The sequence below is a fragment of the Viridibacillus sp. NPDC093762 genome (assembly GCF_050279675.1).
Lineage (GTDB): Bacteria > Bacillota > Bacilli > Bacillales_A > Planococcaceae > Viridibacillus.
Genome location: NZ_JBNNUK010000002.1, coordinates 106340 through 164010, shown reverse-complemented (window position 1 = coordinate 164010; position 57671 = coordinate 106340). Strand labels below are relative to the sequence as shown.

The 57671-nt window shown below is 34.3% G+C and carries 52 protein-coding genes, 3 pseudogenes, 2 riboswitches and 3 other annotated features (2 of these 60 running past the window's edge); of the genes and pseudogenes, 16 read left to right on the top strand and 39 right to left on the bottom strand.

Features of this window, described 5'->3' with window-relative positions; genetic code table 11:
• The 4 genes and pseudogenes from ACQKM9_RS04620 to ACQKM9_RS04605 all read left to right on the top strand — a co-directional run.
• Positions 1-388: the end of a GNAT family N-acetyltransferase gene (locus ACQKM9_RS04620; RefSeq protein WP_427733090.1), read on the top strand. The gene continues 392 nt to the left of window position 1, outside the view; only the last 388 of its 780 coding nucleotides appear in the window; the start codon falls outside the window, past its left edge; the stop codon is at positions 386-388.
• Positions 389-803: 415 nt separating this feature from the next.
• Positions 804-962 (top strand): hypothetical protein, encoded by a 159-nt coding sequence (locus ACQKM9_RS04615; protein WP_427733088.1) that lies wholly within the window; start codon positions 804-806, stop codon positions 960-962.
• A gap of 190 nt (positions 963-1152) precedes the next feature.
• Positions 1153-1486 (top strand): annotated as a pseudogene (locus ACQKM9_RS04610) (aldehyde dehydrogenase family protein); the annotation flags it as partial.
• A gap of 242 nt (positions 1487-1728) precedes the next feature.
• Positions 1729-2112: a hypothetical protein gene (locus ACQKM9_RS04605; protein WP_427733086.1), complete on the top strand. Its 384-nt coding sequence runs from the start codon at positions 1729-1731 to the stop codon at positions 2110-2112.
• Between the two features lie 233 nt (positions 2113-2345).
• Here ACQKM9_RS04605 and ileS read toward each other — a convergent pair whose 3' ends face one another.
• Positions 2346-5441: an isoleucine--tRNA ligase gene (gene ileS / locus ACQKM9_RS04600; RefSeq protein ID WP_427733084.1), complete on the bottom strand. Its 3096-nt coding sequence runs from the start codon at positions 5439-5441 to the stop codon at positions 2346-2348.
• 54 nt (positions 5442-5495) lie between these two features.
• Positions 5496-5735, bottom strand: a binding site (T-box leader).
• A 631-nt stretch (positions 5736-6366) separates the two neighbouring features.
• On the opposite strand from ileS, the gene ACQKM9_RS04595 reads away from it, so the two are divergent.
• Complete coding sequence (locus ACQKM9_RS04595) at positions 6367-6603, top strand: DUF3977 family protein (protein ID WP_427733082.1); 237 nt, start codon at positions 6367-6369, stop codon at positions 6601-6603.
• Between the two features lie 42 nt (positions 6604-6645).
• Here ACQKM9_RS04595 and ACQKM9_RS04590 read toward each other — a convergent pair whose 3' ends face one another.
• Entirely contained in the window at positions 6646-6774 is a 129-nt protein-coding gene (locus ACQKM9_RS04590; protein ID WP_427733080.1) for a hypothetical protein, read from the bottom strand.
• Between the two features lie 422 nt (positions 6775-7196).
• Complete coding sequence (locus ACQKM9_RS04585; protein ID WP_427733078.1) at positions 7197-8060, bottom strand: S16 family serine protease; 864 nt, start codon at positions 8058-8060, stop codon at positions 7197-7199.
• 299 nt (positions 8061-8359) lie between these two features.
• Between ACQKM9_RS04585 and ACQKM9_RS04580 the strand changes: the two genes are divergently transcribed.
• On the top strand, positions 8360-8692 hold the full coding sequence (locus ACQKM9_RS04580) for a PadR family transcriptional regulator (protein ID WP_427733076.1): 333 nt from the start codon (positions 8360-8362) through the stop codon (positions 8690-8692).
• A 1-nt stretch (position 8693) separates the two neighbouring features.
• The gene (locus ACQKM9_RS04575) at positions 8694-9260 is read left to right on the top strand and encodes a permease prefix domain 1-containing protein (RefSeq protein WP_427733074.1); all 567 of its coding nucleotides are present in this window, start codon (positions 8694-8696) and stop codon (positions 9258-9260) included.
• A gap of 278 nt (positions 9261-9538) precedes the next feature.
• Here ACQKM9_RS04575 and ACQKM9_RS04570 read toward each other — a convergent pair whose 3' ends face one another.
• The gene (locus tag ACQKM9_RS04570; RefSeq protein WP_427733073.1) at positions 9539-9700 is read right to left on the bottom strand and encodes a YjcZ family sporulation protein; all 162 of its coding nucleotides are present in this window, start codon (positions 9698-9700) and stop codon (positions 9539-9541) included.
• 435 nt (positions 9701-10135) lie between these two features.
• Here ACQKM9_RS04570 and ACQKM9_RS04565 point away from each other — a divergent pair, with 435 nt between their 5' ends.
• The 3 genes from ACQKM9_RS04565 to ACQKM9_RS04555 all read left to right on the top strand — a co-directional run bounded on the left by ACQKM9_RS04565 (position 10136) and on the right by ACQKM9_RS04555 (position 13404).
• Positions 10136-11536 carry an HD domain-containing protein gene (locus ACQKM9_RS04565; protein ID WP_427733072.1) on the top strand — a complete coding sequence of 467 codons (1401 nt, stop codon included), beginning with the start codon at positions 10136-10138 and terminating at the stop codon, positions 11534-11536.
• A 213-nt stretch (positions 11537-11749) separates the two neighbouring features.
• Complete coding sequence (locus ACQKM9_RS04560) at positions 11750-12673, top strand: LCP family protein (protein ID WP_427733070.1); 924 nt, start codon at positions 11750-11752, stop codon at positions 12671-12673.
• A gap of 200 nt (positions 12674-12873) precedes the next feature.
• The gene (locus tag ACQKM9_RS04555) at positions 12874-13404 is read left to right on the top strand and encodes a hypothetical protein (protein WP_427733069.1); all 531 of its coding nucleotides are present in this window, start codon (positions 12874-12876) and stop codon (positions 13402-13404) included.
• Positions 13405-14066: 662 nt separating this feature from the next.
• On the opposite strand, the gene ACQKM9_RS04550 is transcribed toward ACQKM9_RS04555, so the two are convergent.
• Both ACQKM9_RS04550 and ACQKM9_RS04545 read right to left on the bottom strand, forming a co-directional pair.
• Positions 14067-14438, bottom strand: a complete 372-nt coding sequence (locus tag ACQKM9_RS04550) for an rRNA methyltransferase (protein ID WP_427733067.1) — start codon at positions 14436-14438, stop codon at positions 14067-14069.
• 377 nt (positions 14439-14815) lie between these two features.
• The gene (locus ACQKM9_RS04545; protein WP_427733065.1) at positions 14816-15559 is read right to left on the bottom strand and encodes a class I SAM-dependent methyltransferase; all 744 of its coding nucleotides are present in this window, start codon (positions 15557-15559) and stop codon (positions 14816-14818) included.
• Between the two features lie 433 nt (positions 15560-15992).
• On the opposite strand from ACQKM9_RS04545, the gene ACQKM9_RS04540 reads away from it, so the two are divergent.
• Positions 15993-16415: an NUDIX hydrolase gene (locus ACQKM9_RS04540; RefSeq protein ID WP_427733063.1), complete on the top strand. Its 423-nt coding sequence runs from the start codon at positions 15993-15995 to the stop codon at positions 16413-16415.
• 176 nt (positions 16416-16591) lie between these two features.
• Here the strand turns inward: ACQKM9_RS04540 and ACQKM9_RS04535 are convergent, their stop codons facing one another.
• The 4 genes from ACQKM9_RS04535 to ACQKM9_RS04520 all read right to left on the bottom strand — a co-directional run bounded on the left by ACQKM9_RS04535 (position 16592) and on the right by ACQKM9_RS04520 (position 19669).
• Complete coding sequence (locus tag ACQKM9_RS04535; RefSeq protein ID WP_427733061.1) at positions 16592-17695, bottom strand: ABC transporter substrate-binding protein; 1104 nt, start codon at positions 17693-17695, stop codon at positions 16592-16594.
• A 20-nt stretch (positions 17696-17715) separates the two neighbouring features.
• Positions 17716-18462 (bottom strand): ABC transporter ATP-binding protein, encoded by a 747-nt coding sequence (locus ACQKM9_RS04530; protein WP_427733389.1) that lies wholly within the window; start codon positions 18460-18462, stop codon positions 17716-17718.
• 37 nt (positions 18463-18499) lie between these two features.
• Positions 18500-19321 carry an ABC transporter permease gene (locus ACQKM9_RS04525; RefSeq protein ID WP_427733059.1) on the bottom strand — a complete coding sequence of 274 codons (822 nt, stop codon included), beginning with the start codon at positions 19319-19321 and terminating at the stop codon, positions 18500-18502.
• 189 nt (positions 19322-19510) lie between these two features.
• Positions 19511-19669: a YpzG family protein gene (locus ACQKM9_RS04520; RefSeq protein WP_083446066.1), complete on the bottom strand. Its 159-nt coding sequence runs from the start codon at positions 19667-19669 to the stop codon at positions 19511-19513.
• A gap of 418 nt (positions 19670-20087) precedes the next feature.
• On the opposite strand from ACQKM9_RS04520, the gene ACQKM9_RS04515 reads away from it, so the two are divergent.
• Positions 20088-21350 (top strand): glycosyl hydrolase family 18 protein, encoded by a 1263-nt coding sequence (locus ACQKM9_RS04515; RefSeq protein ID WP_427733057.1) that lies wholly within the window; start codon positions 20088-20090, stop codon positions 21348-21350.
• 242 nt (positions 21351-21592) lie between these two features.
• Here the strand turns inward: ACQKM9_RS04515 and ACQKM9_RS04510 are convergent, their stop codons facing one another.
• The 8 genes from ACQKM9_RS04510 to trpE all read right to left on the bottom strand — a co-directional run bounded on the left by ACQKM9_RS04510 (position 21593) and on the right by trpE (position 28142).
• Complete coding sequence (locus ACQKM9_RS04510) at positions 21593-22408, bottom strand: MBL fold metallo-hydrolase (protein ID WP_427733055.1); 816 nt, start codon at positions 22406-22408, stop codon at positions 21593-21595.
• A 158-nt stretch (positions 22409-22566) separates the two neighbouring features.
• Entirely contained in the window at positions 22567-23160 is a 594-nt protein-coding gene (locus tag ACQKM9_RS04505) for a hypothetical protein (protein WP_427733053.1), read from the bottom strand.
• A gap of 238 nt (positions 23161-23398) precedes the next feature.
• Positions 23399-24040, bottom strand: coding sequence for a hypothetical protein (locus tag ACQKM9_RS04500; RefSeq protein ID WP_427733051.1), 642 nt, complete (start codon positions 24038-24040; stop codon positions 23399-23401).
• A gap of 256 nt (positions 24041-24296) precedes the next feature.
• Positions 24297-24710 carry a GyrI-like domain-containing protein gene (locus ACQKM9_RS04495; protein WP_427733050.1) on the bottom strand — a complete coding sequence of 138 codons (414 nt, stop codon included), beginning with the start codon at positions 24708-24710 and terminating at the stop codon, positions 24297-24299.
• A 14-nt stretch (positions 24711-24724) separates the two neighbouring features.
• Positions 24725-25168, bottom strand: a complete 444-nt coding sequence (locus ACQKM9_RS04490) for a DUF1801 domain-containing protein (RefSeq protein ID WP_427733048.1) — start codon at positions 25166-25168, stop codon at positions 24725-24727.
• A gap of 202 nt (positions 25169-25370) precedes the next feature.
• The gene (locus ACQKM9_RS04485) at positions 25371-25811 is read right to left on the bottom strand and encodes a hypothetical protein (RefSeq protein WP_427733046.1); all 441 of its coding nucleotides are present in this window, start codon (positions 25809-25811) and stop codon (positions 25371-25373) included.
• 358 nt (positions 25812-26169) lie between these two features.
• On the bottom strand, positions 26170-26757 hold the full coding sequence (locus ACQKM9_RS04480; protein ID WP_427733044.1) for an anthranilate synthase component II: 588 nt from the start codon (positions 26755-26757) through the stop codon (positions 26170-26172).
• Positions 26754-28142 (bottom strand): anthranilate synthase component I, encoded by a 1389-nt coding sequence (trpE, locus tag ACQKM9_RS04475; protein ID WP_427733042.1) that lies wholly within the window; start codon positions 28140-28142, stop codon positions 26754-26756. The genes ACQKM9_RS04480 and trpE overlap by 4 nt, the downstream gene beginning before the upstream one ends.
• 67 nt (positions 28143-28209) lie before the next feature.
• Positions 28210-28421: a binding site (T-box leader), on the bottom strand.
• A 210-nt stretch (positions 28422-28631) separates the two neighbouring features.
• Here trpE and ACQKM9_RS04470 point away from each other — a divergent pair.
• Positions 28632-29588 carry an alpha/beta hydrolase gene (locus ACQKM9_RS04470; RefSeq protein ID WP_427733040.1) on the top strand — a complete coding sequence of 319 codons (957 nt, stop codon included), beginning with the start codon at positions 28632-28634 and terminating at the stop codon, positions 29586-29588.
• Between the two features lie 187 nt (positions 29589-29775).
• Here the strand turns inward: ACQKM9_RS04470 and ACQKM9_RS04465 are convergent, their stop codons facing one another.
• Both ACQKM9_RS04465 and ACQKM9_RS04460 read right to left on the bottom strand, forming a co-directional pair.
• Positions 29776-30525, bottom strand: coding sequence for a hypothetical protein (locus ACQKM9_RS04465; RefSeq protein ID WP_427733038.1), 750 nt, complete (start codon positions 30523-30525; stop codon positions 29776-29778).
• A 162-nt stretch (positions 30526-30687) separates the two neighbouring features.
• A complete protein-coding gene (locus tag ACQKM9_RS04460; RefSeq protein ID WP_427733036.1) occupies positions 30688-32916 on the bottom strand; it encodes a S8 family serine peptidase in 2229 nt (742 codons plus the stop codon).
• Between the two features lie 345 nt (positions 32917-33261).
• Positions 33262-33520: a binding site (T-box leader), on the top strand.
• 81 nt (positions 33521-33601) lie between these two features.
• On the opposite strand from ACQKM9_RS04460, the gene lysS reads away from it, so the two are divergent.
• Complete coding sequence (lysS, locus tag ACQKM9_RS04455; protein ID WP_427733034.1) at positions 33602-35158, top strand: lysine--tRNA ligase; 1557 nt, start codon at positions 33602-33604, stop codon at positions 35156-35158.
• A gap of 621 nt (positions 35159-35779) precedes the next feature.
• Here lysS and ACQKM9_RS04450 read toward each other — a convergent pair.
• The 11 genes from ACQKM9_RS04450 to ACQKM9_RS04400 form a co-directional block, all read right to left on the bottom strand.
• Positions 35780-36508: an ECF transporter S component gene (locus tag ACQKM9_RS04450; RefSeq protein ID WP_427733032.1), complete on the bottom strand. Its 729-nt coding sequence runs from the start codon at positions 36506-36508 to the stop codon at positions 35780-35782.
• Complete coding sequence (locus ACQKM9_RS04445) at positions 36457-38163, bottom strand: ABC transporter ATP-binding protein (protein ID WP_427733030.1); 1707 nt, start codon at positions 38161-38163, stop codon at positions 36457-36459. Before ACQKM9_RS04445 ends, ACQKM9_RS04450 begins: the two co-directional genes overlap by 52 nt.
• Positions 38136-39017 (bottom strand): energy-coupling factor transporter transmembrane component T, encoded by an 882-nt coding sequence (locus tag ACQKM9_RS04440; RefSeq protein ID WP_427733028.1) that lies wholly within the window; start codon positions 39015-39017, stop codon positions 38136-38138. Before ACQKM9_RS04440 ends, ACQKM9_RS04445 begins: the two co-directional genes overlap by 28 nt.
• A gap of 24 nt (positions 39018-39041) precedes the next feature.
• On the bottom strand, positions 39042-39968 hold the full coding sequence (locus tag ACQKM9_RS04435; RefSeq protein WP_427733026.1) for a DUF4430 domain-containing protein: 927 nt from the start codon (positions 39966-39968) through the stop codon (positions 39042-39044).
• 74 nt (positions 39969-40042) lie between these two features.
• A complete protein-coding gene (locus ACQKM9_RS04430; protein WP_427733024.1) occupies positions 40043-41614 on the bottom strand; it encodes an Ig-like domain-containing protein in 1572 nt (523 codons plus the stop codon).
• Between the two features lie 185 nt (positions 41615-41799).
• A riboswitch (cobalamin riboswitch) is annotated at positions 41800-41992 on the bottom strand.
• Positions 41993-42152: 160 nt separating this feature from the next.
• Positions 42153-42311: a hypothetical protein gene (locus ACQKM9_RS04425; protein ID WP_038181633.1), complete on the bottom strand. Its 159-nt coding sequence runs from the start codon at positions 42309-42311 to the stop codon at positions 42153-42155.
• Positions 42312-42459: 148 nt separating this feature from the next.
• Complete coding sequence (gene panF / locus ACQKM9_RS04420; protein ID WP_427733388.1) at positions 42460-43905, bottom strand: sodium/pantothenate symporter; 1446 nt, start codon at positions 43903-43905, stop codon at positions 42460-42462.
• A complete protein-coding gene (locus ACQKM9_RS04415; protein WP_427733022.1) occupies positions 43905-44171 on the bottom strand; it encodes a YhdT family protein in 267 nt (88 codons plus the stop codon). Before ACQKM9_RS04415 ends, panF begins: the two co-directional genes overlap by 1 nt.
• Positions 44172-44672: 501 nt before the next feature.
• A complete protein-coding gene (locus tag ACQKM9_RS04410; RefSeq protein ID WP_427733020.1) occupies positions 44673-45464 on the bottom strand; it encodes a putative hydro-lyase in 792 nt (263 codons plus the stop codon).
• Positions 45465-45485: 21 nt separating this feature from the next.
• A complete protein-coding gene (locus tag ACQKM9_RS04405) occupies positions 45486-46706 on the bottom strand; it encodes an NRAMP family divalent metal transporter (RefSeq protein ID WP_427733018.1) in 1221 nt (406 codons plus the stop codon).
• Positions 46707-46720: 14 nt separating this feature from the next.
• Positions 46721-47482, bottom strand: coding sequence for a LamB/YcsF family protein (locus tag ACQKM9_RS04400; protein ID WP_427733016.1), 762 nt, complete (start codon positions 47480-47482; stop codon positions 46721-46723).
• 210 nt (positions 47483-47692) lie between these two features.
• On the opposite strand from ACQKM9_RS04400, the gene pxpB reads away from it, so the two are divergent.
• Together pxpB and ACQKM9_RS04390 are read left to right on the top strand one after the other, a co-directional pair.
• Positions 47693-48418: a 5-oxoprolinase subunit PxpB gene (gene pxpB / locus ACQKM9_RS04395; protein ID WP_427733015.1), complete on the top strand. Its 726-nt coding sequence runs from the start codon at positions 47693-47695 to the stop codon at positions 48416-48418.
• Positions 48415-49410, top strand: coding sequence for a biotin-dependent carboxyltransferase family protein (locus ACQKM9_RS04390; RefSeq protein ID WP_427733013.1), 996 nt, complete (start codon positions 48415-48417; stop codon positions 49408-49410). Before pxpB ends, ACQKM9_RS04390 begins: the two co-directional genes overlap by 4 nt.
• 130 nt (positions 49411-49540) lie before the next feature.
• Here ACQKM9_RS04390 and ACQKM9_RS04385 read toward each other — a convergent pair.
• The 8 genes and pseudogenes from ACQKM9_RS04385 to ACQKM9_RS04350 all read right to left on the bottom strand — a co-directional run.
• Positions 49541-49982, bottom strand: a pseudogene (locus ACQKM9_RS04385) (GNAT family N-acetyltransferase).
• A 43-nt stretch (positions 49983-50025) separates the two neighbouring features.
• Entirely contained in the window at positions 50026-50763 is a 738-nt protein-coding gene (locus ACQKM9_RS04380) for a cyclase family protein (protein ID WP_427733011.1), read from the bottom strand.
• Positions 50764-50839: 76 nt separating this feature from the next.
• Positions 50840-50935: riboswitch (SAM riboswitch) on the bottom strand.
• Positions 50936-51076: 141 nt separating this feature from the next.
• A pseudogene (locus tag ACQKM9_RS04375) lies at positions 51077-51181 on the bottom strand (VOC family protein); the annotation flags it as partial.
• A gap of 99 nt (positions 51182-51280) precedes the next feature.
• Complete coding sequence (locus ACQKM9_RS04370; RefSeq protein ID WP_427733009.1) at positions 51281-53005, bottom strand: putative bifunctional diguanylate cyclase/phosphodiesterase; 1725 nt, start codon at positions 53003-53005, stop codon at positions 51281-51283.
• Positions 53006-53541: 536 nt separating this feature from the next.
• Complete coding sequence (locus ACQKM9_RS04365; protein WP_427733007.1) at positions 53542-54087, bottom strand: GNAT family N-acetyltransferase; 546 nt, start codon at positions 54085-54087, stop codon at positions 53542-53544.
• Between the two features lie 133 nt (positions 54088-54220).
• On the bottom strand, positions 54221-55153 hold the full coding sequence (locus ACQKM9_RS04360; protein ID WP_427733005.1) for a tyrosine recombinase XerC: 933 nt from the start codon (positions 55151-55153) through the stop codon (positions 54221-54223).
• 1040 nt (positions 55154-56193) lie between these two features.
• Positions 56194-57171 carry an MBL fold metallo-hydrolase gene (locus tag ACQKM9_RS04355; protein WP_427733003.1) on the bottom strand — a complete coding sequence of 326 codons (978 nt, stop codon included), beginning with the start codon at positions 57169-57171 and terminating at the stop codon, positions 56194-56196.
• Between the two features lie 203 nt (positions 57172-57374).
• Positions 57375-57671 carry the 3' portion of a hypothetical protein gene (locus ACQKM9_RS04350; protein WP_427733002.1) on the bottom strand. 180 nt of this gene lie beyond the right edge of the window, so 297 of the gene's 477 nt are visible here — the last part of the coding sequence; the start codon falls outside the window, past its right edge; its stop codon occupies positions 57375-57377.

Genomic DNA, 57671 nt, shown 5'->3' with positions numbered 1-57671 from the left:
TCAAGATATCGTTGATCTAGAAGATGCAATCTGGAATGAATCACATGCTGAGCTGGGGATACGGCTTTGGAGGGATAAACAGAAGCATCCTGAATCCTTATATCTTTATGGAATATATGAGGATGATAAGCTCGTAAGTGCCGCATGGATGTACATAGAGGCTAACTCCTCGTTTGCAAGCTTATGGGGAGGTTCGACGCTACCTAAGTATAGAGGAAAAGGATACTATACATCTCTGCTAGCTGCTCGCGCAAAAAAGGCATTTGAAATAGGGCATTCTTTCCTTACTGTTGATGCAAGTCCAATGAGTAGGCCAATCCTTGAAAAGTGTGGTTTTCTTTGTCTCGCATACTCTTATGGTTGTCAGTCGCCTTCCATCAAATTGTAGAGCATCCTTTTACAATACGAGTATGTTTGTGAATAAGAAATATAAAAGTGATACATAATTTATTTAACCCATATGTATCACTTTTTATTATTATATGGGTATTGATAACATATTCTAGTACTATGATCGGACAATAAACCGTATCAACATGTAGAAGTCCAGCATATAATAATTGTTATCTTCTTTGATATTCACAGCCATTGTAGACAAAGGAATCTGACTTCTTAGTTCATTTTCCATTTTTTCTCCTGCTACCAGTCCTTTTCTGAAAATGACTTCAATTATTCGATAAGAACTTGCCTGTTTAAATGATTTTAATGCAATCAAAAGGAATTTATGAATAATTCGAGAATTATAAGAATATAAGGTATAGATTATTTTGGAGGGGATATTCATCAATAAAAGGATCAGAGTAATGATTAGTTTAATTAGTTGCCTGATTTTATGTGTTTTTGGGGTGTATAGTTTAATAACTGCAAGTGCATCTGTAATTCCAGCTGTCTTATTTACTATCGGTGGTTTTATTGGATTTATAGATGGGATTTATGAAGTTAAAAATTTTTATATTGCATGAACGGTTTGAAGTGAAATGTGAATGAACTTTAAAAAGAAAACACCAAACCCTGATAGTAACTAATATCAGGGTTTGGTGTTTTTTACTTATTCAATAAAAAACATATTGAAAGATTAATGATGGAGTTATAAGTATGACAACTGAAAACAAGTAAATAATAGTAAAACATCGGATTATCGGAGGAGACATCATGGCTAAACATTATCAATTTTACATAAATGGAGAATGGCGTGAAAGTATAAGTATTTTGTCACCTTATTTACATGAGGAAATTGGCCGTGTTCTAGCTATTACTCAGGAAGAAGTAGATAAAGCAATAAAAGGCGCAAAAAGAATGAGCACAACTTTCTGTACGCGCTCGTGGTGAATATCTATATAGTTGGGTAGATGAATTACTTGCAATGAAAAATGAAATTGCTCTATCTATCATGGAAGAAGTAGGAAAAACATTTAATGATGCGGTAAAAAAAGTGGAACGTACTGCAGATTTTATTCAATACACAATAGAAGAAGCAACACATGTTAGTTAATTGCGATTGATCTTCCTTAACTATTAAAAACGCCAACGACTTAGTGAATATAGAAGAATCATGATACAAGAATACTAAGAACATAATGTTGTACATATTATTGAATAGTCATAGTAAAAAGAAAAATCTAAAGCCTTTTTTGTATGGACAAGGCAAGTTGATAGAAATTAAACAATAACATTTTTGAAAGTGGTTCATTATATTAATTAGTCTCTTTCAAATAGGAGGAGTTAAAAATGGAAAGGCCAATTGGAGTTAAATTGATTAGTTTTTTCTATATTTTTGGAGCGGTTGTTTTACTTCTCACCTCTATTTTTTATAATCATGAACAGAACGTTATAGGAATTGCTAAAAGGTTCGGTGTCCCTAATGCGCCTGAGCGAATATTGAGGATAATACTTGCATTGTTAACCTTTGTAATGGTCTATGGATATGCAAATTTGAAAAAATGGGGATATTGGTCAATGATTGCTTACTCTATTCTTTTTGGATTGTTAAGTATGACATTGATGACCACTCAAAACATACAACCTTTTTTAGGCAATATGATTTGGTCATTGATTATCTTGATTTATTCAATTTGCATAAAAGCTGCTTTTTTTAAGAGCAAAGAAGTTTAGTGAAATTCAATATGTTTAATTAAATATTGAGTGGAGTTTGTTGATGAAACTGCTATTGATCTGATAAGTCCTGTTATTTGGATTCTTTTATTACATGAACTTATTATTTTAGTTTGCTAGTAAATAAGCAAATTCTTTATTTTCAAATTAAAAAGGCGTCCACAAGCCGATATCGACTTAATGGACAGCCCCTTTCTAGTGATGTTTACACAATTGTACTTCTAACCTCGTTATCAATAACGCATTGTTACCTTCACAAGTTCTGCATTTAATTGTACATCAATAGGTTGCTCATTTTCTTCTAATGGATTAAATGTGATGTCATTTACAAGTAAATTTTCTCTCATTAAATCTTCAAAACGAAGGATCATTTCTTTTACTTCAGTACTTGTAACAATGTTAAGAGATACATACATCTCGACTGGTAAATCTAATTTCTTTCTTGTGTCTTGAATTGTTCTAATAAGCTCTCTGATTTGTCCTTCTTCAATTAATACAGGCGTTAATTGTACATCTAGCAGTACTTTTAATTGGTGCTCGCCAGTTATCTCAAAACCAGGTGTTACAGCAGATTCTACAAGAATGTGCTCGGATTTTAAAGTATAGCTATCTTCGTTTACATTAATCTGTACTTTGCCTTGAGAAAGAATTGTTTGTTTCTCTTCTTCCGGAATATTTTCTACATATTGCTTAATGGAGTTGACCGCTTTACCAAATGCTGCACCAGCCGTTTTGAAATTCAATTTGAAGTTAGCTGATTCATATTTCGAGATATCATTTGCAAATGAAACTGTTTTGACGTTTAATTCATCTTTGATAATATTTGTATAAGCATCTAATGAACTAGAGTCTCCATTTTGCCAAACGATGATTTGTTGAAGCGGTTGCTTTGTTTTTAATGAAGTACTATTACGAATACTTCTTCCGAATTCCACTATTTTTAAGATGGTTGCCATATCTTTTTCTAACTCTGGATTCATAACTGTTTCATCCGCTATTGGGTAGTCTTGTAGGTGTACGCTATTGTTGTGTAGTTTTAAATGAATATCCTCTGCGATATAAGGTACAAAAGGTGCTAATAAGCGGCTAATTGTACTTAAAGTCTCAAATAGGGTAGAATAAGCTGCTTTTTTGTCTTCTGATAGACCAGAAGCCCAGAAACGATTTCTAGAACGTCTTACATACCAATTACTCACTTCATCAACTAACGCTGCAATCTCTCTTGTCGCAGCTGTAAATTGAAATTCATCCATAAACTCTGCTACAACTTTGACTGTATTATGCAAACGAGATAGCATCCATTGATCTAAAATTGTTTTCTTACCTGTTTGGTTTGCATCATATTCAAAACCATCAATTTTCGCATACATCGCATAAAATTTATACGTATTATCTAATGTATCCACTAGCTTTGATTTTGCATCTTGCACTGTCTTTTTCGAGAATCGTTTTGGATTCCAAGGCGAACTATCAATCAAGAATGCCCAACGTAGAGCATCAGCACCATATTCTTGAATCAATTCAACTGGATCTAGCGCGTTGCCTTTACTCTTAGACATTTTCTGGCCGTTCTCATCTAATACATGACCTAAAGATAAAACGTTCTTATATGGTGCCTGACCAGTAAATAGGGTAGAGACTGCTAAAAGGCTGTAGAAGAAGCCACGTGTTTGATCAATTCCTTCAATAATTACATCTGCAGGGAATTGTTTTTTGAACTTCTCTTTGTTATCAAATGGATAGTGGTGTTGCGCAAATGGCATTGAACCGCTGTCAAACCAAACGTCAATAACTTCTGGTGTTCTTTCCATCTGTCCATGACATTTAGGGCAAGCGCATTGGACAGCATCAATATAAGGCTTGTGAAGCTCTATACCATCAACTAAGTTTGTTGTAGCGATTTCTTTTAATTCTTCAATGCTACCAGGTGCTACTTCATAGCCACAATCATTACAGATCCATACATTCAACGGGGTGCCCCAGTAGCGGTTTCGGCTAATATTCCAATCCACTAGGTTTTCAAGGAAGTTTCCGAAACGCCCGTTTTTGATGTGCTCAGGATACCAAGTGGCCGTTTCATTATTCGCAAGCATTTGCTCTTTCAGTGACGACATATTGATAAACCAGCTATCCGTCGCATAATAAAGAAGCGGTGAATCACAACGCCAGCAGTGTGGGTAGCTATGCTCATACTTTTCTTTGCTAAATAGCAGACCTTTTTCAGAAAGCATTTTTATAATATCTACATCACAGTCTTTCACAAATTTGCCTTCAAGATCAACTACCTCTGCTGTGTAACGACCTTGCAAGTCAACCACATTTACAAAAGATAAACCATTTTGTTGAATAGTTTTATAGTCATCTTCACCGTAAGCCGGTGCGATATGAACGATACCGGTACCACTGCTCTCTGTTACATATTCAGCTAAGACAACGATATGTCCTTTTTCTACAGTTGCATAATTGAATGGGGGTAAATAACATACGCCTTCAAATTCAGTACCTTTATGCTCACTTAGAACTTTAACATCTCCACCTAGTACTTTTTCAACTAATGATTTAGCAACAATGAAGATCTCTGATTCTTTTTGCACTCTTACATACGTTAGCTCTGAATTCATAGCAAGTGCTACGTTTGCTGGTAAAGTCCAAGGTGTTGTCGTCCAACCTAAGAAGAATTCATTTTCTTTATCAGCTAATTTGAATTTCACAGTAGCTGATAAATCTTTAACGTCTTTATAACCTTGTGCGACCTCATGTGAACTTAATGATGTTTGGCAGCTAGGGCAGTAAGGTGATACACGATGTCCTTTATATAACAATTTGTCTTTATGCACTTTACTCAAAATGTGCCATACACTTTCGATATAGTCATTGCTTAATGTCATATAGGGATCATCCATATCAACCCAATAACCTAGTTCTTCGGTAAATGAACGCCATTTCTTCTCGTAAGTGAAGACACTTTCCTTACATTTGTTGATAAATGGCTCTATACCAAAACGTTCAATCTCTTGTTTACCTGAAATACCTAGTTGCTTTTCAACACCTAGTTCTACAGGAAGACCGTGTGTATCCCAGCCTGCTTTTCTCTCTACTTGAAATCCTTGCATCGTTTTATAACGTGCCACAACATCTTTAATCGTTCTGCCAAATGCATGGCCTACATGGGGTAGCCCATTTGCAGTTGGTGGACCTTCATAAAAAACAAACGGTGTGCGTCCTTCTCTTGCATCAACAGAAGCTTGAAAAGTATCTTGTTCTGTCCACAGGTTACGAATGCGTTGTTCACGCTGTACTGTATTTTCTTTACCTTCAATCGAATTCATTGATATCGCCCCAATACTAAATTATATAAAAACATACAAAAAACCCCGTCCCAAGTAAGGGACGGGGTTAACCGCGATACCACCCTAATTCTATTGAAAACCGCTCAATAGCACTCAGCAACGTACAATCATACGTGTTCCTTTTAACGGCGGACACCCGGATAGACCTACTAAATCTTCAGACTATCTTCTCAGAGAGGATCTTCACATTACACTTAAACACTGACTTGCACCGATCTGTCAGCTCTCTAGGGAATAAGGTGTAAAGCTACTATTTCTCTTCAACGAATTTGTATGCTTTTATTGTGCATAATGGTAACAGAACAGAAATAAATTGTCAAATCATTAAAGTAGTTATCTTCATTATACAGAAATGAAAGAAGTGAAGGGTTGTTACTAGTTTGTAGGTATAGAAACCTGGACACCTGGATACTTAAAGTTTAGATAATGGTAGATAAAGAATAGAGAAATTTAATAATTCAAAAATAAACGAACGTATTGGAAATGAGACAACTGAAAATAGTGTAATGTGAAAAGGATATTATATATTCAAAATAATATATAAATTAAACATGAAATTTAGTAGAAAGATTGAATTCACTATAGCGTTTTAGAATACAAAGATACACAAATCTATTTTTCACGAACGCTCACAGCAACTACAATTAATAGATAAGCACTTTGTAAGTGTTGATACATAAGCGTTTACGAAGGATTTTTCACTTGATTTTTTATTGCAGAAATCATTCATTTTAGGACGAATGAAGGAAAATTAAGTAATATTTTATAAGTATTTGTCATTTTGTAAATTCAGGTTTGAATTTCGATATGTTACTATTAATGTTACCAATCTATTTTTTTCCAATAGTAAGATGACAAATACTAATTACATTAAGTGATGTACAAATTTGAAGGGGGATCAAAAATGAAATTTATTGAAGTCGGAATTGGCAATACGTGGATAGTTAGAACAGAGACAGAATTACAGGACGGTTCTGAATTTGAGGAACGGGGTATAAAAGGACCCATTATTTTTGAATCGTTCTATCTTCGAATTTGGTTATTTAAAATGGTAGTAATCCTAGATTCAAAGGAGGGTTTAAAGAAGATGAAAAAGAAGCGAAACTCCCTTAAGTTAGTATTGGGTATTCAAAGTAAATAAGATATTGAAGGAAACTTCGCATATTCGTTATTAAAATTTGTGTTACAGTCGTTTACGAAGTTCTTTTAGCTCGTCACCTATTTTTTTTATTTCTTCTGTTTGCTCTAAAACATTATTATTTAATCTCCTTACAGCTTCAAATACAGCGAAATTTGCGCAAATTATTATCAAAATAATCACAATTTAGTCCCTTCTTTCTAATTACATAATAGTACTTAGCATAACTTAATTGTATTATTATGTAAATGTTATATGGATTATATATAGGATAGGCGCGAACTAATTGAATTATTAGATTTAAAATATTTAAAAGGTGAAAATGAAATGAAACACTGTAATTTGGTTCATAAGCGTATTAATTGTAATAGTAGTTTTGCCACTATTAATCTGGTTATTATTAGACATTCAGCCTTAGGCTGAATGGTTAGATTAATGAAACTAAGATGTTCTTTTGAATTAGTTTAATAGATTGGTTATGTCATGCTAATCTAGACTTAGGTTTCCTTTATTTTCTCAGCTTTGTTAATGTAGATACAAATAAGGCACCCTACATTGTTTATAAGCCGCAATGTAGGGTGTCTTACTTATATTGTTCATTTACTTTTTTTGTTTAATTCATTAATCAGTTGAACTGCTTCATCTACTTGAGCAACATCAAGAATTTTTATGCTTACGTTTAGTTTCTTTTGTATTTCCATAGCTTCTTTTCTATTTGCACTTGGGATGATCATCAATGAAAAACCGGATTTCTCAGCAATTTGCATTTTTTCTTTTAAAATCCCAATTGGTATTACGTCTCCCGTTTCGCTTATTGCTCCCGTTACAGCGATTTTCAATTCATTTTGCAAATCGCCTTTCAATATTAGTCCTGTCAACGCTAAACCTAATCCAGCACTACTCCCTTCAATTTGATCGCTATTTAAAAAATCATTAATATGCTCATCTTCCAGTCCTAAAAAATGATTCACGTTTCCTCTCATTTGATCTACGCTATCTTCCCCAAGATGGAACCATTTCAGTAATTGAAGGTTCTTACTTCCGTATCGATCCGAATTGGTGATCTTAGTAATATCCAAATAGTCTGATTGTTGTTCGTTTAAAAGGTCGATAACAGCTTTTTTGTTTTCAGTGAATTGGAAAACAACTCTATTTACTCCTAATAAATAGATTCCTGAACCAGTGTATACTTCTAGAGGGGCCGTATACCTATATGCAGCGTGTTTGTAAGAATCATAAAATAGTAGGGGCAGTTCGTAACAAAATAGTAGGGTCATCAACGATGTAGTTAATATGATTTTTCGTTTGATAGCACGTTTTTTCCAATACACAATAAGGGCAATCGATAAAAGGATTAAGCTAAGTAATAAAATAACTACAAAAGAAACTCCACTAATTACATCTTGAAGATACAAAAACAGAAATACGAAATAATAAATCATCGTTATAATTACAGCCATTATATAAGGTAAACTCCCTTTGAGATTAAAGATAATTCCTTCACTCCTCCCAATAGTGCCAGTATATTTTAAACTTCTAGAAAAATGCTATAACCCCTTTATTTTAAGAATTATTTATTTTTTAATTTACATTAAAAACCATTTAAACAGTGTAGATGAACGCTTTATAAACGGATTCATTCATACAAGTAAGAGCTATTTATACCTTACTTTAAACTATACATTGCTTTATAAGGTATACATGTTTTATAATCTGTTTATACCTAACAAAGCAATGTATGGTTGAAGGAGAGAATTACGTGGAAATTGATAAGGAGATATTACGAGGTTATATAGACACAATCATATTAAGCTTGCTTTACCATGATGATATGTATGGCTATGATCTAAGTAAAGAAGTTAAAAAACTAAGTAAGAATTCATTCGAAATAAAAGAAGGAACTTTGTATTTATCATTTAAACGTTTAGAGAAAAATGGCTATGTAACGAGCTATTGGCAAGAAGGAAGTGCAGCGGCCAGGAGAAAGTACTATCATCTCACGAATACAGGAAAAGATTATTTAAGCCATAAAAAGACGGAATGGCTTTTCATGAAACAATTAATGGATCAATTTTTGGAAGGAGTCGATTAATATGACATTAAGTAAAGAAACAAAAAACAAAATCAATCATTTCGTGAAGCAGAATACTAAGTTAAGTGTAAGTGACAGTAACGAGCTTACATACTTTGAAGAACTTGCGATTCAAGCGAATCAAACATTAGGGGAGGCGAAGAAGACGGCTGCTAAATTTAAATGGTCATCACAAAAGAATAAGGAAGCTCAAGAAGAATTAATGAGTTATATGGACGATTATATTCAAGATTTGATGATAGAAGAAGGCATCTCTGAAGCAGATGCATTTGAAAAGGCTAAGGCATCGTTTGCAGTTGAAAATCCAGATAATCCTATGTTAGATAGAAATGCGAAATGGATGCAATATCTCGAACCAAATATAGAGGAAGCAATTGGGCTATATTACGCAGCATTTATGTTCATCGGTTTAACGTTAGGTGCGTTATTAGGGGTTATATTGCAAATGGTTGTGTTAAAAGAGAGTATTGGTTTATTATTCTTTATTATCACAGGTATTGGTTTAATGATGGGTCTTGCTTTCGGGATGTTGAAAAATGCTAAAATTCGTTTAAATAGCACAAAATAATAATAATAATAGTGCTATTAATTCCACCGGATATTAATTCTTCAATTTTATTTAATACTGCCTGTTTACCATATACAACTACAATTTTTTGACTTAAGTTGTTTTTTATGTCAATTCCTCCTTAAATTATTGTGCTCTTTTATTCTTTACCCTTAATGTAAAAAGTGTAAATGGAACCCAATGTTTTTCGTTATAAAACAATAAAAGAGGCAGGTTTTATAAACCTGCCTCTTTTTGGTGGATTATGATTTTTATCCAACAGTGTCAATTATAGCTACCTAACAGTAGCCACCGCCACCGTATCCACCGCCACCATAGTTCATGAAACTTGCGCCAATAATAATTAAAAGAATAAACAGAACGATAAGTAATGCGAAGCCTGATCCACTACGTGAACCACCGTCGTATCCGCCACTTGTATTGCCCATTGTATTGCCCATACTGTACACCTCCTATACATCTGATAGTTCATTCTATGTCAATATTGAAAGTGTGTTTGGGTTCAATGATGTAGTTTTTTAAAATTATTTTTTAAATAACCGGATAGTTGTTTTATAATCCGGTCTAAAAATCCTTAAAATCAGGTATTAAGCCAAATATGTTCCATATTCAATAAGTAGAAAAACGGTTAATTAAAACATATTCAGCATTTTTAAGATGAAACAATCTACACAAAAAGAGCCATTATAGACGATTCTAATTGTAGGCAAGTTTCTTTTTAATGGAGATTTGGATCGACTAAGAAACCTTAGAAATTAAAAAGGCGTATAAAGTCATTTTCACATCAATGGTTTCGTATATAAAACTTACTACATTACTTTTATTGTAAAATTAACCCTTAATGTTATAATTATAGAAAAAATGGGGTTGATATCATGATAGATGCTTTAAAAGAGCGTTTAATTCAACTGAGCAATTATCTGACACAAAGTGAAATAGAGCTATTAGAAAAAGTTATTACTTTTGCTGATAGGGCACATCATGGACAAAAAAGGGCTACAGGAGAGCCTTATATCACGCATCCGGTAGCGGTATGCGAAATACTTTTGGAATATAGGGCTGATATAACCTCATTAATTTCAGCATTACTTCATGACGTAGTCGAAGATACGGATATTTCAATCGATGAAATTCAACTTAAATTTGGTAAACAAGTCTCTACCATTGTAGAGGGCTTAACCAAAGTCGAGAAAGGTTTACTCGAAAAAGAAGAATACAGTGCCATCAATTCAGAAAAATTGCTTACTGCTTCTATTATTGATATTAGAGTTGCTGTCATTAAGATTGCAGATCGATTGCATAACATGAGGACCCTTTCAATAAAAAAAGTTGAAAAGAAAATCCCTTATGCAAATGAAACAATTATCTTTTTTGCACCTCTTGCTGAGCGACTAGGATTGTACAGAATTCAAGAGGAGTTGGAGGCATTATCATTCAGTTATTTGAACCCACCAAAGTCTATTACAGTTCAAAGGTTAATGAACAATTACTCTGATAAATTTGCGGGTATCTTTTTAAGGTGCTCTGCGGAAGTACAAAGGGAAGGGTGTTCTCTAATTATAGGTTTGGATTGGGGTAAAGAACCCTTATACCGATCTTATTGCCTCTTACTAGAAGAACACGCTATATCTGATTTATTCTCAATAAAAGTAATGACAAATTCACCACTGAATTGTTATACTGCACTTGGAATAATACATAATCTATATACACCATTAGAAAATCAATTAATGGATAATATTGCACTAGCGAAAAGTCCTTTTTTAAAACAATTAAAGACCAAAGTACTTGTCGACAATATTGAAGTAAACTTTATAATTCAGTGTGAGTATGATAAAAAACTAAATGATACCGGGGTATTTGCATTATTAAAGAATGATTTATCAAGTAGTGAAATTACAACTTTAAGTAGAGATTTGTTAGGGGATGCTATACACACAGTAAAATCCATTTCAAATTCACCAATCGAATTTTATGATTTAATAGCTTTCGAATTGCTTCAAAGGGTAATTACTGTTTATACACCTAAAATGGATGCCGTCTCTTTACCTAAAGGCTCAACGATTATCGATTTCGCATTTACATTAAATTCTCAATTAGCTAAATATATGTCTGCTGCTTCGGTAAATGGCGCACTGAAGCCCATACATCATGTACTTAATGATATGGAAATTGTAGAAATACTTACGACAAATAAAGAAATGGTCAGAGCTGATTGGTTAGTTCATGCTCAAACTTCAAAAGCAATTAAAGAAATTAATGATTTATTAAATTAGTAATTAAATAGGGTTACTGTCATGGAGTTGCTGAAGCAGCTCTTTTTTGTTGACCTTTCAAGAAAAATTTTTATAATATTCTATGGCAACCATTTAAACAATTCTATCGTTATAAGTATTAGATTTCATGATTTTCACTAAAATTATGAAATTTAAGGAAGATTCCAATAATAAAAGAAGTTAATATATATTAGAAAGATTAGGAGAATGAAGATGGAAGAAAAAAAGTGGTATAAACAGAAGAAATACCAAATTATACTTGGTATTGTACTGTTATTAGTAATAGGAGTAGGTGGCTACGCATTTAGCCTATATAATTCTTTCAATTCCGCTCTTGGTAACATGCATGAGCCTGTAAATAAAACAGATAAGAGAGTAAATGATATATCTATTAAAAAACAAGATCCATTCTCTGTATTATTGTTAGGTGTAGATGAAAGAGCTAATGATTCCGGTAGATCAGATACAATGATCGTCCTTACAGTCAATCCCAAAGAAGAATCAGTGAAAATGTTAAGTATTCCTCGTGACACAAAGACTGAAATCGTAGGGAATGGAACAGTAGAGAAAATTAATCATGCTTATGCTCGTGGCGGATCAGAAATGGCTATTGCAACAGTAGAAAACTTTTTAGATATCCCAATTGATTATTATGTGAAAGTAAACATGGAAGGCTTTAAAGATATAATTGATACGTTAAATGGTGTCACAGTTGTAAATGATATGGATTTAACATACAAAAACTATCACTTCCCGAAAGGCGAGATAGAGTTGAATGGTAAAGAAGCGCTAATATTCTCTCGTATTCGTTATGAAGATCCTCGAGGAGACTTTGGTCGTCAAATTAGACAAAAGCAACTTATTGAAGCCGTTTTAGATAAAGGAACAAATCTATCGTCGTTACTAAAATTAGACAATATCCTTGGTAATTTAGGAGATAATATTAAAACGAATTTCACATTGAATGAAATGTTAAATATTCAGAAACAATATAAATCATTGAATAAAAATATAGAGCAAATTCAATTTGAAAAAGGCAATGGAGGAAAAGAAGCAGGGGTATGGTACTATTACCCTGATGCAAATGAGCTAAGTGAAATTAAACAAACGTTAAACACTCATCTTTCATTAAAATAGAACCTAAATACAAAAACCCCGTATCCTTTGTGGAATACGGGGTTTTTGTATTTTATTTAATAACGAATATATTCTATTAAGACATAAGTACCTCTAGAAAAAGGTCATATCACCATAAAAAAAATTGTATAAATTAATGAGCACATTTTTCTTAAAGACATCGAAGATTCTCAAATCGTAAAAAAAGAGGGGGAAATCAGATGGATTTTGTTAGAGACTACGCAATGTACATGGCGATTTTCGGTGTGTTTGGATCGAGCTGGTTTGGATGGGCACAGGAAAAACCGAGAGAAAGCTGGCGAAAATATCTTGGTATTGCATCGGTATTCTCGCTTTTATTAGGCTTAATTGGCATTTATTTAAGCGTGACTAATTGGCATGAACCAAGCGCATTGTCGGAAGCGGGTGCATTCAAGAGTTACTTAATCTACCTGTTTGCCGAATTCATCGTAGCAGGGATCGGCTCTTTCTTATTGATTAAAAATAAAAGAAAAGACTACGTGGCTTCTTGGGTAGCCTTTATCGTCGGCATACATTTTATCGGGTTAAAAAGCATCTTCCAAGATTCCACTTTATATCTCTTAGCAACTTTACTCATAGTAATCTCAATCATTTCAGTATTTCTCTCTAAAAAGCTTAAAGTAGCCAATAGCGCTATAACCGGCATCGGAGCGGGTATAATACTGTTTTGCTTTGCGATATTAGGATTAATACGGTTTATAATGGCTTAATTAAAAAAGTATAAGATGAATTTCTAAAATATTGAGAACAAGAAATATACCTGTCCATTTCTTGTGGCAATAGCTGCAGGAATTTTAGACAATTAATCAACATAAAAACAAAGCAAAAAATACTGCGTTATCTATCTGTTATTAAAAGTTATTTTTGAGCCTTTCTGAAGGGTTTTAGCTAAGAGGGTAGGGAAGTGTTGTATTTATCGTATATTACGCTTCACGATTCTTTAAGAGGCCTTTATAACGATAGTAAGGTTACCTGAAGTTATCTAGTCACATTATTAATGAGAAAATCAAATTATAATGTGACTAGATATTTATTCAAATTGATTTAAATCGTTATGTTCCTGTAAAATTCTGAAAATACATTTGATGTAGTCCATTTTTTACGTTGTATTAAAAGAAGGATGTGAAAAGGAGCATATTGGTAAAACAAATTTTCAGGATATTATTGCTGACTGAACTGAAGTGAACGAAATAGTTTCAGTAGGTTAAATGAGTTCTTGAATGAGTTAAATGACTTTCAACTAACCACCATTTCACTTTAAATTTCAAAAATATCTCACTGTTTCAAGTATACTTATTGAATGAAACATAACTTCCTATAATGTATATTATGTTCGGGGCGTTTTGTAATTTAGAGTAAAAGTGAAATTCCATCACTCTACTCTATGTTTGTAACTCGCATTTTTCACATCTTCTAGATCTATGTATTGTACGCTGTATTCAATGACATCGTTTATGTATACTTGCTGCTGTTTCGCAAAATCCTTCATAGCTTTTAAAAGATCTGCATCGTATGTTGTCTTATACTGCACTCGATCAGTTGGTCGAGTGGCTTTATCATATACGATTGTATTTTGATTTAATACTGCTTGTACACCTGATTCCAACAAATAATTGACATGGGTATCATAATCATCAGCCATTACTTTTAGTTTTTCCAAAACCGCAGCACTGATATTCGTGCGAAATTTAACTCTGGCTATATCTGTTGCTTGAATCAATTTCCCATTTGATAATTTCCACATAAAAAACACCATCTCCTAGCTTATTTTTAATAAAAAGTGCCCTTTCCCTAGTATACAAACGAATGTTCTTATGTGCAATATGCATGTTCTTAGTACTTTACACCGTTTTATTCAAAAAAATGGATAAACACCTAATTAAATGGTGTATTTTTACACAAAATGCATTATAATTACATCTGTTTTATACGAAAAATGCCCTTTTTACATACGAAGAACATTTGTTCTGTATGCAGAAAAAGGGCATAATCAGAATAAAATATTTGTTGAAAGATAAATTTACTTCAAAAACACCATATAGAGATCATATATTACCAAGTGTGTTCCTGCCCTAAATATATCAAAACAGTAGCTTTTTGATTGCATAAAAGTTGCCATGATTAGAGAGTCACTTTTCTTGCCTTTATGATTAGAAAAGATGGTCGACGAAGTTCTTTTTGCAAGCTTGGCAATTGGTTTATTGCTTCCTGAGTAGGTATCGGCTCAATTATCTTTTCTATTTGTAATTGCTTTGAGATAAGTGTATTAATGATGGTTGCAAATGTTCGATGATATTTGATAACACTGTCAATATACCAATGTTGGTTTCTTTGCCCTTCTTCCTGGTAATTGTCTATTGCATAATGTAGAAGTCGTCTTTCATCAATACTAATCCAGTTATCCATCTCTTTTCTTGAAGTAACAATTGGATGTTCCATTGAAAAAATAAAAAAACCGTTTTCACATAACGCATTTGAAATTTTTGATGTTATCGCTTCGAAGTCCTCCATATAATGAACTGCAAGTGAACTATTTACGATATCAAAACTTGAAGGTGCAAAGTTGATATCCTCTATCGCTTCATTTATATATTGAATAGATTTATGTGAATTATTTTTACGTGCCATTGAAATCATATTTGAAGAGATATCGATTCCTGTTACATGTTTTGATCCTAGTTCTATGCAATAGCTAGCGAATTCCCCCATTCCACACCCGATATCAAGAATTTTTGTGTCCTTAAGTTCCGGTAAAAGCGCCTTTATAGTAGGTTGTTCAAGTAAGTCATTGTAATTAATACTAGATTGTCTAAGCTCTTTATAGCCATTAAAAAAGTCAGGGTGATCATAGATATTTTGTTTCATTACATACCTCCAAATTTTGAGGCATAACGTTATGCTATTTGTGCGCACCTTTATTTTCACATAGAAAACAAAAAAGAAATAGACTTATATTTAATGTTTTGGTAATATGTAGATAGAGGCATACTTAAAATATGAAGTTGTTATATACATACAAAACTGTCTAATTTAACTTTACACATACAGAAACCATCTAATCGACCAAAAAGATTAGATGGTTTCTTTTTATCTATAAATTATGGGTATTTATTCGTTACCTCTGTTTTCTAACACTTATGACGAAGTTACATATATGGGGAGCGAAAAAGTATTTATTATGAGTTAACCGCTAGATTCATAGAGTAACGAGTGTTTAACATATGTATTCATACACTTTAAAGGAAAAGCTTCTAGTTAGATAGAATATTAATATAACGCTTAATTTGGAGGGAAGTTTATGTTTATCGTAAATGTTGAAGGTGCAATTTACAAAAATGATAAATGGCTTTTAATTAGACGCAGTGAAAAGGAAGAACATGCTGGGGGCTCACTTTCTCTAGTGGGTGGTAAAGTTGAAGTAGATGGGACATCAACTGATGTATTAGAAAAAACATTAAAAAGAGAAATCTTTGAAGAAGTTGGAATTGAAGTTTCAAATCTTAGATATGTGAATAGTTCTTTTTTTGTTACGGAATCAGGATTAAACGTAATAGACGTTGTTTTTCAATGTAATCACGATTCTGGAGAAGCATATACTAAGTGTTTAGATGAGGTAGGCGAAGTTTGTTGGATGTCGACTGAGGAGATTTTACAAAACTCAGAAATACCAATTTATCTAAAGGAAAACATAAAGTTAGCTGAAAAGTTAATAGCTGTTTAAGTGACTTTATTGGTGAATAACATCTAGACAAAGACATAAATGGACGTAAAAGATAAAAAGTCGCTTTCACCTTGTTACGGTGAAAGCGACTTTGATTTATATAGACGCCCATAGAACGTTAAATTCGTATTATAGGCGGGTATCGTTGCAATTAAAACAAATCAAGCACGAGTAAATCAATATTCGCCAAGGATTTTGACGGCTTTTTCTGTGAGTGAAGTGTCAATTGCTTTGTCGAAGTCGAACTCCCCTTGTGTTGCACCATTTGCTTTGTACATATCATATTGTGCATGAATGTCATCAATACGCATTTTACCATCTGGATCAAGACCAGTTACAAATACTTTTTCCCATAGATTCGCATCTTTTAATGCTGTATGTTTTGTCATGATGTCGATGATTTGGTCTTTGTCTTCACCTTTGATGAACGCATCATTATAGTCACGCACACCTTTTAAATAAGCCAACATAAAGCGAAGTGATACGTCTTGTTCTTCAGTCATAAATTTAGGAGATGCTAATACTAATGCAATTTGTGAATCAGGCGCATAATCTGTTGTATCTCCAAAGCGTGTTAGAATGCCTTTATCGATACCTTGAGCAATTAATGGCTCAATACTTAGCGCAGCATCAATCGATCCATTTTGGAGGGCTCCAAGCATGCTACCGAAGTCATTCATTAGTGTGAATTTTACATCCTTATCCGTTAATCCTGCATGTTCAAGCATTCTTTGATAGATGTAGCCATCAATCGCATTTTTTGCAGAGACTGCAATCTTTTTACCTTTAAAATCTGAATAATCTTTAATCTTATCTTTCATATGGTTACCAATAACAAATGAGAAATAGGATTTTCCTGGTACGTTATGCCCTTTATCTGCAATAATTTTAACGTCAATTCCCTGTGCAATTGCATTAAAGAAAGAGGCTGTTGATATTCCTCCTGCAATATCTACTTCACCCGCTGCAAGTGCAGGTAACATGTCATCACTATTCGCAAATTGAGCAAATTCTACCTCAATATTATAATCCTCGAAGTAACCTTTCTCTTTAGCGATATAAAAACCTGCTCCTGATGCCGCTCCGTCCTCTGCAATAACAACTTTCGTTTTTTTACTTAAAGCAGCCAAATCGCCAGACGGATTATCTTTACTTACTTCATTATTGTCTTTCGTTCCTGTAGTTCCCTGATTACCTGTTTCTTTATCCGAACACCCTGCAACGAACATCGCAAGGATAAGGAATGGTATAAATAAACCTAACTTGAACCATTTCCGCATGTCATGCCCCCTTTTACAAATTACTTTCTAGATTTTTGCACTTCTTCTTGCAGATGCTTCCAAATGTCTAAAAAATGTCCTGCTGTACGATGGTCAGCTCTAATTTGCTCTATATTTCTCGGCCTTGGCAAATCATTTTTAATCTCTTTTATGATTCTACCAGGTTGCGAGCTCATCAATAGAATTCGATCGCTTAGTAGTAAAGCTTCATCAATACTATGCGTTATAAAAAGCACCGTTTTCTTCGTTTCCTCCCAAATAGACAGTAGCTCTTCTTGTAAAATGAATTTGTTCTGTTCATCAAGAGCTGCAAATGGTTCATCCATCAATAAGATTTCCGGATCATTGGCAAATGCACGTGCAATACTTACACGTTGCTTCATACCTCCAGAAAGTTCTTTTGGATAGAGAGTTGAAAACTTTTCGAGGCCAACTTTTTCTAAATAGTAAGAAGTACGCTCTTTGATCAATTCAGCTGGCAGATGTCGCATTTTCAGACCGAATGCAACGTTCTCTTCTACGGTTAGCCAAGGAATGACACCTCTCTCTTGAAAAACCATTGATTGCAGAGGTCTATTTTCTTTCCCTTCAGCAATCTTAAATTCACCTACACTCGTTGTTTCAAGTCCTGCTAAAATACGGAGTAACGTTGTTTTTCCGCAGCCACTCGGTCCAACCAGACAAACAAATTCGCCCTCTGAAATATTAAGAGAAATATGATCCAAAGCAGTGACACTACTATTTTTCTTGTAAAATACTTTCGTCATATCTTGAATTGAAATTTTAGTGTTGTTTTCCACTGCTTCACCTCCAAGATAAAATCTTATTCTGCAGTGCCCTTAGCAAAAGTGAAAATAAGTAGCCGAAAAATGAAATGAGTATAAGCCCAACGAACATCTCTTTTAACATAAAGGCTTTATAAGAGGTCCAAATTAAATAGCCTACACCTGATGTAGCGCCCATCATTTCAGCTGCCACGATTGTTAAGAGTGCAATTGCCTGCCCCATTTGAATACCTTCCATCATAACCGGCAATGCCCCAGGGAATGCAATTTTTAAGAAAAAATCCTTAGAGCTAGCCCCATAATTTTTGGCGACATCTAAATAGATGGAGTCGATATTAATGACCCCTGCCGTTGTATTGATGACGACTGGGAAAAAGACGCTACCAGCAATCGTTACAACTTTAGAGAAGTCTCCGATTCCAAATAGGATAATGATAATGGGTAACAAGGCAAGAGTAGGAATGGGCATAAGCGCCATTACAATAGGTGAGATGAAGTGCCTGATTGGTGAATACAGCCCCATCAATAATCCGATAACAACGCCTGGAATAACGCCAAGTAAGAAACCCGCAATAATTCGGTAAAGAGAAATACCAATATGATGAAATAGCTCACCACTCATTGCCATGGAATAGAACGTACTTACAATTTCAGATGGCGGTGGGAAAAAACGTGCATCAAGCAAATTAGTTTGGGATAGGAACTCCCATAACAGCAAGAGAAAAATAGGTGAAGCGATTGTAAGCATCTGCTTCATGCGTTCTTTCAGTTGTCTTTTCTTCCATTCCTGTTGTTCAACTTCGACAGGATTGTAATTATTAGTCATTTTATCGTCTCTCATTCTTCACCACCTCTTCATACAAATGATATGTACTTTGCCCTCAAAGTGTGTCACGGGCCTATTAGAAAAGGAATAGCGCCTAATTGTTAGAACATTAATGAAACTGAAGAAAAAGAAAAATTCATCGTAAAACACAAAAAACCCGGAAATTAAATTCCGGGTTTGATTGCACTTACACCTTCATGATCGTTATAACTGTGACTGTCGTGATTTCGCTGAAGTTCTCAAGAGTTTGTTATGCAGAGTTACCTCCGTTTGTCCATTCACTTGAGATTTTTGACGCTTATCCCTTGTCCAGTTGTGGTGGATTTGTTGAGATTTTGGATCTAAGTGTTCCGGCCTACTCATCGTGTTCCGCCTCCTAGTCATGGTGGATTTATAAGTGAAATCGTAAATAGTATAACTCGCATACGTTTTAATATACATTCCGAAAATTAGTATTCGTTTCCATTAGACTCAATTAGGTAAGTAAGTTGCAACTTCTATAAAGATTGAATCCACTTTTCTGCATAGAAATAAAAGATATACACCACAACAAAAAACACATTTATGACTATATTCCATTCTTTCTTCTCAATATCGCGAATACTGAGTATTAAAAGTAATATACTAGCAAGAATTCTTGTATGAATTGTATCAAAATACAATCACATCTGTTAAGCTGCATTGTTACTTGTCATAACATCATTTACGTTTGATTTCATAACACAATATTAAATAAACGCATATGATAAAGGGTTAAATACAGATAAACAGAGGTGAATCATTGTTTATATATGTAGTAAAAGCGGGCGATTCTTTATTTTCCGTGGCATCAAAGTATCAAGTAAATATGGATAGTATACGGATTACAAATGGTTTAAAAATACCAAATATTGTACCAGGGCAAGATTTGTTAATTCTAACAAATGTCTATATTGTTCAACCTGGTGATTCCTTGTTTACAATCGGTCAAATGGCTTTAGTTCCTGTTGAAACGATAAAGCTTTATAATGGTTTACATTCAAATAATTTGTCCATAGGTATGCGATTATATTTGCCTCCTAGAAACAAATATAGGACAGCCAATTTCAGCTATTTAACTCCTACTACACCAGCAAGTGATATAGAATTGATTAATCAATTTGCAGATAGTAATTCTTACTATGGTGTTTTTGAATATCATATTTCAAATGACGGTACATTGAGTCCATTGTATCTTCACAGCATTAATACATTAAGTCGGCAAAAACAAGTAGCACCAATTGCTGTTATATCCAACTTAACGGAAACAGGTTTTAGTTCCGCTGTAGCAAGAAGTATTATTAGTAATCCGATTATACGAGATCAAGCAGTGAATAATATTTATAACGTAGTAAAGAACAATAATTTTGCGGGCGTCAATATTGATTTTGAATTGTTGAAGGATTATGATGCCGAAAATTATGTGACTTTTATTAGAATGGTGAGAAATCGTTTAAGTCCAGAAGGTTATACTACATCTGTTGCATTACCTGCTAAGACTGATGATACCACCCCTTGGACACAAGGTTATGATTATAAAGGAATCGGTGCTGCCGCTGATTTCGTCTTTCTAATGGCCTATGATTTTCATCATGGAGGTGGTGAGCCAGGGCCTGTGGCACCAATAAAAGAGGTACGACAAACAATTCAATATGCCAAAAATCATATGAATGCTAATAAAATTATTTTAGGAGTTCCAAATTATGGATATGATTGGACGATGGCTGGGGACGGTTCTGTCATTAGTGCACGTGCGATTGCTGTAGGAGATGCGGTGAATACTGCGATGATTAATCAAGTACCGATTCAATACTCCAATCAGTATCACCAAGCTCACTTTGAATATTGGGACGCATTAGGCAATCGACATATTATTTGGTTTGAAGATTCAAGGTCTCGCGCACAAAAGCTTCAATTAGTAGTAGACTACAAATTAAAAGGAATAGGTATTTGGCAATTAGGGTTAGCATTCCCTCAATCGAATTATTTAGTGAAGCATTTTTTGAGTAAAAGAACAGTTATTTAAATTGACTAGAAAACAAAGTGAATATATTAGTTATTGTAGCTATATTTATAGATTATTAATCGCTACATGTGGTGGAGTCACATGAGTCTGATAACAATAATTGAATTGACCTTTATTTTTGTATTTATTTTACTTATTGTTTACACGAAAGCAAATTAATAAATAGCAGAAATGATCATATAAGAAAATATCATGATTAAAAATAAGAAGCACATTAACCTGTGCTTCTTATTTTTTTAGCTTTACCTGCTTCCTTCCACAAAACCACGGACAATATGAATGGCTGACCATTCACCTTCAGATGTTTCAACGATAGGATACACCCTCGGAAATAGTTGGGCAGTTATTTCCTCAACAGGCATACCTTTCTTATGCATATTGATAATTTGAGACTGCAACGCTTCTAAATGTTCAATCTTGTTTGTTATTTGCTGATGGCCATCTTCTATATAACCTGCATGACAACAATACATATCTTTAAAATCATAAGTTAATAATTTCTTTAATGAATGTAGAGTATCGACGATGTTTTCTTCTACTAAAATTACATTCGTTTTTTCCCGAATAAACAAATCGCCAGTAAATAATGCACCAGTTTCTTTGTTTAGGAAAGCTAAATGGTCTTTAGTATGTCCAGGTGTAGCAATTACATCCCAAGTCGCATTTCTTGATTGGAACGTCTCTCCAATTGCATCGGCATGAAATGGCTCGCTTTGTCCCCAAAAGTGCTGACGATACTTTGGATAGATATATTCTTTACTACAACGCTCAACGGAATCTTTATGAATATAGAAAGGGATATCTCTCTGTTCTTTTAACCAAGCTGCACAACCAATATGATCCTCATGGAAATGCGTGAGCATCACTTGCTCAAAATCAGCTTGTTCGAAAAAAGGACGAAATGAAGGAAACAAAGATTGTGCGCCTGTATCAATCAAAACGCCGTCTACTGCAAAACTAAACACATTCATCTTCACCGGTCCAAGTCCAATTGTACTATTCGCCAGTTGTACATCATTATGCATTGAAACATCTATTGATTGTTCTAGTTTCACCATCACATTCTCTCCTTTATGTTTCATCCCTTATATTTTATCAGAAAATTCATACTATAAATATATAAATAGATTAATCCATTCATGAAAAACAAAAAAGCAGGGTAGCTACCCTGCTTTATAAAAATTCAATTGCACAAATATTATTTATTCGCGGCGGTTTAAAATGCTTTTAGCTCTTTTTCAAATGTTGCTTGATTTAATAGAAGTTGCATACCTTTTGATTCATCTATCGCTAGTTGCATTTGCTTTTTATAATTTTCCGGATTTTTCAATTGCAGTGCAATTTCTGCTTCAACAGCGTGAGTCATCCATGCTTGGTCAAAACTATAAGAGCGTGCTTTTTTATAATTTTTTTGTAAGACGTCGGCAAGTGCTAAATGGTAGCTTCTATTAGGTTCTCTTTTTATCTCCTTAGCAAACTTAATCGCATTTTCATATTGCCCAAGTCGATAACAACGTAAAAATTCAAAGCTATTACGAAGATCTGGTTGCTTATATTTCTTAATGATACGATCTATTTCTTTCATTTCATCTTCTAGCGTACCTTCTTTTACTGCCAGTACATGTGCGAAAAGTGGATTTCTACGTTGATTACGCATCGCTCGTTCAATTTTCTTCGCATCTTTAGATAAGTACATAATCAGTACATTATTATAAATCACGGCACCCACAGCAACTATGAAGACGACTACTATGACCCATGTAGGAGCATTAAACCATGCCAGTACGAAACCAATTATCGCTAAAAACAAATACAATAAAACTAACCTTAAATAATACAATCTCTTCACCTCGAGCTTATTGTACATTAATTTAAAAAATAAAGCTTTTGATAGATACACAAAATTACTAAAAAAACGTAGAGTACAATACTCTACGTCTGACACTTGTCCGATATATTTTTCAAAATACTTGATAATCGCTCCCAGCATTGATCTATCTACTAAGTAACGTCGTTAGGAATCTTCATAGTCACTAAAAGCAAACATATTATTTATTTTCGTCGACTTTAAAGGTTGATAGTTCTTTTTCAAATGCTGCTTGATTTAGGATAAGTTGCATACCTTTTGATTCTTCAATCACTAGCTTCATATGTTTTTTATAGTTTTCAATGTCATTTAACTGAAGTGCTATTTCAGCTTCTATTGCGTGTTTCATCCATGTTTGGGCGAAAGTATATGCGCGTGCTTTTATATAGTCTTGTTGCAGCACATCTACAATAGCTAAATAAAAGCTTCTAAAAGGCTCTTTTTCAATTTTCTTTGCAAATTGAATTGCCTTGTCGTAATCGTTAAGTTGATAATTTTTTCTGAATTCTAAGCTATTACGAAGATCTGGTTGTTTATACTTTGCAATGACACGTTCGATTTCTCTTAATTCATCTTCTAATGTACCTTCTTTTACTGCTAATACATATGCGAAAAATGGATTTTTCTTTTGATATTTCATTGTTCTTACGATTTTCTTCGCATTTTTCGAGAATTTCACTGTATGTATATGGTCATAAATAACTGCAATTCCAGCGAAAGCATTGATGGTCATTACAATCCATGTTGGTGCATTAAGCAACCCAAGAATGAAACTAACCAGTATAAAAAATAAAAAAAGAAATATAAATTTTACATAAAACAAATAGTTCACCTCCACCTTTATTGTACATTATTATTGTGAGATAGTGTTTTTTTCTTTTATGATGAAGGCTAGAGTATTTTCATTTTCAGGGCAATCAAACAACGCACTTTCGCTTTCTATTATTTCAAGCGGAATTTACTTATGATGGCAAATAAAAAGATACTAGCTGAATCAACTACTTTTCCAAACGAGTAATCTTTGATCCAAATTTCTTCCCACAAAAAAGACGTAGAGTATTATACTCTACGTCTTTCTCTTAAACGATTGGCACCCAAACTTCTATATCGTGTAAATCTTGTCCGATATATTTTTCAAAACTCATAGATGGACGATGTGTAACATCCTGATTGCTGAATAATTTTCGGAATGTCTCTTGAATCTGGCCGATTCCATTATCAACTTTACCGACTAAATAACGACCTTTTGGAATCTGCACAGTCACTGCTGTAATGTCATCTGGTAGAAGATGATCGTCAATACCTGCGACATAGTCTAAGCCGTCTTCATTCATTTGAATACAAACACCATATGATACATCCTGCGATACGTTATAGCCTTCAAGGACATTGGCAAGTTCATCCCATTTCTCGGGAATATCTGACGTTTTACCATGATGAATACTTAAACCTTTCACAACAAGCCCATCAATTTCTTCAATACGTGTCTGCATTCAAAACACCCCTTCTATGCTCTTTTAAGTTGCTTCTCGTACAATTCTATCCATTCATCTACTGTCATTTTACTAACGAGCTCGGCAATTAATGCATATGGTATATTCTTGGCATTCGAAAACCTTATGCAACTCTTGCCCATATTGAGTTTAGTAGTCATATGTTTCGGATATTCTGCGACAAACCATTCTAGTAGATCTGGCTTTGCATATATACCCATATGATACAATGCAATATGATTTTTTTGAGCAGCTACGCCTATGAATGGTAGTGGCTCTTCAGGACTGCAGTGATAGCCATTAGGATATATTGACTTCGGTACTACGAAGTTCGGCATCGTATACTGCATGACCAATTCAAAACCGGGTGGTAAATTTTCTTGCACCGTTTCGAAGAGTTTTCGAAACGCCTCACGCCTGTTTTCATCAACTTGTTCAATATAATCTGAGATTTCCAACTCCAGCCCTCCTTTTCCAATTATTATACGCAATAATATTGAAAATACAAACAACTAATTACTTTTTATTGGATATAGCATTAATTTAAAAAAAGAATTATCCAGTGAAAAGGATAGCTTCATCCATATCGCACTGCTGAAGATTGCAAAATAACAAATATGATATTAGTTTTATTCCAACTTTCAAGGGATTTTTGTCTGTTTAAAATAGATTTTCAATGTATTTATAAATAGATTTATCTTTAAATTCATAAAGGTTTGCATTATTTTCACTACCCTCATAATTAAAAACAGAAAAGGCCTGATTATTTTCAATTCGTAATCCGAATTTTCTATCACCAGCTATCCATATAGTAATCCAGTAAGATTCATCTATTTTACTAGCACTTTCTTTTACTCTATTTATTTCCGCTTCGGAAATGGTGGCTACAAATACTTTGATGTCTTGTTCTTTAGTATAAAGAATTTGCTTACTATCCGATCCTCTTATAAGTTCTATTTGACTTATAGCTCCAACGTCTGCTTCTTCCCAAAACTCATTTTTGAAAGAAGCTTTAACTATTCCACTAAAGAAAATATAACAAAAAACAAATACAATAATTAAAGTTAATGAGATAACAAAAACGCTCTTATTTCCTTTCATTAAACCCCTCCATCTCATCACTTTATTCTAACTTTTGGGGATTTATAAATTTTTTATGTCATTCTGTGAAATTTATATTTTACGAGACAATTATGAATGCTCGTTTTATATGAGGAAGTTACAAAAAACGGAAATGTAAATCAGAATTCAGAAAAAACAATCTGCAAAGGGAGATATGTTACATGTTTTCACACTGACGTATTAGTGATAATGATTTCTCATTAGAATTAAAAAAGTAAGTCAGCGTATTATTGCTGATCCAGACGGTACAGAATATAGTACATCTAGACTTCAGACTAAATGAAAACCCAATTCTCTCAGTAATAATTACGAGGGAATTGGGCTTTTTTATGATTAGTTATTTGTTATAAACAGTACTAAAAGATTCAATAAACGCTTGAATCATGCAATCCCCTTCAGGTGTACCAATGGATTCGGGGTGAAATTGCAGGCCAAAGACTGGATATGTTTTGTGTTGAATAGCCATTATCTCTTTATCATCAGCAGCGGTCGCAGTTACTCTAAAGGCTTGTGGTAACGTTCTAGGCTCGATCACTAGTGAATGATACCTCATAACAGAGAGCTGGCCTTGAATGCCCGAGAATAAGCCTACTTGCTCGTAATTAACTAAAGATAATTTACCATGCATGATATTTTGCGCCTGCACTATATTTGCACCAAAGGCTTCTGCAATCGATTGGTGACCTAGGCAAATACCGAGAATAGGAAACTCTTTATAAAGCTCTTGCACAATCTGTACAGAAATACCAGCTTCATATGGCGTACCAGGTCCTGGAGAAATGATAATAGCCTCTGGTTGCATATGACGGATATCATCTATAGTCAGTGCATCATTTCGCACGACTTGAACTTCTTTTCCTAAGGCACTTACTTGTTGATAAAGATTGTATGTGAATGAGTCATAATTATCGATTAGTAAGATCATCTTCGCACCTCCAAAAGTGCTTTTGCTTTATTTAGCGTCTCCTCGTATTCGTTTTCTGCAATTGAGTTATAGACGATACCAGCACCAGCTTGCACATGTGCTAGGTCATTTCGAACAACCATTGTACGTATAGCTAATGCCATATCCATATCACCGGAAATTGAAATATAGCCGACTGCTCCGGCATATACACCACGTTTCATTGTTTCTAACTCATTGATAATTTGCATTGCACGAATTTTAGGTGCGCCTGACACAGTACCAGCTGGTAAGCAGGTTGTTAGTACATCTAACACATGAATATCGTCTTTCAACTCACCTGTCACCTCAGAAACGATGTGCATGACATATTTGTAGTATTCAATATCCATATACTTTGGTAGCTTCACTGTGCCGATTTTCGAGAGTTTGCCAATATCATTTCTTCCAAGATCGACTAACATACGATGTTCGGCAATTTCCTTTTCATCTTCAAGTAAACCTTTGGCAAGTGTATCGTCTTCTTTAGTTGTTTTACCACGAGGGCGTGTTCCGGCAATCGGATTCGTAGTAACATGTCTGTTTTTAACCTTGACTAAACTTTCAGGTGAAGTACCTAATATGATATAGTCTTCAAAATCCATATAAAACATATATGGTGAAGGGTTAGATGTACGTAATTTTCTATATAAAGAAAATGGATTGCCTGAAAATGGCGATGAAAAACGTTGTGACAGCACTACTTGGAAGATATCACCTCGTTTAATATGTTCCTGAGCTGTTTTGACCATATCACAAAACGACTCTTCATCTATTGTTGATTTAAAGTCTAAAGTATCTTCTTCCACTTCAGGCTGTGATACAGTTGTCAGTTGTAGGCTTGTCACAATCTCTTGAATATTTGCTTTCATATCTTCATGACTACGATCACTATTAAACAAATCAATCGCAACAATTGATACCGTTTGATGTAAATGATCATAAATAATAAATGTATCGTAAAAAAGCATATGCATATTCGGCATGTCTAGCTCATCTGGCAAAGAGTTACCGATTTTTTCAAAATAAAAGGCGGTTTCATAACCAATATAACCTATTGCTCCACCAAAAAAGGCGAATGGATAGTCTTCCGTATTTAATGGCAGCATTTCTTTTAAAACGTCAAATGGAGATCGTTGTAATTCATTATGTTGCCCTTTTTGAAATATTACCGTACCGTTTTCCGAACTTTTTAACTCCGCTATTGGATTCAAGGCGATAAATGAATATCGGCCACATTCTTCGTGTTTAGCGGACGATTCAAAAAGCATTTTCTTTCGACCTCTCACTGCTTGGTAAATGGATATCGGTGTCAACATATCCCCTTGAAGTGTTACCATCTCATACTCTCTCGTCTTAACTGTCATTTGCTCAAACTCCTTTTCTCAGCTCATCTCAAGTAACACAAAAAGCCCTCCAAAGAGACTATTCTCTTTGGAGGGCGGAAATTCCGCGGTACCACCTCAATTGCAGCAAAAAACGCTACCACTATAAGCGATATAACGATTCGCCAATCGAACTGCCATACTCAACATTCAAGCAGTCACTCAAAGGTCCATTCCATAAGTTGCTACGTATCGGTTTCCACCAACCCCGACTCTCTAACCGCGCATTCCTTATGTACTAATCCTTATCTACGAGTTCAGTTATACAATTGTGTGTAAAATGTTACTTGCATTAATTATAAAGAGAAGTGTCATAAAATTCAATCATTAATTTTGAGGGACTTCTCATGAAAATAAAACAACTCATTGACATCTTATAATATTCGAAAGTGACAAAACTATTTCAAATTACTACATATGCTATACTTTGAACTATAAAATATGAATAGTTTAGTATAAAGGAAGTGTCTTATGAAAAAATTCAGTATTATTTCTTCAGTAATTATCGTCATATTAGTCATTGCTTACGGCTTAGTCGGAAATTATTTTTACAATTTTGCTTTAAATGCTAATACGGAAAAAGAATTTTTAACTGGTAATCCGCATTTAGCTCAATCGGAAGCCGTTTCAGCCGAAGTAGCAAAAACAAGTGAATTAGAAGATGCTGCCTTTTCAAAAAATCATCCACCTATTACAACAAGTATTGTATCTTCAGATAAATTAACATTAAAAGGCCATTTATATGAAAACAACAATTCGGATCATAAATGGGTCATTATTGATCATGGGTATACCTCGAATAACACTCTAATGGTTCGATGGATCCGCAATTTTCATGAAAAAGGATACAATGTATTAGCACCAGATCTTCGTGGACATGGAGAAAGTGAAGGAGATTACATCGGAATGGGTTGGGATGATCGGAAAGACATGCTTTTATGGATCAAGACAATTACTGATAAAGATCCAAAAGCTGAGATCGTCTTATTCGGAATTTCCATGGGAGGAGCCACTGTCATGATGACCTCTGGCGAGAAATTACCCTCAAATGTCAAAGTAATTGTTGAAGATTGTGGTTATTCATCGGTTATGGATGTATTTACATATCAGCTTGATGACTTGTTTAAATTACCAAAGTTCCCTGTCATGAACGCGGCGAACACGGTAACGAAAATTCGTGCAGGATATGATTTAACAGAAGCATCTGCCGTCAAACAAGTGGCGAAGAGTAAAACACCTATGCTATTTATCCATGGCGATAAAGATACATTTGTTCCTTATGAAATGCTGGATGAAGTTTATAATGCGGCAAATGTTGAAAAAGAGAAACTAATTATTCCAGGTGCAGGTCATGGTGAAGCTGAAAAAGTAGATCCAGAAAAGTATTGGAATACAGTCTGGGGGTTTGTGAACAAATATATTGATTAATATAGAGCAACTTTGATCTGGGAGTAAGTGCTCCCAGGTTTTTTGCAATAAGAAGAGAAAATCTTGTAATACCTCATAGTATTAGAGTTTATTAAACCTCTAACAAATGATGAAATGACGTAATAAAAGCCTAATTTAGGCATTGTAACCCGAAAATTAGGCTTTCTTTGTAAATATGATTTGAATGTTACGTTTTCACAGTAAAAAATGCCAAGATATAACGTAAATAATGCCTTGTAGTTGTTATTCGCTCTTCTAAGGATTTAGCAATGACATCATAAAATGCCGTCCCAGCGTCTGTCCCTTTTAATTTTCGTACAGTACGTCTTTCATCAGGCCAATAACCAATGAGCAAATCCGTTTCTTCCATTTCACGTGCGATTTGATATAAATAACCGTTTGAAGGGGTCCAACCAAACACATCTTCTAGTTGTTGACCTACTTCTGCCATATAAAAAGATGATCTTGTTTGACTTAGTTTAAGTGCCAAATAGCGTACAATATCCTTTACTGATATAAGTTTGGAGAAATAAGCACGAAATTCTTCTGGAAGCGGATGGTTAGGTGCTTCTGGTTTATCCCCGTTTTTTGTTAAGGCATAATAAAAACGATCCAATACGAGTATGATTTCATGGAACTGCTGGAAATAGAGTTTTTCGTATCTGCGCAACCGTTCAATACCTAGTTCAGTAGCATGATAGAATAGACGTTTTTGTTCTTGCCTCACTTTTAATGCTCCATCTGCTTCTAGTTGTTTAGCAATACGCGCGACATATTCATAGCCAACAGGGCGTCCAGGGAAGTCATTTTGAAAGGCTTTATGTACTTCAACAGAATAACATTCCCTTTGTTGTGTTTTGAATAGCCAATATAGTGCCACTGTGTCCTTTATGCTAAAGCCGACTGTTTGTTGGAACGTTTTTTGTTTCAAATTCATCACCTTCCACTTAATAGTTTTATTTCCATTTATTATAAACCTCGTTAGTCTATATGTTCAACAAAAAATATACCCCTATATATACTCCCCTCCCCTTTTATTTTCACCCACTTAATTAAAGCGATTTAAGAGGCTAAGAGACCTATATAGAGGCATATTTTATTAGGATTGGACATTAATTAAAGTACTTTTACTCCGATTATGCGCTTGATCAATAGAGTAAAACGAAACAGTTGAATTTCTCTTTAACTTTTTAATTTTTAACGTAAATTTACCTGAAGATTTCACTTCGGTTTTAGCCAAAATCGTTTTCCCTTTGCTCATTTCGATTATTGTAAACGGTTCAGCAATACCCGATATGATAGTTGAGTTACTTGTTACCTTGTTTACTTTTGGCTTAGCTGGTGCCGTTTTATCGATAACTATCAGTTTTTTTACTTGGCTCGTATTACCTTGTTTATCTGTAATATAGACGGATAATTGACTATTTGCCTCTTGTTTTTTTATAGGAACAGTATAACTACCATTTGATTGGACGGAAGCTTGAGCTATTTTTTTATTGCCTTTATAAATTAAAAAAGTCGAATTTGCTTCAGCAGTACCGCTTACATTTGTACTCCGATCAGATACTTTTTTTACTAAAGGTGAATGTAAGACTTTCTTCGCAGGTGTTTGAATGGTAATTGCTACTCCTTGCGAAATATTTTTAGCTTCGTCTTCTGTTTTCACTTCGATTTTATACGTTTGACTAGGGTTTAAATTGCGTATTGTATATGTAGCTTCTTTCGTCGTAGCTACTTTCTTATTATTTACGTATATTTTAGACTGTCTAAAGTCTTCGGTTGATGGCTTTCTCCAATTAATTGTCGCAGCATTAATTTGAATTGATGACGCTATTAATTTTGTCACCTCAGCAGGTGGAGTAATGTCCTTTAACGTATGCAATTGCAAATCTGTGCCATTGGATGATCTTCCATCTCGGCTTACAACTTTTAAAGTAATTTTATAGTCTTTTGATGCCTGTAATTTTTTTATTGTATATTTGTTTTCAGTAGTGGATGTGACAAGTTTATCGTCTATGAAGATGGCTACTTTTTTAGCGTTTGTATCATTTGGTAATGAAAAACTAACAGTCGCTGTATGATCTGTAACTTTTTCGATTTGAGGATCGACCAAATCTTCAATGACTAATTCTTCGGCTTGTGGGTATTGAACTAGCCCATGTCCATATAAATTGTCAACACCTGTTATACCAAGGTCAATTGCCTGTTCATTTAATTTTGCACGTAATTCTTTCGCTGATAAAAATGGATATTGCTGTTTTAATAGAGCGAGAATACCTGTAACATGTGGCGCTGCATATGAAGTACCGCTAGCATAAATCAATTTGCCATCTTTATTAATCGTTGGTACAACTTCCCCTGGAGCAGTAAGATTCATAGATGAACCTGTATTAGAGAACGTGCTTATCTTTTGCTTAGCATTAATAGATGATACAGCAATAACTTGACTATATCTTGCAGGATATGTGACATTTCTATCATTGCCATCGTTACCAGCTGATGCAACAATTAAAATACCTGCGTCATAAGCTTTTTGAACGGCATTTCTTAGTGCTGGTACATCAATATATAAACCAGAAGAAATATTAATAATGTCCATATTGTTTGCAATTGCCCAATCAATTGATTTGACGATTTCTGTTGTAGTACCACTCGTTGTACCATCCGCATATTTCAAAGAATACAATTGGATATTTGGTGCAACCCCAATAACATCAGTTGTTTTTTGGTCTTTTAAATATCCACCAACTTTTGCTCCAATGACGGCAGCTACTGATGTACCATGACCATTATTACTAATACCTCCGCGATCCACATTGTCTGATTCTTTAATAATTGTTTCTGGTAAATCCCTCACAAAGGATACTCTTCTTTCAACATTCGGCAAATCATCAATGAGATTAATCCCTGTATCAATAACCGCTACTTTAACTTTATTGCCAAAAATACCGCTATCCCATGCTATAGGCGTATTTAATAAATTTAAATTCCAAGTTGGTACTAGTAACGGTTGAACCGGTGTATCCAAATTAGCTAAAGTCATAGGTGCTTCTTTTGTATCAACAAATTCAATGTTTGGATCTTTTTTTAAGTCAGACAGTTGTTGCTCTGTTAAAGATGCTTCAACCATTTCCACATTGTCCAGTACCTCACTGACATCTTCAACGTCACCTAACACTCTCTGCTTACCTTCTTCGTTTTTATATGAGATCAAAGCATTGATTGTATTTTCTTCAGCGTAAGCGGTTTGATGGTTATCGGATAAGGTCCATAAAGCTGTTAAAGCAAAGCATGAAATACTTATATTCTTCCATAATGACTTCTTCACTGTTATGAGACCCCCTTTCTTCATTTTTTTAGCATAAAGTCTAATATTATGTATATTTTATTCTACTTAATAGACTTTCACAAATCTAATCTAATTTTAGTTCTATTAAACTTATATGTTTCAGCATACCTAATCTTAATATTGAATACTGTCTTTCAACAATTAGGTGCAATTTGAACTATTGGATAGAATAATCAATTAAAAAGAATCAATAATAGCTTGCGCCTATATTTCTGATGAGGTATTTGTAAAATAATACTTGAAGTTCGTTTTCCATTTTTTTAAAGATTACCTTAAATTTAGTTGAAAAGGAAAAGTGATTTTGCTATTATCAATAACAATAACTAATAAGCGATGAAGAGAAGAGTAAATAAGAAGGAACATTACAGAGACCCTTGATTGGTGAAAAGAGGGATGGGAATTCTTATTGAACAAAAACTCCGAGCTTCGTACGGATCTAAGTTTAGATTTACTTAGGGATACTACGACGGATTCTCCCGTTATAGGGATAGGGTATCGCACTTTGGCCGTACCTGATAAGGCTTGTTGAGTGATCAATAAGCAAACTGAGGTGGTACCGCGAATTCAAACTCTCGCCCTCAAGACAAATGTCTTGGGAGGTGGGAGTTTTTTTATTTTCTATTCATTCTTTAATGATTGAAAAATTCTAAGTTGAGGTGATTATATGCATTGGGCATATCAAATTGCAGAAAGATTAATTCAAAAGTATCCCACAAAAGAGGTTTTTACTTGTGCTTCAGGGATAAGTCCTTCGGGTTCCGTTCACATTGGGAATTTTCGTGAAATAGTAACAACTTTTTTTGTTGTAAAAGCATTAGAAAGTATGGGGAAAAAAACACGATTTATTTTTTCTTGGGATGATTTTGATAGACTAAGGAAAGTTCCACAGAATGTATCTTCATCTTACGAAACGTATATTGGTATGCCTTATTCGGATGTTCCAGACCCTTTTGGTATAGAATCGTATGCTAGTCATTTTGAAAAAGAGTTTGAACACTCATTACTAGCATTAAATATCGAACCTCAATTTATATATCAAAATATTGAATATCGCTCTGGACGATATGCACCATATATACGAACTGCATTGCAGAAACGTCTTGAAATCTATGACATACTTATGCGTTTTAAATCTAGCTCTCCAATAAAAGAAGAACGTGAAACTTTTTATCCAATTACATTGTACTGTAATGTTTGTAACAAGGATACGACTACAATAAGCTCTTTTAATGCAGAACTAGAAATTTTTGAATATGAGTGTACTTGTGGAAACAAAATATCTCAAGCTTTATCAGATAGCAACAATATAAAGCTCAACTGGAAAGTAGATTGGGCAATGCGCTGGATGGTAGAGGATGTTGTATTTGAACCTGGGGGGCGTGATCATTCCTCTACTACAGGAAGTTACAATGTGTCCAAAGTTATAGCAAAAGAAATTTTTGATTATGAAGCGCCTGACTATGCTGCATATGAGTTTATAGGATTAAAAGGCACAAACCAAAAGATGTCTAGCTCTTCTGGGAACGTTATCACACCAAATGAATTGTTAAATGTTTATACACCAGAACTTATTCTATTTATGTTTGCAAAATACAACCCAAATGCTGCTTTTAATATCGGTTTAGATGAAGACGTAATACGTAATTACTCAGAGTTTGAACGGTATCAATCTTCCTATATTCAGGGCTTACTAAAAGATGAACACTTAATACATTCCTTAAAATTAGCGGGAGCAAATAGATTAGTAAAACAACCTAACTTTAGCCAAGTAGCTAGTATTTTCTCGTTAATTGGTTTTAACAATGATTTATTACACGCATCTTTAAGTCAAACAGGTGAAGATTTTACAATTGAAGAAATAACACGTATCAGCTACCGAGTAGCTCATTGGATTAACTATTGGAATTCTAATCGCCTTGTAAGCATTAATGAAGAAAAAAATACGTTGTACTACAATAGTCTACCTAAATTGCAACAAGAAAAAGTGAAACAGCTTGCTGATTTACTCTCATTGAAACCTACCTTAACGGCGGATACTTTAATGAAAAAAATTTATGCCATCTGCCACCAGGATGACAAAAAAAGAATGCGCGAATATCAGAAAGACTTATTTAGAAATGTTTATCAGCTAGTGATGAATGAAAATAGTGGGCCTCGATTACCTTTGCTTATTAGTGCAGTGGGTAGAAAGAAAATAATAGAATTACTTACTTTCTCATAAGTTTAAAATTCAACTATTTAACATGAATAATTAATCATGTTAAATAGTTGTAAGAATCACTTTTTCAACTTTTCAACTATTTTATAAAGTAAGCAAGTAACAATGTTCAGAAAAAATAAAGTGGTTAACTGTAACGTTGAATTCACTAAGACGTACAAAAACAAATCCCAGTATGCTTCACCTGGAGGGAAATCTCCCCACTCAAGTGGATCCATTTTTAATATAATTAATGATATAGAAAATGAAAATGGAAAAGAAGAAACTTATGTACACAAAAATCCAATGTAGATAAAATTTGATTCTGAATCTACTTGACCAAAGAAGCAAATTGATAGTTACACTGATTAAAGGTATGAAAAAAAGTTGAAAATAGGTAATCGCATAATTATCTATCAACATCAAAGCATATAAATATTGAGCTAGACAAATGATTAATAAGTTTGTTAAAGCTACTAAAAAAACCGCTGAGTGTTTATTTGTATCCAATGTGTAACCCCTCCTTACTGGAACAAACGCAATTTTAACAGAATTCCAACAATGTTTATATTATCCTTTTTTAAGTAAAAAAGAACTGTTTTAAAAGTCTAGATTAACGACTTTCAAAACAGTTCTTTTTCTTTTCTAGCTATTCAACATTCCATATTTCACTTTTATTCGTTCTAATTTTTCACCAATTGGTTTGGCTAAAACGAGTAAAAAAACGACATTTGATACTACATAGACAATCGTAAACGGAATAGCTGTTGACATAGCGATTAAATACCTTTTCCAAGAAAACAGCCCATCATAAGAAATGACAGTCCAAATATCCATACAGAAGGAATACATTATTCCTGCAAAAACGCCATAAATAATGAGTGCTACTTTGCTTTTCATCCAACCTTTTTGTCCTAATAGACCAGCGATAAAACCAAGGATTCCCCATGTAAACATTTGAAATGGCGTCCATGGACCTTGTCCGAAAAAGATGTTCGATGCTATGGCAGAGGTCGCTCCTGTAAGAAAGCCTGCTTCCGCTCCGAAAGCAAATCCAGTAATGGCTGTAATGGCAGTCACTGGCTTGAAAGCTGGAATCCAAATAAATGCTGCTCGGCCTGCAACGGAAATAGCCGACATAACAGCTATCGTTAAAATTTCTCGTGCTTGTGGTTTTCTTCTTTCAAATGAAACAAAGAATGGCACACAGGCTAATAAAACGATTATCATAGATATAAGATTGTATTTACGATCATTCAAGATAGTCACTCCAATAAGCATGACGATTGGAATAACTACAAAAATGATGATACTGGAGAAAATTAGACGTTTACGGGAGTAGTTGTCTGCTCGAGCTGTTGATTGTGCTTGCATAACGAAATCACGTCCTCACTTGTCACTGCAAAATCATATAAATGACGCGACATTCGGTGCGCTGCAGTTGTATAAAAATTATTTCCACTGTAAAACAGTTTTGGTTCATCCTCGGAAACGATATTGCCATCAAAGAACATTGCACAACGGTCAGAATACTGCGCTGAAAACTCAATATCATGTGTAACCATCACAACGGCCACACGACGCTTTTTAAGCGCTTGTAGTACTTCGGCGAATATTTCCTTAGAATATGCATCAATGCCCTTTGTAGGCTCGTCTAGAAGGATAATTTTAGGGTTTAGTAACAAGACTTTGGCTAAAGCAACTTTTTGTTGTTCTCCTCCGCTCAAATCATATGGATGACTGTCTAATAAATGTCCGATATTAAGTGTTGTGATAATTTCATTTAACTGTACATTGGCTGCCTCTTTTGAGATGCCTAAAACGTCTATTATGCTATCGAATTCAAGTTGTACTTTCTTTTCAACGAGTAGAGTTAATGGATCCTGTGGTAAAACAGCTAAATTATTTCGATACAATTCGCCATTTGAAAACTTTTTAATGGATTTACCATTTATGAAGACTTTTCCTCGATATGGTTTATATAAACCTGACATTACACCTAGTGCAGTTGTTTTCCCTGTACCGTTTCCCCCTAAAATACTAACAATCTCTCCAGCCCGTACTTGCATGGAGAAACCTCTTAATACATCTTGAGTATTCTTTTCATAACGGAACCATGCTTCTTTAACTTCCAAGACAATGTCATCAGTTGGAATGTCTGAACTCAATTTACTTTCTAAAGCTCGAAATTCATTGTTAAAGTGCTTTGTTAGCCAATTCCGGCCATCTCGTATGGTTAGCGGTACAACGTCATTGATTTGCAATGCATTATTAATACGCACTGGTGTTGGTAAGCCTAGCATCATTGGATGAGAGGCATCGAATGCTTTTAATTGTTGTGCAACATTTTGCGGTGAATCATTACAAATAATACGACCTTTCTCCATGACCACAACGCGATCTGCTATAGGAAAAACCTCTTCTAAGCGATGTTCTACAAGAATAATTGTTAATCCAAGTTCTTTATTTAACTTTTGCAATGTTCCGATGAATTCCGTAGCTGCAATTGGATCAAGCTGAGATGTCGGTTCATCTAAAATCAATAATTTGGGTTGCATTGCCATAATTGCTGCAAGATTTAACAGTTGCTTTTGACCACCTGATAACTCCATTGTACTTTTCCTAAACCACTGCTGAATACCGAAGAAATTTGCCATTTCAGCCACTCTACGTCGAATTGTCATCGTATCTAGCCCTAAATTTTCAAGACCAAAAGACAACTCATGCCACACTTTATCAGTAACAATTTGATTTTCTGGATTTTGCATAACAAAACCGATTTCAGAAGCTGCCACGCGATCAGGTAAATCGGCCAATACCGTGCCCGCATAAAGAATAGTTCCTGATTTTTCACCATGAGGAGCTATCTCTCTTTTTAAATGTTTTAATAACGTACTTTTACCGCAGCCAGATGTACCACAAAGAACAGCAAATTCACCTTCTTCAATTGTTAAATTGATATTATCTAATACTCGCTCTTGTTTTTCTGGATATTGGAAATTTACATGTTGTATTTCAATGAGCGCCATTTAATTGCCTCCCGAATTTCAATCACAATAGGTATTACTAGTAAACTAGCATAAGAAATATAAAGTCCTATGCTAATTGGAGTTAAAGCTAATTCAGTAAACGTTGGATAAAAATAATACGTCGTCACACCAAAGTAACTGCCAAGAATATTCGTTAAAAGAAGTGTTAATATGATTCCGAGCAAAAATCCATCTCTTTTTTCGAAAACGAATAATGAAAATGTGGAACGGTTCTTCAAGCCATAACCACGTGCTTTCATCGAATCAGCCGTCTCAATTGCATTTTCTAGTGCCCAAGTTATAAGAATGGAGATGATGCGAATCCCGCTTTTTACTCTTTGCCATGGGTTGCCGGCTGAAATATCCATGCCAATTGTTTTTTGTGCATGTGAAATAATCGTAATTTGATGTTTAAAACGCGGGACAAGACGTAATGTTAATGAAATGACCAGCGCTAGTGCAGGTGATATCTTACCGAATAAATAAAGAAATTTATCTGATGTCATTACAACGTTATAACAACCAAACCAAAAAATGACTGAACAGATCATAATCGACATCGCAAATCCATAAACAATAGCCTCTAATGTTATAGTATTATAATCTATGTAAAATAGAATGATTTCTCCGTCATGACTAATAAGTGGATTAATAATTGCAGCGATAAAAAACATCGGCACGAAAAATTTTAAGCCGCTAATAAATGATTTTCTATTAAGTAACAGACTTAATGTAATTGCTCCAATACATGTAATAAGTAAATAAACTGGATGCATATAGAACATGGAAAGTCCGATGACAGATGCAAAATATGCAAAGAGAACAATAGGGTGATACGTTTCAAATGCTTTCATGATGCTTATTACTCCTTTTAATAATTATCTACCTATATCACGGCCTAGATCGACTGTATACTGAAACTGAATATTGTCACCATTTTTAACGGTAACTGCACTCACACCATAATTAGGGGTCTGCCCGTTTACAGAGTACATCCAACCACTTAATTCCCCTGCGTCGAATTCATAAAGGTGATTAATCCCTTCGATATAGACAGAGCCATATTGATTGTCGCCCGCTCCTTCATATTCCAGATGAATACCATGTTCTTTTGTAGCTCGTTTAATAATAGACCAAACCGTTTCGTCTTCGTTTAAGATCTCATATTTCGTAGACTTTAAAATCACACCATTTTTCGGTACGTATTTTTCACTTTGTAATGCAGGTTTTAACATATCCCAATGCGTTAGCAAAGTTGCAGCACTAATCGAAATAGTCACATATTCTTTCTTCTTTTCATCTTCTTTATTAGGCTTACTTGGCTTTTGAGCTACGTTATTGTTTTCGGGTTTTTTATCTTTTTCAGGCTTCTGATCTTTTGTTGGTGTTTTATCTTTAGTTGGTGCTGGACTTTTATCTTGCTTTTCATTATTTGAACTAGTCGAAGTATCTTTACTAGGTGTTTTCGAAGTTGATGTTGAATCAGTTTTAGGTGTGCTTGTTGGTTGCTCTTTTTTTGGCGTTACCTCTTCTTCATTTTTTGGTTCCTTTTGCTTTGTTTCGGTCTTTTCCTCTTCTTCGTTATTTGGCTTTATAGCATCTATTGTTGAATCTTTTTCTTTTTCTTCCTTTGCTGATTCTTCACCTTTATCACCTTTAACGATTACCTTAGTCTCACTTGCTTCATCAACACTTTGTTCTTGCTCAGTTTGGTTATTATATTCTTCAACTGATTGAATCTTACAGCCAGTGATAATGATCAATGAGAGAATCATCATTAGCCATAATGGTATTAATTTTTTCATAAATCGCACCTCTTCTTATAGATGGGAATAGGGTGCTGGAGATAAACTCCAACACCCTTCCTATTTCTTTCAAATTATTTCGTTTTAACTACTACTTTTGTTGCATTACTTTTGTTACCGGCTTCATCTTTGGCATAAACTGTTAATTTAGTATTAGCCTTTTGATTTTTAATTATAACAGTAAATTGCCCCTTACTATTTACAGTTCCTTTACCGATAGACGTTTTACCTTTTAATACATACACTTTTGCACCTTTTTCAGCTGTCCCAGTCACTTTACTAGTTGAAATAGTTACTTTTTTAACTGACGGTGCTTTAGGAGCCGTTCTATCAGCTACTTTTAATGTGTATGCTTTGCTTTTATTTTTAGATGCATCTGTCACATAAATTTTCAATGTTGAATTAGCTTTTTGCTTTTTGATTGTTAAAGAGTATGTGCCTTTTGTAGATGCAGTAGTTGATGCTAGTAGCTTAGAGCCGTTATAAATCGTAACTTTCGCTCCTGCTTCAGCTTTGCCTTTAACAATTGTTGTTTGATCACTAACTTTATTAGCTGTTGCTACTTCAGGTGCTGTAATGTCAAATTTAAGTGACTCCGCAGCATCAGACATATCATAAATACGGTTTTTGCCGTTTACATAGCGGTCATATGAAGCAAGTGCACGTAAACCTTGATCTGATGACATTAAGTTTGGAATTTTAAGTGACAAACCGCTCTTTAATCCACCTGTAGCACTATCTACAAAACTTACTAGGTTAGAAACAGCCCAGCTACCATTACCTTTGATGAAACGTGGGTCCGTTTTTGGATTTGTTTGATTAGACGTTAAATTGATGATGAATTGAGATACTGTTTCAGGACTGTCACCTTTTGCCCATTCTGAGTAGAATCCACCTTGTTCACCTAGTTCTTTGCCTAAATAATCATTTGCTTTTTCAACAGCTGCTTTTACCTTCGCATCTTTTGTGTAAGGCGCTAAAGCAGTAGCCGTCATTGATGTTGAATCTTTATCAGATCCATAATCTAGAGCCCACGCAAATGATCCATCTTCAAATTGATCTTTTACTAAATCATTTACTAATTTAGTTCTTGTAATCTCCGCATATTTCGGTTCCGTTGATAAATCATAATTTTTTGTATCAATAGCATTTAAGAAATGAAATTTATTCCCATTAGTTAATTTTTTTGCTTCCTCTGTAGTCAAATATGTATCATACATAGACTTAACTAAATCATATCCCCCAACATTACGCGGATCTTTGTTGATGGCTGTTAATGCAATAATGACTTTTGAATATTTACCAACGTCTTTAGAGATTTTGCCATCCTTACTTTTAACCTCTTTGACTAGATTATTGTAATAAGTTTCATAGTATTTAGAAGGAACTGGTACGCTAGCACGAGCGAAATCAGTTACGTAGTCTTCATCACCAAATGATGGATTCGGCACTTGTTGTAGTAAAAATGCCGCTGTTGAATTTAGAACGTTTTTATAACTGACATCTTTCGCTGGAACTTGAACAGTCGCTGACGTATTTTCTGCAGCTTTTACTGTCGACAATTGACCTGGTAGTTGTGAAAATGCTAATAAACTTGCCATTCCGATAGGTGCTACCCATTTTCTTACCCATTTACTTGTGTACATGTTGAAATCCCCCATATCTTTATTGTTAATTACTTGTAGTTTTTCTTTAAAAGGAAGAACATATATATAAGGGCAAAAAAAATCCCTTTACACAATGTAAAGAGAATTTGGACGGCGAAATGCCAGAAAAATGTACAATGATATACAAAAAGGCCTTCGATGCTCCAAATCTCCCCCTCGAAGATTGAAACTACATTATAAAAGCAGGTCTCCTGGCTTGTGTATCTATTTACTCTTGTTCCTTCCCAGCGCATTATACATGCACCAGTGGTTTGCAACAATTTCATCCACACTTACAGTAGCGGGGCTGCATCGGATTTACACCGATTTCCCTTTTAGCTTATGATGAACATAAGCACTCTTATAAGAAATATTTATTTGTCTATTAATCTAAATTATTTCATAAAAGTTTTAGAATGTAAATTAATATTTTTTATTGTATTAAAATTCGGACTTTTTCGTATCAAAACAATAAAAACATAACAAAACCCTACCTGTTTTTAGCAACGGGTAGGGTTTTTATAAAATTACTATGGCATCAGACTTCGTAATCATCGCTTCCCTTCGTATGTTGATTGAATGCGTTTAACTGCTCTACGGTTAAGTTTCTCACGTAAAGATAAAAATTCATCGACTCCATACCATAATTTTCACAAGCTAGACAATACGTTTCATAACCTTCTCTATACATTTCCATGTAAACCCTCCTGTTATATAACAATTTTTTTATTTTTTATTATTGTATAACAGTTAGAGTTATCTGTCAATTAGATAAACAAAAATTATTAACCGGTTTTTACATATAAAAACACCAAACTTTAAAACTAAAAGTTTGGTGTTTCTTATTAAATAATCGATTTTCCAGTCTTAACTTTGTCCTTCGTAACAAGACTTACTACAACAAATGCTACTAAAGATAAGATTATCGGCAACGTAACAGTATGCATACCTAATACACTTGGCATTATTTGATCAATGTAGATATAAGATGAAATCCCGATAATCATCGATGCAATCGCACCGTATTTGTTTCCTGTTTTCCAGTAGAGACCAAATACAACCGGCCATAAGAATACGGATTCCAATCCACCGAAAGCAAATAAGTTCAGCCAAATAAGTAAATCTGGTGGACGTAGAGCTACTAGAACCACTGCTATCCCAATAACTGTAGTCACATAGAAACTTGCTTTTTTAATCTGTGCATCTGATGCAGTTGGTTTTATATAGTTTAAGTAAATATCTTTTACTACAGTTGAACTTACTAAGATAAGTAAAGCGTTAACCGTAGACATGATTGCTGCCATTGGTGCAGCTAGCACAATTCCTGCTAAGTATGGAGGTAACACTTTTAGCGTCAGTAAAGGCATCACTTTATCACCAATTTCTATGCCTGGTAATACCGGACGTGCTAGTACACCAATTAAATGCATGCCAAACATAATTGTAGCAAGTGCAATTGTGCCAATGATAATGGCTGTATGCATGCCTTTTGAGTTTTTATATGACATTGCACGAACGGCAATTTGAGGTAAGCCAATAACACCTATCCCAATTAAAATCCAAAATGTCGATACGTATAATGGCGTTAAACTACGATCTGCCCCATAAGGTGATACAAGATTCGGATTTTCAGCGACTAAATCACTCATTATATTCGATATTCCTCCACCAGCAATAACCGTTGCGACAAGTAAAATGATTGTCCCAATGACCATCACAGAACCTTGCACTGCATCTGTTAATGCTACTGCACGGAAACCACCAATAATCACGTAAATTAATACAGCACCTGCAAAGATAAACAATGCAGTAGAATAGTTTAAGCCTGTTAATGACTCTATTAATCGCGCCCCGCCAATCCACTGAGCTGCCATGGATGCAAATAAGAATAAAATAATACTAACTGCTGATACAATGACAACCGTTTTACTTTGATATCGTTCACTTAAAAAATCAATTAGAGTGATTGCTTGATACTTACGTGCAATAATTGCAAATTTTTTACCAAGTATCATTAGAACGAAATAACCTGCTGGTAACTGCGCCATCGCCAAAAGAACCCAACCGAGTCCTGTATTATAGGCAACACCTGGACCACCTATAAAACTCCCAGCGCTACCGTATGTCGCCATCATTGTCATAGCAAGTAAGAAACCACCCATTTCACGTCCGCCAAGGAAATATTCTTGCAAAAACGAATTTGATTGCATGACTTGGCGATTCGCCCATATCCCAATCCCAAAAATAAGTACTAAAAAAACAACTAAAGGAATAATCACTTGCCAATGTATCATTTCTGTTCACCCTCCTCATCGTCAAATGGTACATCTGTGAAGAGGAATTTAATGACGAAAACTATAAGGATGACCATGAAAATAGTTCCTGCAATACAGCTATAGAAAAACCACTCTGGAAAACCAAGTACATATGTATAAGATGACGGATCTCCTGAGCCCATGCCATAAGCAAAGCCAAACCAAATACTAAAATTGATGATTACAAGTATCACCCCAATGATGGCCTCACGATGCGCAATTTTAAATCGCTTATCATTCATATTACAATCTCCTTTATGACGAATCACTACATATTAAAAATAAGTTACTTTTATAATAATACGTTCTCAATTAAAAAATTGAAAGTATAGAATTTAGTTTACATAATAATATTATGTAAACTAATAGAAAATACAAATTTATGTATATACATATTTAATCTACAAAAGTGCTAATAAAAACTATAATAGTTTGATTCCTAAGTATCTACGAGTAGCCTATTTACTCATATAGGTTGAGAGATATTAGGAGGAATAGCTATAAAAACAACATACTGGAAACTACAAGACGTCATTCAACATTATCTAGAACAAGTTAGAAGTGGCATCTGGCATCCTATTCGGCGCTGAGAAAGCTAATATCATGTATAAGTAGTTCATTACTTTAGCTCTGAAGCTGAATTAATATTGGACTAAGCTAACAAATTTGGCACAGTAAAATAAGTAAAAGGTATATAAAAAGCGCCTCTAAGTTAGTTTTTTAACTTAGAGGCGCTTTATTACTTAAAGTATGCTTAATTTATCATCTTTTAAATCACTAATGAACATACAGCCGGGTCCGTGAGTGATCATAATAGATGGTTTACTTTCCATCGCTACTGCTTGAGGCGTAACGCCACAAGCCCAAAATACCGGAACTTCGTCTTCTTTAATCGTTACAGCATCTCCAAAATCAGGAGTATTTACATCTGTAATCCCAATTTGGCTTGGATCGCCAATATGAACCGGTGCACCATGAACATCTGGAAAACGAGAAGTAATTTGTACAGCTCGGATTGCGTCAGCATGTTTCATAGGACGCATACTAACAACCATTGGACCTTCAAAAATACCTGCTTTTTCGCATGGAATATTCGTTTTATACATAGGTACATTACAATCTTCTTCAATATGTCTTACTGGAATTCCACTTGCAAGAAGTGGCGTTTCAAAAGTAAAACTACACCCTAATAGGAAACATACCATATCATCTTCCCAATAATCTGTAACATCGGTTACTTCTTCAGTGAAAACACCATCACGATATATTCGATATCTCGGTATATCTTTGCGAATATCTGCACCAGCAGCAATAGAGTTAGGTGTATATGACCCAATATCGGTCACATCCACTAATGGACAAGATTTTGGATTGCGTTGACAGAACAATAAGAAATCATACGCATATTCTTTCTTTAAAATAACCAAGTTTGCTTGTGTATAGCCTTTAGCCATTCCCGCTGTTGGTCCAGTCAATTCACCATTACGAATTAATTCTCGAATAGCAGTTGGGGCCATTGTATCAAATTGTGTCATCATAATTCCCCACTTTCTTAACTAGCTAAATAGTTTAGGTAATTCGATAATAAGTGTACGAACGCTAAGTACAGCCATAACTACTACAACAAAAATACCTGGAATCGTTAACCACATCGGATGTTTATAATTACCAACAATCTCTTTTTTATATGCTGCGATTAATAACGTTCCAAGTGCTAGAGGTAAAATTATTGCATTGATTGCCCCTACTAAAACAAGAATTTTAACAGGTTTACCAACGAATGCAAATGTGATAGTTGATACAACGATAAAGACAATAATTACCCAGTTATGATATTTATCAATCATTGGGTGGAAAGAACGAATAAATGATACTGATGTATATGCAGCACCTACTACAGAAGTAATCGCAGCAGCCCACATAATAACACCAAACATACGATAACCGATTTCACCTGCAGCTAATTTAAATACAGAAGCAGGTGGGTTAGCAGGGTCAATTGTCAAACCTTGATGTACTACACCTAATACCGCTAAGAATAGTGCTACACGCATAATACCAGTAGCAGCAATTCCTGTTACAGAACTTTTCGTTACATCAGGTAAAGATTCTACCCCTTTAACTCCTGCATCTAGTAAGCGGTGACCACCGGCGAAAACAATATATCCACCAACTGTTCCCCCAACTAAAGTTACGATTGAAAGAATATCAATTTTTTCTGGTGTAAATGTATTAGCTAATGCATCACCAACTGGTGGTGATGTTGTAAAAGCAACATACATCATTAGTAAAATCATGATAAAGCCAGCTGCTTGTGCAACCTTATCCATCGCTTTACCTGCTTCTTTTACAAGGAAAATGAAAATTGCAAAAACTGCACTAATAACTGCGCCCATAATCGGATCCAAGCCGAGCATAGCATTTAAACCTAGACCAGCTCCTGCAACGTTCCCGATATTAAACGCTAGTCCACCAATAACAATCATGATGGCTAATACAAGACCTAAACCAGGAAGTACTTTGTTGGCAATTTCTTGACCACGCATACCTGATACTGCGATGATACGCCATACATTTATTTGAGCGAAGACATCTAAAATAAGTGAAACTAAAATAACAAAGGCAAAACTAGCCCCTAATTGTTGTGTAAAGACCGTCGTTTGTGTTAAAAATCCTGGTCCAATCGATGATGTTGCCATAAGGAAGGCAGCTCCTAATAAGACGCTACGCCCTACTTTCTTTCTGTCTTGCCCTTGATTTAAGCTAACTTTTGTCATATGAAAACCCCTTTTTATACGTGAAATGCTTGAACGTTGATGTTATTTTTCTCCAATGTGTTTCGAATATATTTTGCAAATGCAAGAGCATGTACTCCATCCCCATGGATACAAACAGTGTCTGCTCGCAATAATACTTTCGTTTGTTGTTGAGACTCAATATAACCTTCTTTGACCATTGTTACGACTTGATTTACAGACTGTTCCTCGTCTGTTACTAAAGCATTGGATTGTGTACGTGAAGTAAGTGAACCATCCGCTTGATATGTACGGTCAGAAAATACTTCATGAGCTGTTTGAAGACCAAGTTTTTCTCCTGCCTTCGTTAACTCACTTCCAGCTAATCCGAATAATACTAGCTCAGGTGAGACATCATAGACAGCTTGGGCAATAGCCTTAGATAATGCCTGATCTTTAGCAGCCATATTATATAATGCTCCGTGAGGTTTTACGTGCTGCATTTTCTCTCCACATGTAGATAAAAACCCTTGTAGTGCACCAATTTGATATACGACCATGTCATAGCCTTCTTGAGGAGTAATTTGCATTGGGCGTCGTCCAAATCCATTTAAATCAGGCAAACCAGGATGGGCACCAATTTTGACACCTTTAGCAATAGCCATTTTAACTGTTTCCCTCATCACTGTTGGGTCACCTGCATGGAAACCACATGCTACATTAGCTGAAGTAATATAATTTAAAATTTCTTCTTGTTCCCCTAGTTTGTAATGACCAAAACTTTCTCCTAAATCGCAATTCAAGTCTACATGAAACATTTTCTCAGCCCCTTACTAATTCAAAGTGGATTTAATGTCAGTTTTTCTGACACAAAACTTATATTATCACTAAATCATTATTCTGAAAACATTTATTTTTGAACTTTCTCACTATAATGAATTATCAATTGTAAATAACTTACTTGTCATTTACCATTATTTATCTATATGATTATATTGTTTAAAATGCAAAATGAGGGGTTGTACATTATGGGAGAAGAATTTAAACATGTTAAATTTAAACCTTTGGGTGATTCAGCAGTAATGGTTCAGATTGGAAATACAATCGATCCGTCAAACTGTACAATTTTACAAAATTTAGCTTCATTGCTTGAAGAACAGCCATTTGAAGGGTTTATAGAAGCCGTTCCAGCATATACAAATATTACAATCTACTACAATCCTTATACTATTTTTAAGGTTAATGGAAAGGTAACATCATATAGCTTTGTATGTCAGTATGTGCAACAACTGATTACCCAAATGACAACAGTTAAACAACACACGCAAAGAGTGGTTGAAATACCCGTTGTTTATGGTGGTGAATATGGACCAGACTTAGAATATGTGGCCGAAATTAATGGATTAACGACTGATGAAGTCATTCAATTACATAGTGCGAATGAGTGTCTTGTTTATATGCTTGGTTTTGCACCTGGTTTCGCTTTTATGGGAGGCATGAATGAAGCTATAGCAACACCTCGAAAAGAAACACCTAGACTTGCCATACCTGCACTTTCGGTTGGGATTGCAGGCAAACAAACAGGAATTTACCCATTTGAAACACCTGGTGGCTGGCAAATCATTGGTCGTACGCCACTCGATTTATTTTTACCAAATGAAACGCCACCTTCCCTGTTGCAAGCAGGTGATTGTATTCGCTTTAAACCAATATCCGTAAAAGAATACAAACAATTGAAGGAGACGAGATCATGACAGTTACAGTCATTAAACCAGGTTTATTAACTACCATTCAAGATCTAGGAAGATTCGGGTCACAAAAATATGGAGTCATCGTTAGTGGTGCAATGGATGCTTATTCATTAAGAATTGCGAATATTCTTGTAGGGAACTTAGAAAGTGAAGCCGTACTTGAGGTTTCATTATTTGGGACTGTATTACAATTTAATGATGACCACCTTATTGCACTTACAGGTGGAGATCTAACAGCAACGATTAATAATGAACTCGTACCACTTTGGCGTCCATTTATTGTGAAAAAAGGAGACGTATTAAAGTTTAAAAAAGCCCATACAGGTTGTCGTGCTTATGTAAGCTTTGCTGGCGGTATACAAGTTCCTACTGTAATGAATAGTAAAAGTACTTATTTAAAGGCGGGAATGGGCGGATTTGAAGGTAGAGCATTACAAAAACAGGATGAAGTAAATATCGGACCTTATACTAAAAAAAATAAAGAAATACATCAATATGCAATACAACTAATAGGTCCTGCTTCGTGGTCTGTAAATCACAACGAATTAATCTCATTAAATCAACAGCAAACAATTCGTGTGATACCTGGTACAGAGTGGGATTGTTTTACCACTGAAAGTCAGCATTGTTTAACAAACAACCCTTACACACTTTCTACAGAGGCTGATCGAATGGGGTACCGCTTTGAAGGACCAACGTTATCATTGACAGAGAAATTCGAATTGTTATCAGAGGCTGTGACGTTTGGAACAGTTCAAATCCCACCAAATGGTAAACCGATCATTTTAATGGCCGATCGCCAAACAACTGGGGGTTATCCGAAAATGGTTCAAGTCATCACAGCTGATCTAGCTAGTCTTGCACAGTTACAAACAGGTGCTAAAATCCGATTCGAGCTCGTAACATTAGAAGAAGCTCAACAAGCATTAATAGCGAAAGAACAAAAAATTAAAACCATTGCTACTGCTATTCGCTGTTCTGCAAAGCTTTCTTAACATGTAAGAAGTATTGTCCAACTAAAATATAGTAGAACAAACAGAAAGAGCATGTTTTGAATAATCTACATTTCAAAACATGCTCTTATCGTTTTATATATTTTTGTAAATAAAATAATAATTAATATACTTATAACTCTAATTTCATAAAAGCGCTATTCGGATCGTCAATGTAATTAGAAAATGGCTTACAATATTGAAAACCATTTTTCTAATTCAGCTAGCAGGTACAAAAGCCACCATTGAACCTGTTTCTAAACTTAGACGCTTATAACCGCGGTACATTGCCTCTTCAATGATATGATCAAGGATACGCCTTTCCGTAAATATTATGAAGAAGTACGCATGGATTTTATTTCACCATGGTGTGCATCCAATTCTATTAGTGCTCCGCAACCTTCTAATGTACCTGCTTCCCATGCACTCCAGAAAGTAATCTCTATTTTTATCAATTCCTCGATATTTAACGCATGTATACTTTCTGGTGGAGAATTTAGTGCCATACCTTGAAGATGCTCCTCCAAAAACACCTTAACTGCGTCACCTGATAAATCATCAATTCTAATAACCAAAGAGTTCACCTCTCAGTTCCTATTATTCATTTGCTATGAGTAATTAAGGTAGGATGGCAAATGAGCGAACTGGGAAACCTGAAGCCTTTTCAGGTTTAGGTACGATGTTAAAGATGACAGCCCCTTTTGCGGGTAGCTGGTCTAAATTTGTTAGCAACTCTACTTGATATGTATCTTGTTCCAATACATATAGTTCACCTAGTAATGCATTGTTTTGACGGTATAAAATGCTAGAGTCCGTATCAAATGTTTCATGTCCTACTGCTTTAATATGACGCTCTTCAAACAAGAATTTTAGTGCATCTACCGACCATCCTGGTGCATGCGGATTTCCCTCAGCATCAAAGTTATTAAATGCTTCTACATCAGGCCAACGTTTACTCCAATCTGTACGAAGTGCAACAAATGTACCTGCCTCAATTTCACCGTGTTCTACCTCAAAATTCAAAATATCTTCAACTGAAATCGTGAAATCATGATTCTCTGTTGCATCTTTTGAATGATCTATTACAACGAGCGGCAGTGCAAGCTCTTTTAACTCTAATTCTTCTAAATAACGAGCATCACGAACAAAGTGAATAGGTGCATCTAAATGTGTTCCATATTGTCCAGCAAACGAAAAATTCTGAGCAAAAAAGCCATCATCATGTGAAAATAGAGTTGTTTTTTCCAACCCTTTAAATGCGTTGAAACGTGGTGTTTCTACTCCAAAGGTATGTGTTAAATCGATCCATTTCTTTTCTTTTAACGTTTGTAGTGCATTGATTAATTCTGTTGACATATCCATCACCTCATCATTTTTTGAACAAAAAAACCTCTTCTTGATAAGAAGAGGTTGACGATACGTCCATGCACTCTTCTTATCTTCAAGCATACGCTTCTGGAATTAGCACGGTACATCGTCCGTTGCTGAGATTTCACAGGGCCAGTCCCTCCACCTCTCTGGATAAGAAAAAAGTTATTTTGTTGATTCTTAATTTACAACTTTAGAAATCTATTGTCAATAAAAAATTTAGAAAATTCTTTATAATGTATGATTTTAATAATTTATTATGATAGCTTTTCATTCTACAAAAATTGCGTAAGAGGCGATTCTAAGCTTTTTTGATACCAAATGCTATCCACCTACCATCAATATCTTCAATCACAAATTCTTTATTGTTGTAGTCTGTATTACTTAATGAGCGAACTATTTTCACACCTTAAAAATCCATTTTGAATAAAAATCATACAAAAAGGTCACCTCAGTGTATAGGGCGACCTTTTTGTATAGCTTTCTCAGTATATAAGGCATTTCCCTAGATTCTAGATAAATACAATTCATGTAATTTTGCGGAAAATTCATCTGTCGGTAATGGCTTACTAAAGTAATATCCTTGTGCAAAGTCACATAGGTTTTCACGGACGATATACAATTCATCTTCCGTCTCTACCCCTTCGGCAACCACTTGCATACTCAATGCATGCGCTAATTTGATAATAGCGGTCACCATTGCGACATTACTGAGCCCTGTTTTTAAACCATGGATGAACGATTGATCAATCTTCAATACATCAATTGGAAACTGCTTTAAGTAGCTGAGTGAGGAATAACCTGTTCCAAAGTCATCAATCGCGATGATTACTCCCAGAGCTTTTAGTTGATTAAACGTTGCAATCAATTCCTCTGTTTGATGCATTAAGCTCATTTCGGTAATTTCTAACTCTAAATTTTTAGCGGGTAAACCTGTATCCTGTAATACTGCACGTAAATTGTTCACAAAATTCCTTTCTTTCAAATGAATAGGCGAAATATTAACTGAAATACGAATATCCAACCCATATTCATCAAGCCACTTCTTCATTTGTTTACAAGCCCTTTTCAATGTCCATTCACCAATAGAACTAATCAATCCGCACTCTTCTGCAAAAGGGATAAACTTAGCTGGAGAGATAAAGCCGTAATCCTTATCATACCAACGAATTAAACCTTCCATTCCGATTAATTGATTGGTTTTTAAATCGATTTTCGGTTGATAATACAGTTCAATTTCATCTTGCTTTATAGCATGACGAAGTTTTGTTTCTAGCAGCAGGAATTGATTATGAGTACTATTCATCGTATTTTCATATTGTATGTAATTGCTAGCTCTATTCTTTTTTGCTTCAAGCAAGGCGACATTTGCACATTTTATTAAGTCCTCTGGTGTATTTGCATCAGCTAGACTTGAGCTTATGCCGATACTAATAGAAGAATAGAATTCAAACTGTTCAATCAAAAAACTATCTTCAAAATTGGCCATTATTTGATGTGCCTTCCAAATGGCATGTTCATTATTCTTCATGATGATGGCAAATTTATCACCACTATAGCGAAATAGTGACTTTTCATCTATTCCTAATCTTTTCAAGCGAGTCGCTACTTCGATTAGAAATAAATCACCTGTTAAATTACCTAATCCATCATTAATGCTTTTAAAACGGTCAATATCCATCATTAAGAGTGACAATGAAAAGCCTTCTTTTTGTGCGTTTTTGAACAGGTCTGCTAAACATATATTCAACATACGACGGTTATATAAACCCGTCAATTCGTCATGATAAGCAAAGATTTTTAGTTTTTTGATATTTTTTTGTTCTGTTACATCTGTCCGAATTGACACATATTGGTAAGGTTTTCCTTTATCATTCAAAAAAGGTATGATCGTTGTTTGCACCCAATATAAACTACCATCTTTTGCACGATTACAAATATCACCACGCCATATTTTCCCGCTACCAATTGTACGCCATAATTCTTTAACAAAAGCTTTAGGATGATGACCAGAGTTCAACAAACGGTGATCTTGCCCAATTAACTCATCTTTACTGTATTTTGAAATGGTACAAAAATGATTATTTACAAATGTAATGATACCTCTATTATCTGTTATAGCAACAATAATAGATTGGTCTAATGCATGCTGAATATCTATTAATTGTTGGACTGAATACGCATCATTAAGTTGGCTAAGATCCGTCGCTTGACTATAACCTTGATCCATATAACCTCACCCCTAATCAATTTCGGCATTATTCGTGCAATTTCTCTCATGTACCTATTTTATCACAACCAATATAAGGCTATTATTCAAATAAAAACAAAAGGTAAAAAGACCTAAATCGAAAAAAATATGAATTAATAAAAGCAAAAGTGAATGGTATCTATTATCAAATTTTTACACCTTTCATATAGTATTTATAGTAGTTGTGACATGTTTTTTCTACAATATATAGGTTTTTAGCTGTAAAATAATTCAAAAACAGCATTCGTAAAATGCAATAAGCTGAAAAATTCAGCTAGTTTGATTGTTTAGAATAGATAAATGAAAAAGAAATTTACTGAGTTACTATTATTCATGTGGTTTTTAAAATATTTTTAAAATCACTATCTCATTTAAGCTTAAATTATATAAAATTAAATTCACTAGGTAATAGTAACTATTAGTAATTCACCTAATTTTTACAGGCATGTTGAGTTTAGTTTACATAATAATATTATGTAAACTAATAAAAAAAAGACCATTCAAGATGGTCTCAACTACTTAATTTTCCAATCTTCTTGAAGAATGCTATAAACGGCATGATCTACAAAATGATCGTATAACCACTCTGATTGACGACTAAAACCTTCTAAAGTCATTCCTAATCTCTCAGGAATCGCTCTACTTCTCATATTTTCAATAGCAGCACGCACTTCTATACGATTTAGCTTCAAATCCCGAAAGGCATGATCCATTAACTTATTTACTGATTTGCTCATAATACCTAAGCCTTCATAGTCCTTTGATAACCAATACCCGATACTTGTAGACTTGTTTTGCCAATTAATATGGTGAAAACCAATAACTCCAACTATGTTACCCTCAAATACGATGGCAGTTTGGAAGCCATCATTAGAACTAAATTGCTTCATAGATGACCGAATAAATTGTAATGTATCTCCTACATCTTCATTTGAATCTATAAAGGGCAACCACTCTCTTAAACTCTCTTTTGATCCCATCATAACTGTAAATAACTCTTGTGCATCATGCTCTTGTAATAACTTCAGTTGCAATTTCTCATCAATCTCTACAGAAAACATATGAAACCTCCTAGTCGTTATGTATTAATAAGGAATTATAGTATCAATAAAGTACTATGTAAATAGATATAAACTAAAAAAATCCGCTAGCTCAGAATAAGCGCGGATTTGTATGCGAAATACATTGTTATTATTAAATTAATTGATTAAATGGGTTATTTTCAATCACTTGTTGGATTTCTTTATCTTCTACATGAGTATAAATCTGCGTTGTAGAAACGCTAGAGTGCCCTAAAATCTGCTGTAAACTACGAATATCTGCCCCACTTTTATACATCATTGTTGCAGATGTATGTCGTAATTTATGCGGTGTTAGCTTTGTTTTATTTAATCCTGATTGCTCGTTAATTTCTTTTACTATTTTAGCAACACGTTGCCTTGTTAAGCGTGTTCCTTTCTGTGATAGAAATAAAGACTCGTTCTTATCTGCGTCTTTAATACCATAGCGTTCTTTCTTTAAATAGCGTGAAAGAGCATTCTGACAAGCTTCATTTATGAAAACAGTTCTTTCCTTATCACCTTTACCTGTAACTGTTAAATAGTTACCTTGTATAGAGGTTAAATTCAGTTTACATAGCTCTGTTACACGTATTCCTAGGTTTAAAAAGAAGGTAATCATACAATAATTACGATAGTAATGTGTAGATTCCTTTATGCCATCTATGAAAATTCTTGCCTCTTCCATCGTCATATAAATAGGTTGTCTCTTCCCTATTTTAGGAGATTCTAACTCACTAGCAGGGTTATCTTCTATTAAATGTCGTTTTGATTTCAAATAATTGAAGAAGGATTTTAATGTAGCACCTTTTCTTGCTCTTGCATGAGCGCTATTTCGTCTTTGCTCCTCACAATACTCTAAAAACAAGTACATGTCTTCTAATGATATTTCTCGGATAAAATCTATCGTTATGTCTGATATATCTATTTGATCTACTAACTTTATATCCATATCTTGTTGTACAGCTTTTAAGAATCTAAAAAATAATAATAAATCATATTCATATTCTTCACGGGTTCTTTTTGACTTCCCTTTAATTGCTGTTAAATAAACTAGAAAGTCTCTCATTATTTTTGGGTATGTAGTTTGCAAAATTCGTCACCTCTTATACTACTATTTTAGCACAAATAAGGTTCCCAAATGTGTATTTGGGAACCTTTTATTGAAAAAACATTTTCCATCAAAACTCTCCTTATAAAACCGCTTATTATCTCCTAAAAATTAGGTTGCTTCAATTTCACTCTCAGACGATTCGAGAATGCTATATACGCATCATTACACGTCTCGAATCGTTTTTGTTTTTCGTGCCCTCCCTATTTTAACAATAAATTGAATATGAAAAACTACGTTATATTAGTTAATAATTGTTAATATTGGATTAATAATATGCAACTTTTACAATTAATATCCAATTTCAAATAGATCAAACAACAGCTGAGTACATATTATTCAAAAAATTCTTACTTAAAACCGAAGCAAAAGATAATTAGGTTATAAATAACTTTAATTACAATATATAGTCATTATGTATTAATAAAGTATATTTTAATTAAATATATATTTTTGGTTAAAAGTAATTAAGTTGAAAGGAAATTAGAAAAGTATAATTATAAACCTAAATTTACAATTTATTTAAATTTTGTAGAAGAACTATGATTAATGAATGAGGTAGAAGAAGCTACGGTGGTTTTAAAAACTTTAGCCAAAGATCAAAAGTTCAAATACTTTATAAAGAAAAAACACAATTGAATATAATAATATAAAAAAATAAACAAATAACTAGTGAAAGACTTGAAGCGATAGAGGGACTAATTTCAATCTATAATAAGTTGTCTAAAATGATTGATTTATATGGATATTCAAATATTATAGGAAAGTTTGAAAATTCCGGATTTTAGTTGGTGAATGTGAAGGAGGAATTTTAAAAAGTAGTTATGAATGGAGGACAAAACGTTTAGCAAACCATAAAGGTGTTTTAAACGATATATACTATCATTCAAAATGAGGGAGGGAAGATTGAATGAGGCTTACAAGGGAAATGAGGGACTAATAACTAAACAAAACCCACACCAACCACTCATAACTCATAGTTGGTGTGGTTTTTGTTATTACAGTGCTTTATAGTACCATATGCCATTTTGCAATGATTTTTTTAAGAGTCCTTCTACTTCTAAATAGTCTAAATAGCCAATGACTTCTGACATGACGAGGGAAAACTCTGTATTGTATTTATGCCGATATAATTCTTGAGCTATTTCTTTTGGAAGGTGCGTCCCTTCTTTAATAACGGAATATAAACGATTCGCTTTATGTTGCATTTTATCTAGCTTTTGCGAAATGACATGTTGATGGTCTTCAATAATTTCTTGATGTCCAGCAAAAAGGTATTCAACATCTAACTGCTTTAGCCTTTTTAAAGATTCCTTATGTTGTCTCACGGTATGTAGACGGTTCCCTTTTAAATCTGGATCTACAATTGCATTTGAAGAAGTCGTTTTTAATACAACATCCCCTGCTAATAGCCATTGCCTTTCCTCGTCATAAAAACTTATAGAATCAACAGAATGCCCGGGAGTTTCTAATACTTTCATTCCTAAGATGCTATCCCCCTCCCCTAATGGACGAATGATTGTTTGTAGAGTGTTTTCATTTACATGTTCAATTGTCTGTTGCAATTTTTCAAGGCGTGGCTGTGCTTCTTCTATGCAACCCATAGATATGTATAGTTCCGTAAAGAAATTCTTTCTCATTACGAGAAATTCTTGTTCTACCATTAGACGAGGAATGGCTTCATGATGTGCATATACGGGGATATCTTTTTTCTGTAGAATCCAATTGACTAGACCAACATGATCTTCATGATGATGTGTCAATAGAATACGAGATAAATCGCTTATTTGATAACCATTAGCTGCTAATGTAGTAATGAGTGCATCTTTGTATTTCTCTGTATGAATCCCTGCATCTATTAAAGATAATGTATCTCCGTCATTTAATATGTAACTATTAATAGTGCCTACATTACCATAACTTGTAGGCACTATGATTGGATAAACTGAACGAGACTTTTTCTTAATACTTATCAAATCTATCACTTCCTATCTCGAATTATTTACTATACGGTTTATAGTATAGAACTTTCATACTTTTGGAAACAAAAAAGACTGCTAAAGAATTTAAGCAGTCTTAGTTAAATTAGTGAAGAGTAAAGTTCTTCTCTACTTCTAATTTTAAAAACGAAGGTGGAAAATTGACGGGTAAAATGATGTTCTAATCAATACTATTCGTTTCACCGTACTTTTTTCAAAATATATAGTTTACCAGCCTGTTCATTTAAAACGGCTACTGTAAAGTCGTATGTCTCACTATTCATAATATCTTGAACTGAGTCGTCATTTTCATTGTTCTTAAAGTAGTATTTTCCGGTCTGTTCATCAGTTGGTAGAGCGTGTTGAATTTGCTTAGCTACTAATTGTTGAAATTCTTCACTAGCAGGTAATGGTTGCCACTTGTCGTGTTCTGCAATTGATTCTTTAAATCTTTTAATTTGCTTTGGTTTCAAAAGGTATTCAGCATAAAATTCTCC

Bases quoted from the DNA above. Each gene is read 5' to 3' on its own strand.
- ACQKM9_RS04485 (WP_427733046.1), bottom strand. From the start codon at position 25,811: ATGAAAGGAAATAAGAGCGTTTTTGTTATCTCATTAACTTTAATTATT.
- ACQKM9_RS04560 (WP_427733070.1), top strand. From the start codon at position 11,750: ATGGAAGAAAAAAAGTGGTATAAACAGAAGAAATACCAAATTATACTT.
- ACQKM9_RS04390 (WP_427733013.1), top strand. From the start codon at position 48,415: ATGACAGTTACAGTCATTAAACCAGGTTTATTAACTACCATTCAAGAT.
- ACQKM9_RS04400 (WP_427733016.1), bottom strand. From the start codon at position 47,482: ATGTTTCATGTAGACTTGAATTGCGATTTAGGAGAAAGTTTTGGTCAT.
- ACQKM9_RS04495 (WP_427733050.1), bottom strand. From the start codon at position 24,710: ATGCAGACACGTATTGAAGAAATTGATGGGCTTGTTGTGAAAGGTTTA.
- ACQKM9_RS04440 (WP_427733028.1), bottom strand. From the start codon at position 39,017: ATGAAAGCATTTGAAACGTATCACCCTATTGTTCTCTTTGCATATTTT.
- ACQKM9_RS04480 (WP_427733044.1), bottom strand. From the start codon at position 26,757: ATGATCTTACTAATCGATAATTATGACTCATTCACATACAATCTTTAT.
- ACQKM9_RS04595 (WP_427733082.1), top strand. From the start codon at position 6,367: ATGAAATTTATTGAAGTCGGAATTGGCAATACGTGGATAGTTAGAACA.
- ACQKM9_RS04615 (WP_427733088.1), top strand. From the start codon at position 804: ATGATTAGTTTAATTAGTTGCCTGATTTTATGTGTTTTTGGGGTGTAT.
- ACQKM9_RS04545 (WP_427733065.1), bottom strand. From the start codon at position 15,559: ATGAAACAAAATATCTATGATCACCCTGACTTTTTTAATGGCTATAAA.
- ACQKM9_RS04430 (WP_427733024.1), bottom strand. From the start codon at position 41,614: ATGTACACAAGTAAATGGGTAAGAAAATGGGTAGCACCTATCGGAATG.
- ACQKM9_RS04510 (WP_427733055.1), bottom strand. From the start codon at position 22,408: ATGGTGAAACTAGAACAATCAATAGATGTTTCAATGCATAATGATGTA.
- ACQKM9_RS04550 (WP_427733067.1), bottom strand. From the start codon at position 14,438: ATGTGGAAATTATCAAATGGGAAATTGATTCAAGCAACAGATATAGCC.
- ACQKM9_RS04410 (WP_427733020.1), bottom strand. From the start codon at position 45,464: ATGACACAATTTGATACAATGGCCCCAACTGCTATTCGAGAATTAATT.
- ACQKM9_RS04405 (WP_427733018.1), bottom strand. From the start codon at position 46,706: ATGACAAAAGTTAGCTTAAATCAAGGGCAAGACAGAAAGAAAGTAGGG.
- ACQKM9_RS04575 (WP_427733074.1), top strand. From the start codon at position 8,694: ATGACATTAAGTAAAGAAACAAAAAACAAAATCAATCATTTCGTGAAG.
- ACQKM9_RS04530 (WP_427733389.1), bottom strand. From the start codon at position 18,462: ATGACGAAAGTATTTTACAAGAAAAATAGTAGTGTCACTGCTTTGGAT.
- ACQKM9_RS04450 (WP_427733032.1), bottom strand. From the start codon at position 36,508: ATGCAAGCACAATCAACAGCTCGAGCAGACAACTACTCCCGTAAACGT.
- trpE (WP_427733042.1), bottom strand. From the start codon at position 28,142: ATGACAGTTAAGACGAGAGAGTATGAGATGGTAACACTTCAAGGGGAT.
- ACQKM9_RS04360 (WP_427733005.1), bottom strand. From the start codon at position 55,153: ATGAGAGACTTTCTAGTTTATTTAACAGCAATTAAAGGGAAGTCAAAA.
- ACQKM9_RS04425 (WP_038181633.1), bottom strand. From the start codon at position 42,311: ATGGAAATGTATAGAGAAGGTTATGAAACGTATTGTCTAGCTTGTGAA.
- lysS (WP_427733034.1), top strand. From the start codon at position 33,602: ATGCATTGGGCATATCAAATTGCAGAAAGATTAATTCAAAAGTATCCC.
- ACQKM9_RS04605 (WP_427733086.1), top strand. From the start codon at position 1,729: ATGGAAAGGCCAATTGGAGTTAAATTGATTAGTTTTTTCTATATTTTT.
- ACQKM9_RS04380 (WP_427733011.1), bottom strand. From the start codon at position 50,763: ATGTCAACAGAATTAATCAATGCACTACAAACGTTAAAAGAAAAGAAA.
- ACQKM9_RS04415 (WP_427733022.1), bottom strand. From the start codon at position 44,171: ATGAATGATAAGCGATTTAAAATTGCGCATCGTGAGGCCATCATTGGG.
- ACQKM9_RS04520 (WP_083446066.1), bottom strand. From the start codon at position 19,669: ATGAGTAGGCCGGAACACTTAGATCCAAAATCTCAACAAATCCACCAC.
- pxpB (WP_427733015.1), top strand. From the start codon at position 47,693: ATGGGAGAAGAATTTAAACATGTTAAATTTAAACCTTTGGGTGATTCA.
- ACQKM9_RS04370 (WP_427733009.1), bottom strand. From the start codon at position 53,005: ATGGATCAAGGTTATAGTCAAGCGACGGATCTTAGCCAACTTAATGAT.
- ACQKM9_RS04540 (WP_427733063.1), top strand. From the start codon at position 15,993: ATGTTTATCGTAAATGTTGAAGGTGCAATTTACAAAAATGATAAATGG.
- ACQKM9_RS04565 (WP_427733072.1), top strand. From the start codon at position 10,136: ATGATAGATGCTTTAAAAGAGCGTTTAATTCAACTGAGCAATTATCTG.
- ACQKM9_RS04465 (WP_427733038.1), bottom strand. From the start codon at position 30,525: ATGAATTTGAAACAAAAAACGTTCCAACAAACAGTCGGCTTTAGCATA.
- ACQKM9_RS04555 (WP_427733069.1), top strand. From the start codon at position 12,874: ATGGATTTTGTTAGAGACTACGCAATGTACATGGCGATTTTCGGTGTG.
- ACQKM9_RS04470 (WP_427733040.1), top strand. From the start codon at position 28,632: ATGAAAAAATTCAGTATTATTTCTTCAGTAATTATCGTCATATTAGTC.
- ACQKM9_RS04570 (WP_427733073.1), bottom strand. From the start codon at position 9,700: ATGGGCAATACAATGGGCAATACAAGTGGCGGATACGACGGTGGTTCA.
- ACQKM9_RS04525 (WP_427733059.1), bottom strand. From the start codon at position 19,321: ATGAGAGACGATAAAATGACTAATAATTACAATCCTGTCGAAGTTGAA.
- ACQKM9_RS04535 (WP_427733061.1), bottom strand. From the start codon at position 17,695: ATGCGGAAATGGTTCAAGTTAGGTTTATTTATACCATTCCTTATCCTT.
- ACQKM9_RS04445 (WP_427733030.1), bottom strand. From the start codon at position 38,163: ATGGCGCTCATTGAAATACAACATGTAAATTTCCAATATCCAGAAAAA.
- ACQKM9_RS04435 (WP_427733026.1), bottom strand. From the start codon at position 39,968: ATGAAAAAATTAATACCATTATGGCTAATGATGATTCTCTCATTGATC.
- ACQKM9_RS04585 (WP_427733078.1), bottom strand. From the start codon at position 8,060: ATGGCTGTAATTATAACGATGATTTATTATTTCGTATTTCTGTTTTTG.
- ACQKM9_RS04365 (WP_427733007.1), bottom strand. From the start codon at position 54,087: ATGTTTTCTGTAGAGATTGATGAGAAATTGCAACTGAAGTTATTACAA.
- ileS (WP_427733084.1), bottom strand. From the start codon at position 5,441: ATGAATTCGATTGAAGGTAAAGAAAATACAGTACAGCGTGAACAACGC.